Annotated in this window: 53 protein-coding genes and 1 pseudogene (1 of these 54 only partly in view); 25 read left to right on the top strand and 29 right to left on the bottom strand. The window is 62.5% G+C overall.

Translation table 11 applies throughout. The features are described from left to right. Positions 1-1,756, bottom strand: the 5' portion of a protein-coding gene (locus HMPREF2690_RS10900) for a DUF262 domain-containing protein (protein WP_070484244.1). The gene continues 11 nt to the left of window position 1, outside the view; only the first 1,756 of its 1,767 coding nucleotides appear in the window; it begins with the start codon at positions 1,754-1,756; its stop codon lies off the left edge, out of view. Positions 1,757-1,777: 21 nt separating this feature from the next. Continuing rightward, positions 1,778-2,689 carry a cation diffusion facilitator family transporter gene (locus HMPREF2690_RS10895; protein WP_070569415.1) on the bottom strand — a complete coding sequence of 304 codons (912 nt, stop codon included), beginning with the start codon at positions 2,687-2,689 and terminating at the stop codon, positions 1,778-1,780. 246 nt (positions 2,690-2,935) lie between these two features. On the opposite strand from HMPREF2690_RS10895, the gene HMPREF2690_RS12030 reads away from it, so the two are divergent. Next, positions 2,936-3,421 (top strand): hypothetical protein, encoded by a 486-nt coding sequence (locus HMPREF2690_RS12030; protein WP_070452332.1) that lies wholly within the window; start codon positions 2,936-2,938, stop codon positions 3,419-3,421. Between the two features lie 134 nt (positions 3,422-3,555). Here HMPREF2690_RS12030 and ilvC read toward each other — a convergent pair whose 3' ends face one another. The 3 genes from ilvC to HMPREF2690_RS10875 are packed head-to-tail and all read right to left on the bottom strand — an operon-like array spanning position 3,556 to position 6,969. After that, positions 3,556-4,593: a ketol-acid reductoisomerase gene (ilvC, locus tag HMPREF2690_RS10885; protein ID WP_083279502.1), complete on the bottom strand. Its 1,038-nt coding sequence runs from the start codon at positions 4,591-4,593 to the stop codon at positions 3,556-3,558. A gap of 55 nt (positions 4,594-4,648) precedes the next feature. Next, positions 4,649-5,167 (bottom strand): acetolactate synthase small subunit, encoded by a 519-nt coding sequence (ilvN, locus tag HMPREF2690_RS10880; RefSeq protein WP_070820888.1) that lies wholly within the window; start codon positions 5,165-5,167, stop codon positions 4,649-4,651. Positions 5,168-5,169: 2 nt separating this feature from the next. Continuing rightward, the gene (locus HMPREF2690_RS10875) at positions 5,170-6,969 is read right to left on the bottom strand and encodes an acetolactate synthase large subunit (RefSeq protein ID WP_070820887.1); all 1,800 of its coding nucleotides are present in this window, start codon (positions 6,967-6,969) and stop codon (positions 5,170-5,172) included. A 326-nt stretch (positions 6,970-7,295) separates the two neighbouring features. Here HMPREF2690_RS10875 and HMPREF2690_RS10870 point away from each other — a divergent pair, with 326 nt between their 5' ends. Together HMPREF2690_RS10870 and ilvD are read left to right on the top strand one after the other, a co-directional pair. Then, on the top strand, positions 7,296-7,841 hold the full coding sequence (locus HMPREF2690_RS10870) for a PH domain-containing protein (RefSeq protein ID WP_070820886.1): 546 nt from the start codon (positions 7,296-7,298) through the stop codon (positions 7,839-7,841). A gap of 3 nt (positions 7,842-7,844) precedes the next feature. Further along, complete coding sequence (gene ilvD, locus HMPREF2690_RS10865; protein WP_070820885.1) at positions 7,845-9,683, top strand: dihydroxy-acid dehydratase; 1,839 nt, start codon at positions 7,845-7,847, stop codon at positions 9,681-9,683. 18 nt (positions 9,684-9,701) lie between these two features. Here the strand turns inward: ilvD and HMPREF2690_RS10860 are convergent, their stop codons facing one another. After that, complete coding sequence (locus HMPREF2690_RS10860) at positions 9,702-10,571, bottom strand: DoxX family protein (RefSeq protein WP_070820884.1); 870 nt, start codon at positions 10,569-10,571, stop codon at positions 9,702-9,704. 158 nt (positions 10,572-10,729) lie between these two features. Here HMPREF2690_RS10860 and HMPREF2690_RS10855 point away from each other — a divergent pair, with 158 nt between their 5' ends. Continuing rightward, positions 10,730-12,133 (top strand): YkvI family membrane protein, encoded by a 1,404-nt coding sequence (locus tag HMPREF2690_RS10855; protein WP_070820883.1) that lies wholly within the window; start codon positions 10,730-10,732, stop codon positions 12,131-12,133. Positions 12,134-12,201: 68 nt separating this feature from the next. Here HMPREF2690_RS10855 and HMPREF2690_RS10850 read toward each other — a convergent pair whose 3' ends face one another. From HMPREF2690_RS10850 to gatB, 3 genes are all read right to left on the bottom strand, one after another. After that, positions 12,202-12,621 (bottom strand): type II toxin-antitoxin system VapC family toxin, encoded by a 420-nt coding sequence (locus HMPREF2690_RS10850; protein WP_070422982.1) that lies wholly within the window; start codon positions 12,619-12,621, stop codon positions 12,202-12,204. Next, positions 12,618-12,860: a type II toxin-antitoxin system Phd/YefM family antitoxin gene (locus HMPREF2690_RS10845; RefSeq protein ID WP_070820882.1), complete on the bottom strand. Its 243-nt coding sequence runs from the start codon at positions 12,858-12,860 to the stop codon at positions 12,618-12,620. Before HMPREF2690_RS10845 ends, HMPREF2690_RS10850 begins: the two co-directional genes overlap by 4 nt. A 126-nt stretch (positions 12,861-12,986) precedes the next feature. After that, positions 12,987-14,489, bottom strand: coding sequence for an Asp-tRNA(Asn)/Glu-tRNA(Gln) amidotransferase subunit GatB (gatB, locus tag HMPREF2690_RS10840; RefSeq protein WP_070484358.1), 1,503 nt, complete (start codon positions 14,487-14,489; stop codon positions 12,987-12,989). A gap of 101 nt (positions 14,490-14,590) precedes the next feature. On the opposite strand from gatB, the gene HMPREF2690_RS10835 reads away from it, so the two are divergent. After that, positions 14,591-15,544 carry a GNAT family N-acetyltransferase gene (locus tag HMPREF2690_RS10835; RefSeq protein ID WP_070820881.1) on the top strand — a complete coding sequence of 318 codons (954 nt, stop codon included), beginning with the start codon at positions 14,591-14,593 and terminating at the stop codon, positions 15,542-15,544. A 9-nt stretch (positions 15,545-15,553) separates the two neighbouring features. Here HMPREF2690_RS10835 and HMPREF2690_RS10830 read toward each other — a convergent pair whose 3' ends face one another. Continuing rightward, entirely contained in the window at positions 15,554-16,555 is a 1,002-nt protein-coding gene (locus HMPREF2690_RS10830) for a bile acid:sodium symporter family protein (protein ID WP_070820880.1), read from the bottom strand. A gap of 90 nt (positions 16,556-16,645) precedes the next feature. After that, positions 16,646-17,005, bottom strand: a pseudogene (locus HMPREF2690_RS10825) (bile acid:sodium symporter family protein); the annotation flags it as partial. Between the two features lie 21 nt (positions 17,006-17,026). Here HMPREF2690_RS10825 and nadA point away from each other — a divergent pair. Together nadA and nadC are read left to right on the top strand one after the other, a co-directional pair. Beyond that, on the top strand, positions 17,027-17,980 hold the full coding sequence (gene nadA / locus HMPREF2690_RS10820) for a quinolinate synthase NadA (protein ID WP_070820879.1): 954 nt from the start codon (positions 17,027-17,029) through the stop codon (positions 17,978-17,980). A gap of 6 nt (positions 17,981-17,986) precedes the next feature. Beyond that, a complete protein-coding gene (gene nadC / locus HMPREF2690_RS10815) occupies positions 17,987-18,862 on the top strand; it encodes a carboxylating nicotinate-nucleotide diphosphorylase (RefSeq protein WP_070820878.1) in 876 nt (291 codons plus the stop codon). A gap of 10 nt (positions 18,863-18,872) precedes the next feature. Here nadC and HMPREF2690_RS12235 read toward each other — a convergent pair whose 3' ends face one another. The 6 genes from HMPREF2690_RS12235 to gatC all read right to left on the bottom strand — a co-directional run bounded on the left by HMPREF2690_RS12235 (position 18,873) and on the right by gatC (position 23,840). Then, the gene (locus HMPREF2690_RS12235) at positions 18,873-19,046 is read right to left on the bottom strand and encodes a hypothetical protein (protein WP_168167299.1); all 174 of its coding nucleotides are present in this window, start codon (positions 19,044-19,046) and stop codon (positions 18,873-18,875) included. 121 nt (positions 19,047-19,167) lie between these two features. After that, positions 19,168-19,686, bottom strand: coding sequence for a mismatch-specific DNA-glycosylase (locus HMPREF2690_RS10810; RefSeq protein WP_070820877.1), 519 nt, complete (start codon positions 19,684-19,686; stop codon positions 19,168-19,170). 18 nt (positions 19,687-19,704) lie between these two features. Beyond that, entirely contained in the window at positions 19,705-20,736 is a 1,032-nt protein-coding gene (locus HMPREF2690_RS10805) for an ATP-dependent 6-phosphofructokinase (RefSeq protein ID WP_070820876.1), read from the bottom strand. 10 nt (positions 20,737-20,746) lie between these two features. Then, positions 20,747-22,033 (bottom strand): MFS transporter, encoded by a 1,287-nt coding sequence (locus tag HMPREF2690_RS10800; protein ID WP_246819549.1) that lies wholly within the window; start codon positions 22,031-22,033, stop codon positions 20,747-20,749. A gap of 22 nt (positions 22,034-22,055) precedes the next feature. Further along, entirely contained in the window at positions 22,056-23,537 is a 1,482-nt protein-coding gene (gene gatA / locus HMPREF2690_RS10795) for an Asp-tRNA(Asn)/Glu-tRNA(Gln) amidotransferase subunit GatA (protein WP_070452295.1), read from the bottom strand. Between the two features lie 3 nt (positions 23,538-23,540). After that, positions 23,541-23,840: an Asp-tRNA(Asn)/Glu-tRNA(Gln) amidotransferase subunit GatC gene (gatC, locus tag HMPREF2690_RS10790; RefSeq protein WP_070422994.1), complete on the bottom strand. Its 300-nt coding sequence runs from the start codon at positions 23,838-23,840 to the stop codon at positions 23,541-23,543. A gap of 101 nt (positions 23,841-23,941) precedes the next feature. Between gatC and HMPREF2690_RS10785 the strand changes: the two genes are divergently transcribed. Genes HMPREF2690_RS10785 through HMPREF2690_RS10770 form a run of 4 tightly spaced genes read left to right on the top strand, consistent with a single transcriptional unit; the run spans position 23,942 to position 26,411 of the window. Continuing rightward, positions 23,942-24,607 carry an ACT domain-containing protein gene (locus HMPREF2690_RS10785; protein ID WP_070820874.1) on the top strand — a complete coding sequence of 222 codons (666 nt, stop codon included), beginning with the start codon at positions 23,942-23,944 and terminating at the stop codon, positions 24,605-24,607. Between the two features lie 51 nt (positions 24,608-24,658). Beyond that, the gene (locus HMPREF2690_RS10780; RefSeq protein ID WP_070820873.1) at positions 24,659-25,123 is read left to right on the top strand and encodes an ArsR/SmtB family transcription factor; all 465 of its coding nucleotides are present in this window, start codon (positions 24,659-24,661) and stop codon (positions 25,121-25,123) included. Beyond that, positions 25,123-26,136: a serine hydrolase domain-containing protein gene (locus HMPREF2690_RS10775; RefSeq protein WP_070820872.1), complete on the top strand. Its 1,014-nt coding sequence runs from the start codon at positions 25,123-25,125 to the stop codon at positions 26,134-26,136. The genes HMPREF2690_RS10780 and HMPREF2690_RS10775 overlap by 1 nt, the downstream gene beginning before the upstream one ends. Then, positions 26,133-26,411, top strand: coding sequence for a hypothetical protein (locus tag HMPREF2690_RS10770; protein WP_070569354.1), 279 nt, complete (start codon positions 26,133-26,135; stop codon positions 26,409-26,411). Before HMPREF2690_RS10775 ends, HMPREF2690_RS10770 begins: the two co-directional genes overlap by 4 nt. Here the strand turns inward: HMPREF2690_RS10770 and ligA are convergent. Beyond that, positions 26,356-28,383: an NAD-dependent DNA ligase LigA gene (ligA, locus tag HMPREF2690_RS10765; protein WP_070820871.1), complete on the bottom strand. Its 2,028-nt coding sequence runs from the start codon at positions 28,381-28,383 to the stop codon at positions 26,356-26,358. The genes HMPREF2690_RS10770 and ligA overlap by 56 nt on opposite strands. A 127-nt stretch (positions 28,384-28,510) precedes the next feature. Between ligA and HMPREF2690_RS12230 the strand changes: the two genes are divergently transcribed. Genes HMPREF2690_RS12230 through HMPREF2690_RS10755 form a run of 3 tightly spaced genes read left to right on the top strand, consistent with a single transcriptional unit; the run spans position 28,511 to position 30,006 of the window. After that, positions 28,511-28,675, top strand: a complete 165-nt coding sequence (locus tag HMPREF2690_RS12230) for a hypothetical protein (RefSeq protein WP_167594517.1) — start codon at positions 28,511-28,513, stop codon at positions 28,673-28,675. Next, positions 28,666-29,286 carry a Fic family protein gene (locus HMPREF2690_RS10760; RefSeq protein WP_070422997.1) on the top strand — a complete coding sequence of 207 codons (621 nt, stop codon included), beginning with the start codon at positions 28,666-28,668 and terminating at the stop codon, positions 29,284-29,286. Before HMPREF2690_RS12230 ends, HMPREF2690_RS10760 begins: the two co-directional genes overlap by 10 nt. A 45-nt stretch (positions 29,287-29,331) precedes the next feature. After that, positions 29,332-30,006 carry a 3'-5' exonuclease gene (locus tag HMPREF2690_RS10755; RefSeq protein WP_070816890.1) on the top strand — a complete coding sequence of 225 codons (675 nt, stop codon included), beginning with the start codon at positions 29,332-29,334 and terminating at the stop codon, positions 30,004-30,006. Between the two features lie 7 nt (positions 30,007-30,013). On the opposite strand, the gene HMPREF2690_RS10750 is transcribed toward HMPREF2690_RS10755, so the two are convergent. From HMPREF2690_RS10750 to mnmA, 3 genes are all read right to left on the bottom strand, one after another. Next, positions 30,014-30,871 carry a uroporphyrinogen decarboxylase/cobalamine-independent methonine synthase family protein gene (locus HMPREF2690_RS10750; RefSeq protein WP_070820870.1) on the bottom strand — a complete coding sequence of 286 codons (858 nt, stop codon included), beginning with the start codon at positions 30,869-30,871 and terminating at the stop codon, positions 30,014-30,016. A 1,318-nt stretch (positions 30,872-32,189) separates the two neighbouring features. Further along, positions 32,190-32,423, bottom strand: coding sequence for a hypothetical protein (locus HMPREF2690_RS10745; RefSeq protein WP_070569362.1), 234 nt, complete (start codon positions 32,421-32,423; stop codon positions 32,190-32,192). A 127-nt stretch (positions 32,424-32,550) separates the two neighbouring features. Further along, positions 32,551-33,636: a tRNA 2-thiouridine(34) synthase MnmA gene (gene mnmA / locus HMPREF2690_RS10740; protein WP_070569423.1), complete on the bottom strand. Its 1,086-nt coding sequence runs from the start codon at positions 33,634-33,636 to the stop codon at positions 32,551-32,553. 174 nt (positions 33,637-33,810) lie between these two features. Here mnmA and HMPREF2690_RS10735 point away from each other — a divergent pair, with 174 nt between their 5' ends. The 8 genes from HMPREF2690_RS10735 (at position 33,811) to HMPREF2690_RS10700 (ending at position 41,386) form a co-directional block, all read left to right on the top strand. Then, positions 33,811-35,919 (top strand): heavy metal translocating P-type ATPase, encoded by a 2,109-nt coding sequence (locus HMPREF2690_RS10735; RefSeq protein WP_083308072.1) that lies wholly within the window; start codon positions 33,811-33,813, stop codon positions 35,917-35,919. 31 nt (positions 35,920-35,950) lie between these two features. Continuing rightward, entirely contained in the window at positions 35,951-36,238 is a 288-nt protein-coding gene (locus tag HMPREF2690_RS10730) for a metal-sensitive transcriptional regulator (RefSeq protein ID WP_070569367.1), read from the top strand. A 55-nt stretch (positions 36,239-36,293) separates the two neighbouring features. After that, positions 36,294-37,400 (top strand): sensor histidine kinase, encoded by a 1,107-nt coding sequence (locus tag HMPREF2690_RS10725; protein ID WP_083308073.1) that lies wholly within the window; start codon positions 36,294-36,296, stop codon positions 37,398-37,400. Beyond that, entirely contained in the window at positions 37,397-38,077 is a 681-nt protein-coding gene (locus tag HMPREF2690_RS10720) for a response regulator (protein ID WP_070569369.1), read from the top strand. The genes HMPREF2690_RS10725 and HMPREF2690_RS10720 overlap by 4 nt, the downstream gene beginning before the upstream one ends. An 81-nt stretch (positions 38,078-38,158) precedes the next feature. Then, positions 38,159-39,073, top strand: coding sequence for an ABC transporter ATP-binding protein (locus tag HMPREF2690_RS10715; RefSeq protein ID WP_070820869.1), 915 nt, complete (start codon positions 38,159-38,161; stop codon positions 39,071-39,073). Then, the gene (locus tag HMPREF2690_RS10710; protein ID WP_070820868.1) at positions 39,070-39,816 is read left to right on the top strand and encodes an ABC transporter permease; all 747 of its coding nucleotides are present in this window, start codon (positions 39,070-39,072) and stop codon (positions 39,814-39,816) included. The genes HMPREF2690_RS10715 and HMPREF2690_RS10710 overlap by 4 nt, the downstream gene beginning before the upstream one ends. A 3-nt stretch (positions 39,817-39,819) precedes the next feature. Next, complete coding sequence (locus HMPREF2690_RS10705) at positions 39,820-40,569, top strand: ABC transporter permease (protein WP_070820867.1); 750 nt, start codon at positions 39,820-39,822, stop codon at positions 40,567-40,569. Positions 40,570-40,591: 22 nt separating this feature from the next. Beyond that, positions 40,592-41,386 (top strand): spermidine synthase, encoded by a 795-nt coding sequence (locus tag HMPREF2690_RS10700; protein ID WP_070820866.1) that lies wholly within the window; start codon positions 40,592-40,594, stop codon positions 41,384-41,386. On the opposite strand, the gene HMPREF2690_RS10695 is transcribed toward HMPREF2690_RS10700, so the two are convergent. Both HMPREF2690_RS10695 and HMPREF2690_RS10690 read right to left on the bottom strand, forming a co-directional pair. Continuing rightward, entirely contained in the window at positions 41,328-43,712 is a 2,385-nt protein-coding gene (locus HMPREF2690_RS10695; RefSeq protein ID WP_070820865.1) for a bifunctional lysylphosphatidylglycerol flippase/synthetase MprF, read from the bottom strand. The two genes, HMPREF2690_RS10700 and HMPREF2690_RS10695, sit on opposite strands and share 59 nt — an antisense overlap. Beyond that, complete coding sequence (locus HMPREF2690_RS10690) at positions 43,709-44,926, bottom strand: alpha/beta hydrolase (protein ID WP_070615325.1); 1,218 nt, start codon at positions 44,924-44,926, stop codon at positions 43,709-43,711. Before HMPREF2690_RS10690 ends, HMPREF2690_RS10695 begins: the two co-directional genes overlap by 4 nt. Positions 44,927-44,946: 20 nt before the next feature. Here HMPREF2690_RS10690 and HMPREF2690_RS10685 point away from each other — a divergent pair, with 20 nt between their 5' ends. Beyond that, positions 44,947-45,561 carry an esterase/lipase family protein gene (locus tag HMPREF2690_RS10685; protein WP_070820864.1) on the top strand — a complete coding sequence of 205 codons (615 nt, stop codon included), beginning with the start codon at positions 44,947-44,949 and terminating at the stop codon, positions 45,559-45,561. On the opposite strand, the gene HMPREF2690_RS10680 is transcribed toward HMPREF2690_RS10685, so the two are convergent. The 5 genes from HMPREF2690_RS10680 to HMPREF2690_RS10660 form a co-directional block, all read right to left on the bottom strand. Then, positions 45,558-46,598 carry a glycoside hydrolase family 25 protein gene (locus HMPREF2690_RS10680; RefSeq protein WP_371326035.1) on the bottom strand — a complete coding sequence of 347 codons (1,041 nt, stop codon included), beginning with the start codon at positions 46,596-46,598 and terminating at the stop codon, positions 45,558-45,560. The genes HMPREF2690_RS10685 and HMPREF2690_RS10680 overlap by 4 nt on opposite strands. Positions 46,599-46,662: 64 nt before the next feature. After that, complete coding sequence (locus HMPREF2690_RS10675) at positions 46,663-47,772, bottom strand: cysteine desulfurase family protein (RefSeq protein ID WP_070820927.1); 1,110 nt, start codon at positions 47,770-47,772, stop codon at positions 46,663-46,665. Between the two features lie 10 nt (positions 47,773-47,782). Further along, positions 47,783-48,922, bottom strand: a complete 1,140-nt coding sequence (locus tag HMPREF2690_RS10670; protein WP_070820862.1) for a THUMP-like domain-containing protein — start codon at positions 48,920-48,922, stop codon at positions 47,783-47,785. Then, the gene (locus tag HMPREF2690_RS10665) at positions 48,912-49,787 is read right to left on the bottom strand and encodes an NUDIX hydrolase (RefSeq protein ID WP_070820861.1); all 876 of its coding nucleotides are present in this window, start codon (positions 49,785-49,787) and stop codon (positions 48,912-48,914) included. Before HMPREF2690_RS10665 ends, HMPREF2690_RS10670 begins: the two co-directional genes overlap by 11 nt. Before the next feature lie 18 nt (positions 49,788-49,805). Continuing rightward, positions 49,806-50,600 carry an ABC transporter ATP-binding protein gene (locus HMPREF2690_RS10660; RefSeq protein ID WP_371326034.1) on the bottom strand — a complete coding sequence of 265 codons (795 nt, stop codon included), beginning with the start codon at positions 50,598-50,600 and terminating at the stop codon, positions 49,806-49,808. A 139-nt stretch (positions 50,601-50,739) separates the two neighbouring features. Here HMPREF2690_RS10660 and HMPREF2690_RS10655 point away from each other — a divergent pair, with 139 nt between their 5' ends. Together HMPREF2690_RS10655 and glgB are read left to right on the top strand one after the other, a co-directional pair. After that, entirely contained in the window at positions 50,740-52,761 is a 2,022-nt protein-coding gene (locus tag HMPREF2690_RS10655) for a maltotransferase domain-containing protein (protein ID WP_070820859.1), read from the top strand. Positions 52,762-52,769: 8 nt separating this feature from the next. After that, complete coding sequence (gene glgB, locus HMPREF2690_RS10650) at positions 52,770-54,947, top strand: 1,4-alpha-glucan branching protein GlgB (RefSeq protein ID WP_210401394.1); 2,178 nt, start codon at positions 52,770-52,772, stop codon at positions 54,945-54,947. Here glgB and HMPREF2690_RS10645 read toward each other — a convergent pair. After that, the coding region (locus tag HMPREF2690_RS10645; protein ID WP_070820858.1) for an HNH endonuclease signature motif containing protein at positions 54,944-55,962 on the bottom strand (1,019 nt) is incomplete at its 5' end. The two genes, glgB and HMPREF2690_RS10645, sit on opposite strands and share 4 nt — an antisense overlap.

Here is a 55,962-nt window from a genome sequence, read left to right as displayed (position 1 = left end):
CGTCGCACAATCCTTCGTCGCTGAGAACGTTGCGGTCCATCGCGTATTCAATCATGCCGATGAACCGTTCACGACGATCAGCGATAAATCGCTCCCAGTTAGATGTCAGCAGTGCTTCTGGGTCGACTTCGTGGCTTTCGAGCAGGGCGTCAAAGTCATCGTCGTCAAGCAGCGACTTGGACTGCAGCCTGGGCAGGTAGCGTTTCGGCTCGTTTTGCTCAATGACGACCTCGGTACGACGGCCCATCGGCGTGCGGTTGAGCACGCTGTCGGCCAGCTGCTCGTCGACACCGAATTCGCGCAGGTACTCCCACGGGAAGATCTGGCCGAAGCGAGGTTTCAGTTCGGCCACTGTGGATTTGTCGAAGTGCTCTCCAGTGCGCCAGTCACGCGCGCCGCGTGCCATCAGTAACGAATACAGCCCACGGTAGATCCCACTGTCCGCGGTTGCGGTATAGAGACGGGATTCGTGGAAACGTGCATCGGCGACCGTACGTGGCTCGGCGTCGGTCTCTCCGCAGACCCACGGGATGACTTCAGAGACGTCTACGCCGATGCGGATTGTCGGCGCGTGCGCGGCATAAAGCTCACCGAACACGCCGCACCAGAACCAACGGTTGAGCCTGTCACCGACTTCCTTCTTTCCTGCAAGTTCGGGACGTTCGGCCAGGCGCGCAAGCATAACCGCGAGCGGGATGAGTTGCGCAGGGTAAGGGACTTGATCCGCAGCGACGATACGTCGCTCCTGCAGGAACTGGGCGACCGCAACGAACCCGCGGGCCATCTCATCGGCATGTGCACGGTAATCCTCGATCGTGATGTTGAGGATGTCACCACGGTGGCCCAAAGCAGGCCCCTGCCGACTGGTCAGCAACAGTGACAGTGCACGCAGGAATTCCACACGGCCGATGCCCTTGAGCACGTCATAGCAATCAAACTGGGCTGCGAGTTCTTCCCAGTGGCTAGCCAAGTCGAACGTCGGGTCTTGGGTTGCATATGTCGCGGTAAGGAGCTCGAACACATCCATCTGCACACCTGCCGAGTTAGCAAACGCAAAGATCTGCCCCACTCCCTCTTGTGCAGTATCGCGGTCCAGGCGGATCATTGGAATGTCGTACGCAGGCAGCTCACGCATCACCGCATTGATAAATCGCTTCACGGCAGTACGCACCTCGTCGTGTTGTGCATGTGCCGCCATATCGACGAGGAGATCGTTGCCCTCTTTCCAGAGCAACATCGAAACCGGCATCACAGCGTGCTCGATCATGTCATCGCGATTTCGGATGCCACCTGGAATGTCCGGCCCAAAGTGGGATCGGACATTCCCTTCCCCATCGACAGCAAACACGGCTTCCACCGGCATCGGCGTGTGTGCCACCGCCGCTCGTACGTCCACCATGAACTTCCGGGAAATCGGTCGCCCAAGATAGTCCACCGTGCTCACCTCCCCATCACCCTTAAATGCGTGAAAGAGCGACGTGAGGCGCTGTTGGCCGTCGAGAAGCAACAGGCCCGGTTCCACTCCAGCAACATTCACCCCCTCAAGCGGGCGTGGTTTAAAACGCTGCTCCGCGTTGCGAGTATCGAGCGCGAGGAAAGAACCGACCGGGTAGCCACGCAGCACGGAGGTGACCAACGTGCGCACCCGATCCACGTCCCACAGGTATGAGCGCTGAAAATCAGGCAGCTGCAGCTCGCCGCGCTCAGCGCGGGAAAATAGATCCTTGAGCGAATAGCTCGGCGTAGTAAAGCCCATATGCCTTAGCGTAGGACAGAATCAGCACACCGTCTCGTGCTCGATGTGCTCTGGCAGCTCAATTTGCACTGTCGCATGCTCCACACCCAGCCGGTGCAACTCCGCCTGAACCCGATCCAGCAACTGATCGCGGTCTTCTCCTTCCGCCGCCACAATGTGAACCGTTGCAATCACCGCCACCCCGTCAAGCGACCACAAGTGCAGGTCATGCAAATCCCTCACCCCAGGCAGTGCACGTAACTCAGCCTCGACTTCCTCGGCGTCAAACCCTTCGGGCACACGCTCCAGCATCACACCCACCGACTCCGCCATGAGTTTCCACGCACGAGGAACAATCAGGCCCGCGATCAGCAACGACGCAATGGGGTCAGCCGCGGTAAAGCCGGTCAACGCGACAATTGCGCCGGCCCCCAGCACGGCGATAGACCCGAACATATCCACCAACACGTGGAGGTATGCACCGCGTACGTTGATCGACTCCTTTTGCTGGGAGTACAAAATCCACGCCGACAACGCGTTCGCCGCAAGGCCGATCGCGGCGATGATCATCATCGGACCCGTATCAATCGGGGCTGGATCCCGCAGCCTGCGCAAGGCCTCGATTGCAATCCAGACGGAGACTGCCAGCACTGTCGCGGCATTAATCATCGCCGCGAGCACCTCGACACGGCGGTAGCCGTAGGTCGCGTATGACGTGGCTGCACGCTTACCGACGAGCACCGCCGCCATCGCAATGATCAGCCCGGCCGCGTCCGACAACATGTGCATCGCATCCGCAAGCAGCGCGACCGATCCCGAAATCACACCTCCGACCAACTCCGCGACGAAGACCGTTGCGGTAACGGCAAGTGCGGCGCCGATCGCTTTCGTCGGCGCGTCAACACGTGCGCCATGAGCATGATCATGATGAGCGTGATCTGAATGGTTGTGCATAACGACAACCATAGGAACACCAACACGTTAATGACAATTTATTGAAAATCGCTGCCGGGATGCTTTCCGCAGCGCTCACGAGGAGAAACGAATCCTTCGCGCCTCCCCGGGGCGAAATCCTGCCGAGCCAAATCGTCATACTTTGTTACAGTGGGCGACCGTTCGCATATCCGAGCACGTCACGGGCGGTTCACCATGAATCCGCCCCGAGCGGCGCGGATAAGTAATAACGAAAGGAATTAGCAAATGACTACCCCGAACCCGAATCAAAACCCGAACGACCCGACCGAGGATGTTCGCGTCGAGCGCACTACCCCTGAGGCTTCGACCACCGCACCGGCGCGTCCGGCTGCTGGCTCCACTGCAGTGACTGACGACGATAACGGTGGCGGCGGATGGTGGAAGTGGCTCCTGGGCATTCTGGCAGCACTCCTGCTTTTGGCCTTGCTGTGGAACCTGTTTACCGGCGACGACGCCGAGGGCGACGCCACCGTAGACACCTCCACCACGACTGCAGCCACCGAGGTTGTTAACGAGACCACCACGGTCGAAGACGGCACCGTTACCGAAACCGCACCGGCCGAGGACGCCGCTGAGGACGCCAACACTGACGCCAACGAGGCCGACGCTACCGCGACCGAGACGACAAACGTCGTCGAGGAGGTCATCGACTCCATCGCACCGGAAGGCGCCCAGGAGGAGGCTCCGGCTGACGCACCGGCCACCAACTAATTATTCGGCGCGATCCGACTACCCCGCACCCACTCTCCGGGCGCGGGGTTTGCTCTGCCGTGCGGGCTTGTGCGGGAGCAACACGACAAAGCCCTCGAATCACATTGATCCGAGGGCTACGTTTACCTGCCGAATTAGCGGGCAGTGTCGGTAAGCGGGTTCTTCACCCAGCTCATCATGTCGCGCAGCTCTGCACCGGTCTTCTCAATCGGGTGCTGTGCAACCTTGTCGCGCAGACCCTCGAGCTCCTTGTTGCCACCCTCAACGTTGGCGACGAGGCGCTTGGTAAAGGTGCCGTCCTGGATATCCTTCAGGATGTCGCGCATACGATCCTTCGCCGAGGCGTCGATGACACGCGGACCAGAGAGGTAACCGCCAAACTCTGCCGTGTCAGACACGGAGTAGTTCATGTTGGCAATGCCGCCTTCGTAGATCAGGTCGACGATCAGCTTCATCTCGTGGAGGCACTCGAAATACGCCATCTCCGGCTCGTAGCCAGCCTCGACCAAGACGTCGAAGCCGGTCATGATCAGGTCCTCGAGGCCACCACAGAGCACTGCCTGCTCACCGAACAGGTCGGTGACAGTCTCGGCCTCGAAGGTGGTCGGGATAACGCCAGCGCGTGCGCCACCGATTGCAGCAGCGTAGGACAGCGCAAGCTCACGGCCGTTGCCCTGCGGATCCTGCTCCACGGCGATCAGGCACGGCACACCCTTGCCGTCGGCGAAGGTGCGACGCACCAGGTGGCCCGGACCCTTCGGAGCAACCATGCCGACGGTGATGTTGTCTGCCGGCTTGATCAGGCCGAAATGGATGTTCAGACCATGCCCAAAGAACAGGGCGTCGCCGTCCTTCAGGTTCGGCTCGATGTCCTCTTCGAAGATCTTGGCCTGGGAGGTATCCGGGGCGAGCAGCATGATCACGTCAGCCCATGCAGCTGCCTCAGCATTCGTCTTCACATCAAAGCCGGCCTCGCGGGCCTTTTCTGCGGACTTGGAGCCGTCGCGAAGGCCAACAACCACCTCGACGCCGGACTCGCGCAGGTTCTGAGCGTGCGCGTGACCCTGGGAGCCGTAGCCGATGATTGCAACCTTCTTGCCCTGGATCAGGGACAGGTCTGCGTCTTGGTCGTAAAGCACTTCAATAGCCATAGTTCTCGCTTCTTTCTTCATTCTGTGAGACGGGCGTTTCACATTATGACACAGCCGCCTCAGTTTGTGGGTGTTTTTAGTCCAATGGAGCCAAAGTTTTAGAGCCACGCGTCAGCGCTACCGTGCCTGATCGGGCAAGCTCGCGGATACCGAACGTATCCATGACGTCCAAAAACGCCTTCAACTTCGGTGACTCACCGGTGGCCTCAATAACAACAGAGTCCACCGCAACATCGATCACGCGCGCTCGGAACAGGTTGGCAGCGTCCACCACCTGCGGACGGGTTTGATTGTCCGCGTTGACCTTGACCAGCAGCAGCTGGCGGCCGACCGTGGTGTCGTCGTCAAGCTGCTGCACCTTAAGCACTTGGATCAGCTTGTAGAGCTGTTTGACGATCTGCTCGACAGAACGCTCCGTTGCATCGACCACCACCGTCAACCGGTTCACGCCCTCTTTCGACGTCTTCGCCGAAACGAGCGAGACCAGGTTGTACCCGCGACGGGTAAACAGGGCGGTAACACGGGTGATAATTCCGTCGACGTCCTCAACCAGCACTGAAAGCGTGTGGCGAGTGATTGCATCTGGTTGCGTCATTGTTAGTTCCCTTCCTGCTCCGCCGCAGCGGTCTCGATGGCCTCGCTGATTGCCTGCGGCGACTCCGCAGCCGACTCCTCATCGTCGAAGAACGGGCGCATTCCGCGCGCATACTCAATGTCACTATTCGACGAGCCCGCAGAGATCATCGGCCACACCTGCGCGTCCTCGCCCACGATGAACTCAATGACCACCGGGCGATCGTTGATCTCACGCGCACGTTGGATCGTCGGCAGCACGTCTTCTTCCTTCGACACCCGGAACGCAACCGCGCCGAGCGCCTCCGACAACTGCACAAAGTCCGGAACGTAGGTTTCCCCGCCCAACTTCGTGTGAGAGTAATTACCGTCGTAGAACAACGTCTGCCACTGACGCACCATGCCCAGGTTGCCGTTATTAATCAGTGCAACCTTGATCGGAAAGCCTTCGAGCGCAGCGGTGGTGATCTCCTGGTTGGTCATCTGGAAACAACCATCGCCGTCGATCGCCCACACCTCTGCATCCGGGTGTGCTGCCTTCGCACCGAGCGCAGCCGGAATGGAAAAGCCCATCGTGCCAGCACCACCAGAGTTGATCCAGTGGCGCGGCGTTTCAAAGTCCACAAACTGCGCAGACCACATCTGGTGCTGCCCCACTCCGGAGCAGTAAATCGCGTCAGGTCCGGCGGCCTGAGACAGCGACTCGATAACAAACTGCGGGGCGAGCGTGCCGTCTTCGTGCTTGTCGTAACCACGCGGGAAACGCTGCTTTAAGTCCTGCAGGCGTGCGATCCACGGCTCGATCGACGGCGCCTTAGTCTTACCGGACTCGCTAAAACAATCCGTAAGTTCGGACAACACACGCTTCGCATCACCGACGATCGGCACATCCACCGCGCGGATCTTGCCCACCTCTGCAGGGTCGATGTCAGCGTGAATGACCTTGGCGTGCGGCGCAAACGTATCGGTATCGCCGGTCACGCGGTCGTCGAAACGCGTGCCAACAGCGATGAGCAAGTCGGATTCCTGGAAGGAACCCACTGCCGGTACCGAACCGTGCATACCCGGCATACCCAGGTACAGCGGGTGCGACTGCGGGAACGCTCCGAGCGCCATCAAAGTCGTAGCCACAGGGATCCCGGTCGCCTCAACAAACTCGAGCAGCTGCTTGTTCGCATTCGCCTTCACAACACCGCCACCGATGTAAAGCACCGGACGCTTCGCCTGAGAAATCAGCTTCGCTGCCTGGGCAATCTGACGGTTGTGCGGCTTCGTGTTCGGCTTGTAGCCAGCCAAATCGATCTTCGGCGGCCACTTAAACTCAATCTCCGCGTTCTGCACATCCTTCGGGATGTCCACGAGCACTGGGCCTGGACGGCCGGTCGAGGCAATATGAAACGCCGCCGCAAGCGCGAACGGGATCTGCTCCGGGTCGGTCACCATGAAGTTGTGCTTTGTAATCGGCATCGTGATGCCGCGGATGTCCGCCTCCTGGAACGCATCGGTACCCAAAAGCGACGAGCCAACCTGGCCCGTGATCGCCACCATCGGCACCGAGTCCAGGTAAGCGTCCGCGATCGGTGTTACCAAGTTCGTCGCACCGGGACCAGACGTAGCAATGCAAACGCCGACCCTTCCCGAGGCCACCGCGTATCCCTCTGCTGCATGGCCCGCACCTTGCTCGTGGCGCACCAACACGTGGCGTAGTTTCGTTGCCCGATACAGGGCGTCGTAAAGCGGAAGCACCGCGCCACCCGGAAGGCCGAACACAATTTCCGTGCCAAGCTCCTCCAGGCTGCGAACGACCGCGTCCGCGCCTTTCATCCGCTCCGGTCCATTGCTCTCCGTCGACGGGGATGGTTGTGAACCTGCCACCGTTGCACTCCTTGTGTTCGAATTACCTAAAAATAAAAGCCCCCGGCGAGCGGTGTGCTCTCGAGGGCGCTTGTGTCTGCGGCGTGTAAAACGAACCCGCTACGGCAAGCGCCGCGTGGGTACAATAATTACAAGTCGCTGATTGATCACGTACATGACAATAGTGAGCCAGCCCACCCCCCGCGCATTTTTATTCACAGAAATTACACGTATCGACGACACCCCGGCGCATCCCGTTACTTCCCCCGGCATCAACATGACTAGCATGCCGGGGTATGACAGCCACACAGGGAACGTCCCCGACCACCCAAAAAGTGTTTAAACCAACCCGTGAGCACATCCTCGCCATCGTGCTCGCAACCGGCATCGCACTCATGGGCATCATGTGGGCGCCGAAATATCTCATTTGGCTCCTTCTTATCCCCATTGTGTGGCTCGCATGGGTACTCTGCTCCTCCACCACAGTGGATAACAAAGGAATTAAAACCCGTTACCTCGTTCGCAAAAATACCTTTCTTCCTTGGGAAGACCTGGCCGGCATCGCTTTCAAGGGAACTTCCGCACGCGTCGCTGCAAAAAGCGGCACCGAGTATCCCCTGCCTGGCGTAACGTTCAACTCATTGCCCGCGCTCGCCGAGGCATCCGGAGGACGAATTACAGACGTCATTGCATCCGCCGAGCAAGCAGCAGACGGCAAGTACGAAATCATTGATAAAGACGGCGACCGCATCCTGCTTACCCGCGAGGAATACGATGCCTACCTCGCAGAACACCCCGATCTGCCGGGACCTCGCCCGTCCGCGAACGAACCTAAGGAGTAAACCGTGATCCCCCTTCGCTCACGTGTCACCACCGTTGGCCGCCAAGCAGCCGGAGCCCGTGCCCTGTGGCGCGCTACAGGCACCGGCGAGCACGAGTTTGGCAAACCCATCGTTGCCATCGTGAACTCCTACACGCAGTTCGTGCCTGGCCACGTTCACCTGAAACATGTTGGTGACATCGTGGCCGACGCTGTCCGCGCCGCAGGCGGCGTACCCAAGGAGTTCAACACCATCGCGGTCGACGACGGCATCGCCATGGGCCACTCCGGCATGCTGTACTCGTTGCCCTCGCGCGAGATCATCACCGACTCGGTGGAATACATGGTCAACGCCCACACCGTGGATGCCATGGTGTGCATCTCCAACTGCGACAAGATCACCCCAGGCATGCTCAACGCCGCAATGCGTCTGAACATCCCCGCCGTCTTCGTCTCCGGTGGCCCGATGGAGGCCGGCAAGGCGTTTTCTGTCGGCGGTGTGACTAAGCCGAAGTCCGATCTCATCGACGCCATCGCGCTTTCCGCTAACAACGACGTCAGCGACGACGAGCTCGACAGTATCGCCAACAACGCCTGCCCCACCTGTGGTTCCTGCTCCGGCATGTTCACCGCTAACTCCATGAACTGCCTCACCGAAGCACTTGGCTTGTCACTGCCGGGCAACGGCACCACCCTGGCCACCCACACCACGCGCCGCGAACTCTTCGAGCGCGCTGGCCAGACCATCATGGACCTTTGCGAGCGCTACTACGGCCAGGGCGACGAATCCGTCCTGCCCCGCAACGTGGCCAACGTCCATGCATTCCGCAACGCCATGGCGCTCGACATGGCAATGGGTGGCTCCACCAACACCATCCTGCACATTCTCGCCGCAGCTCAAGAAGGTGAGATCGACTTCGACCTGGCAGATATCGACGATCTGTCACACCAGATTCCGTGTCTGTCCAAGGTCGCCCCGAACGGCGAGGCGCACGTCGAGGATGTCCATCGCGCCGGCGGCATCCCGGCGATTCTGGGTGAACTCCACCGTGCGGGATTGCTGCATGATGATGTGCATTCGATCACGTACTCGTCGCTAAGCCAATGGCTCGCAGACTGGGACATCCGCGGCGGCAGCGCTACCGAGGAAGCGCTCGAGCTCTTCCACGCCGCACCGGGCGGTGAGCGCACCACGAAGGCATTCTCGCAAAGCGCGCGCTGGGAAAGCCTGGATACGGATGCGAAAAATGGCGTCATCCACGACGTCGAGCACCCGTTTACCTCCGACGGCGGCCTTGTCGTCTTGCGCGGCAACCTAGCCCCGGACGGCGCCATCCTGAAAACCGCAGGCGTCGAAGAAGGCTTGTGGGAGTTCACCGGTCCAGCACGCGTCGTCGATTCGCAAGAGCAAGCTGTGTCCATGATCCTCAACCGCGAGGTGCTCGAAGGCGAGGTTGTGGTCATCCGCTACGAGGGTCCAGCAGGTGGACCGGGCATGCAGGAAATGCTCCACCCGACGTCATTCCTCAAAGGCGCTGGCCTGGGCAAGAAGTGCGCACTGATCACCGACGGTCGCTTCTCCGGAGGCACCTCCGGTCTGTCCATTGGCCACATCTCCCCCGAAGCTGCCGCAGGCGGCCTGATCGGCCTCATCGAAAACGGCGACACCATCGCCATCTCCGTGTCCAACCGCGAACTGAAGCTGGACGTGCCGGAAGCAGAGTTGGAAAAGCGCCGTGAAGCTATGGAAGCCTCCGACAACCCCTGGACACCGAACCGTGTCCGTGAGGTTTCGAAGGCTTTGCGTGCATACGCCAAGATGGCAACCAGCGCCGACAAGGGCGCCGTCCGCCAAGTGGACTAAACGCAGCGTGCGTGTGGTTTAGGCAAACGGGTTAATCCCGGTGCCGAACCACCACGCCGCACCTGCTGCGGCAAGACCCACAATGGCGCAGATCCAGGACGATGCCAGCGGACGCTTCGCCCAACCGCGCGAGGCGTCGATACCGTAGCGGCCCGGACCGGTGAACTGCACTGCGAGCGACACTGCCAGCAGCATGACCGGCACCCACGTTTCCGGCGTCCAGGCGAAGACGTTGAAGCCGTCCGTCTGACCGTTGAATGCGTGCAGCGCCAAAAACCCGGTGACGGCGATCGCCACAGCTGCCGCAATCGGTCCGAGCAGACCAAGGACCAAGAACACGCCGGCCGTGAGTTCGAGGGTGGGAACAACAACAGCCAGGCCGTTGCCGTACGGGTAGTTGGCGAATGCATTTTCTAGGCCGGCGATACCGTCGTTGCCGCCGAGTCGGAAGAACACTGCGACGGAATCAATAATCAGGTACGCGCCGAGGAACAGACGCAGCAGCAGCAAGCCGAAATCAGTCGTGCCACGGCGGGCGTCTTCCTCCTCTACTGCAACCGGTGCCGGATCCACCGCAACCGGCTCGACCGGCTCCTCCGCATAGGTTGCGGGGGCTGCCGGTGCGATGGTTTCAGATTCACGGATGAACGCGGATGTCACCGGTGCCGGGTCGGATGAGTATGCAGACGCCGAGGGGACCGCAGTAGAGCCTGCGGACGGCGCAGAGGCTTGTGCTGCCTTATCGGCACTCAGGCGCACCTCGTCGCCCGTCTGGGAAGTCTGCGGAAGAATCTCCGTCGCAGCATCCCCCTTGTATTCGGGCACGTCAGCGACGTTTTCCAGGTTGTTCAGATCGTCGGGTGTGAGATCGCGTGGATTTTTAGCCATGGCCTACAACTTAGGCGAAAACTTCGCTGTGATTTGTCAACTCGCCGGGGTGCGCTGCACCGATGTCAACAAACCTAGTTAGCCAAGCCCGTGTAATGGTGTTACCCTGCTACGCGCTCTAAATCTTTTACGCAAATTTATATAAGGATTGTTTATCGATGAGTAAAACGCTCAAAGTCGCCCTCGCGCTCGTGGGCCTGACTGTCGGCGCTGGTTTTGCCTCCGGGCAGGAAGTCATCCAGTACTTCCTCGCCTTCGGCTACAAGGGCATCATCGGCGCCGCCATCGCAGGTGCCGCGATCGCAATCTTCAGTGGCTGGGTCTACCAGCTCGGCTCCTACTACATGGCCGATGACCACAGTGCCGTGTTCAAGAGTGTCTCGCGTCCGTGGATTGCTAAATACATGGACATCACCACCGTGTTCACGCTGTTCTGCATCGGCTTCGTCATGGTCGCCGGTGCTGGCGCGAACCTCGAGCAACAATTCGGCCTGCCAACTTGGGCCGGATCGACCATCATGGTTGTGCTGCTGCTCCTGTCCGGTCTTCTTGACATCGACAGGCTCACGAACGTTTTCTCCTTCATCACGCCGCTGCTGATCATCTGCCTGCTCGCCGCGTTTGTGATCACACTGACGAACATCCCGTCCGACTTCGGATACATCAACGAGATTGCACAGCAGAACCAAAGCGCATCAGGCACGTTTGGTAACTGGCTGATCACCGCGTTGAACTACGCAACCCTGGTCATGATCATGGACGTTTCCATGATGCTCGTCTTCGCTGGCTCCCACATGAACCCTGCACTGGCAGGCCGCGGTGGTCTACTCGGCGGCATTATGTTCGCTGTTTTGCTGCTGATCCTCACGTTCATTCTGTTCTGCAACATGGCAGACGTGATGGACGCAGACATGCCGCTGCTGATGGTCTTCGACAACATGCACCCGGCAGTGGGCGTGTTCGTCTCCATTGTCATCTACCTGATGATTTACAACACCGCCGTCGGCATGTTCTACGCCAGCGGTCGTCGCCTCAGCCACGACAAGCCGGGCAAGTTCCGCCCGTACTACTTCGCGGCGGTTCTCGTCGGCTACGCCCTGTCCTTCATTGGCTTCGCTGACCTGCTCGGTTGGGTTTACCCAGTTCTGGGCTACCTCGGTCTTGCCCTTGGCATTGCTATGGGTGTGGCTTGGTTCCGCGACCGCAAGAACATCCAGGAGGAGACGGGACGCCGCGAGCGTCTTGCAGAGCTTGCCGAGACCGCGCTCGATCCGGAAGGCGAGCCGCTGACCCGCGCCGAGCGCAACGAAGTCGACGAGCTCACCGGCGATTCCCACATGGGCGGCCAAGACCTGTGGCAGTCCGTTCAGGAAGAGGTTGCTGCGGATCTGCACGCGGACTCTTCCAGCGAATTCGATATCGCGGACGTGCCTGCGCTCGATCCGGAGTCTGAGTCCTACGAGGGCGCACCCGATACCCCGGGCGACGAAATCCACTGGAAGTCCTACGAGGAGATGTACAAGACTGGCGAGTTCCCGGCCGTCAAGCCTCAAAACAAGTAGCACTGCTTGACGACGACTCCCCCGCCCCGGCCATCCACCACACTGGCCGGGGCTTTCGCGTTTCGTGGTTACATCTCCCAGGGATTAACTAGCTCAACGCCCATCGACTCAAAGCCAGGGGTATTCCGTGTCGCAACGATAAGGCTATGTACTTGAGCGGTAGCAGCGATAAAAGAATCCGCAGTCGCTTTCGGGTCTGGGACGTGCATCGCAGCCGCCACAGAGGCTACGTCCTCATCAAAAGGAAGAATGCGCCCTTTGAATTGAACTTTAACTTGACCATTGAACCAGTCGCGCAACCTTTCAGCCTGCACTGGATCCGTACGTTGCTTGAGCAGAATTCCTCTTTCGATCTCAAAAACTGAGATGGAAGAGATGTATACGTTTCCCTCTGCCAGGTTGTCGGCCCAACTCGCCACTCGAGGATTCACTCGGCCGGGCGGCTTCCGCAGCTCACTAATAACGTTGGTATCGAATAAATACCTCACAGGTCGAGACTCCGCACTTTAAATTCAGCTCGCGTAGGGTCGAATTCTATATCTTCATCCTTCATTTGAACTGCTTTCACCCACCCAGTTTCTGACGATGAGAGCCGACGATAGTCGTCGATCGACAGCAGAACGTGTGACGGCTCCCCACGATCAGTAATGATCACAGGGTGATCCAGCGCGGCGCGCTTCGCGGCACTGACATCCCGATTGAATTCTCTGGCGGAAATAGCGGTCATAACACACCTCCCTGCAGGTACGTACCTACAGGATATGCATTGTTACCATTACCTACAACCCACCAAAGAAGAACCAGCCGGCCCCGTACGTAAGTCGGGGCCGGCTGTGTGGTGCTTCGCTGAAGGTTACTCGGCGAGCTTCTTGGCGATGAGCTGGTTGACCTGGCCCGGGTCTGCCTTACCCTGGGTGGCCTTCATCACGGCGCCGACAATTGCGCCGGTGACCTTCTTGTTGCCTGCGCGGTACTTCTCCACGATGTCCGGGTTGGCAGCAAGTGCGTCGTCGACAGCCTTTTCAATGGCGCCGTCGTCGCGCACAACCTCAAGACCACGCTTTGCGACGACCTCATCAACGTTGCCGTCCCCCTCAATCACACCGTCGATCGCCTGGCGGCCGAGCTTGGTGGTCAGCTTGCCCTCCTTGACCAACGCAACCACGCGTGCGACGTCGTTCGGGGTAACGCCAAGCGCGTCCAGGTCTTTGCCTGCTTCATTGGCCTTGCCCGCGATGTAGGACACCCACCAGGAACGAGCCTCGTCCGGGGTCGTGCCAGCTTCCACTGTGTCCACGATGAGATCCAGCGCACCAGCGTTGACCAGGTCACGGAATTCCTTCTCCGGCAGCTGCCACTCCTCCTGGATGCGAGCGCGGCGCACCCACGGCAACTCGGGCAGGGTCGCACGGATTTCCTCAACCCACTCCGGCTTCGCGATCACCGGCGGCAGGTCCGGGTCGTTGAAGTAGCGGTAGTCGGATGCCTCTTCCTTCGGACGTCCCTTCGAGGTGGAGCCGTCCTTCTCCTGGTAGTGGCGGGTCTCCTGGACGATCTCCTCGCCGTTTTCCAACGCGGCAGCCTGGCGCTGCATCTCAAAGCGCACGGCCTGCTCGACCGACTTCAGGGAGTTGATGTTCTTGGTCTCGGTGCGGGTGCCGAACTCTTCCTGGCCGACTGGGCGCAGGGACACGTTGGCGTCGCAACGCATGCTGCCCTGGTCCATACGAGCGTCGGAGACACCGAGCGCCTTGACCAGCTCGCGCAGTGCACCGACGTATGCCTTGGCCACCTCGGGTGCGCGCTCGCCGGCACCGATGATCGGCTTGGTCACGATCTCAATCAGGGGCACGCCTGCACGGTTGCAGTCCACAAGCGAAGCGGTAGCACCGGTAATACGACCGGAAGCGGAGCCCAGGTGGGTGAGCTTGCCGGTGTCCTCCTCCATGTGCGCACGCTCGATCTCCACACGCCACTCGGTGCCGTCCTCGAGGACGACGTCCAGGTAGCCGTCGTACGCAATCGGCTCGTCGTACTGAGAGATCTGGTAGTTCTTCGGCTGATCCGGGTAGAAGTAGTTCTTGCGCGCGAAGCGGGAAGACTCCGCAATCTTGCAGTTCAGCGCCAGGCCGATCTTGATTGCCCACTCCACACCCTTGGCGTTGACCACCGGCAGTGCGCCCGGCAAGCCGAGCGAAACCGGGTCAACGTTGGAGTTCGGCTCCGCACCGAAGTGGGCGGAGGCCGTGGAGAACATCTTCGTCTCAGTTGCGAGCTCGACGTGTACCTCAAGGCCCATAACTGGGTCGTACTTTTCCAGTACCTCGTCGTAATCCATCAGATCGTAGGCAGTCATGCGGGCCATTCTACTGCCCCACCCGTTGTGCTCGCGCTCCAGCTCGCCGTGGCGAAATTTACCTAGAATAAAACCCCCTTCAAGGCTGAGAGGTGCGGAGGATGGACAACGAATTACTTGCACAGATGACTCGCGCCTACGAGGCTTGGATGCCCCGACAGTTGCGTGACTGGTACCCGCGAGACGAACGCCTGCGCCTCGCGCGAAAGGAAATGCGCCCGCACGCGGAGCACGTAGCTAACCGCGAGTTCGGCGTGGGATTTCGCGATCACCTCAACAGCATCGACGGGCCGAACGTCGAGGACCCGCTGGCGTGGGCAAACCGGCACGTTAAGTTTGCCGACGGGCACTGGTGTGTGGCCGGAATCCGGTTTCTGGGATTGGACCCGAAGAAACCGTTTGTGCATGTCGTCGCTACATCTGTGCCTCCGGAACTCGACGGGTTAGCACCGTATGCGCAGCACTTGCACTACGAGTTCGCTGATTTTGCGCCGGTTGCAATCCGGTTCGAATTGCCCAACCCGCCGGAGAGCGCCGATGTGGATCAGTGGATCGTTGCCGGCCTCATCTCCGAACTGCGCGCTGCACCACGCCGTCCGCAGAGCCACCTGGTGCGGCTTATTCCAGCAGCTCCTGAGGAGATGACGGGGTACGCAGATGAGGTGCTGGGAAACATCGTGAAGCAACGGCCCGAAGTGGCGACGTGGACAGAAGCAGCGACACTGCCGCAGTTACAAGGCTGCGCGGAAACCGGTGCGATGTGCGCAGTGGAAATCGGAGGCAAACGGGCCGGTGTGATCGCTGCCGCGCGTGACGATGCCAACGGCATGCGGGGGTTTCAGGTCTACGAGTTTCTTCTCGACGACCACGCGCGCGGCCGCGGCCTCGCCCCCGCTGCAATGCAGCACCTGTGCGACGTTCTTCCCGCGCACCCCGGCGATACGTTGTGGGGAACGATTCATGCGGGCAATGGGCCGTCGCTAGGCAATGCGCTCGCTGTTGGTCGCGAGAAAATCGCCGCGTTTGTGTGGGTGGAACGTCGCGGCGATCTCTAACGCGTTGCCCTAGACCGTCAGAGGCTCAGCGCTGGGTGCTGTTTTCCCGGAGCGCTTCGCGCGGTCGTCGCGAAGACGCATGACCATGGCGAAGATCCCGCCCGACAGGGTATGCCACACAGAGAAGATGACACCTGGCAGGGCGGCCAGCGGGGTCATGTACTGCACCGCCAGCGTCGCGGCAAGACCGGAGTTTTGCATCCCGACCTCCACCGCGATGGTGCGCGAGGCCGATTCTGTTTGCTTCGTTCCTTTGCCGGTTAAGTAGCCAAGCGCGTAGCCGAGCAGATTGTGGATCATGACAGCCACCAGCACGAGCAGGCCCGCTTCGACGATCTTGTCGCGCGAACCCGAGACGATGATCGCGACGATCGTGGCAATGGCACCAACCGAAATCCACGGCAGGGCGGGCAGGATGGACTCTGCGATCTTTGGCAGGAAGAACGTAATCGCCAGGCCGAGCAGGACAGGAAGCAGCACCATCTTCACCGTTGAGATCGCCATCGATCCGGCACTTACCGGTAGGTACTGCCCCGCCAGCCACAGGGTGAGCAGTGGCGTGAAAATCGGCGCGAGCAGCGTGGACACCGTGGTCATCGCAACCGACAGCGCCACATCACCGCGGGAGAGGTACGTAACCACGTTGGAGGTCGTGCCACCCGGAGCGCAGCCGACGAGGATGACGCCTGCGGCGATCTCCGGCGGCAGTTTCAGCAGCCACGTGATCAGCACGGCGAGCACCGGCATGATGACAAACTGCGCGATCACACCGATGAGCACAGGCATTGGGCGCTTCGCGATGATCGCAAAATCAGCAACCTTCAACGTCAATCCCATGCCGAACATGACCACGCCCAGAAGCCAGGTTGTCCACCCGGTAATCGGCGCAACAACAGACGGGGTGAAGTATCCGATGCAGCCGCCGACAACGACGAGGATCGGGAAGACAACAGAGGCGATCAGGGCCGAACGATCTTCGGCGGTGGTCGCCCCACCACTCGATTGACTCATAGCGTGAGATTCTACTCTCACATTATGGACTCTCGGGGCGGTTTTGGAGATTGCGTTAGGAAACCCCAGCGTGGCTTAGGTAAACATCGCCTTTGCGGTGGCGTAGCCCAACGCGTAACCAAGGGCGTTGTGGAGTTCGACCACGAGCAGGACGACGAGGCCAGCCTGGGCGAGTTTGTCGCGGCTACCGGCCGCGACAATGGTGACGATGATTGCGATCGCGATGACCGAGACCCACGGCAGCACCGGCACAACGGCCGCCACAAGGCACGGTGCGACGAGACGGACGAGGAGGCCGAGGCCGACCAGCAGAATGACCATTTTCACGATCGACCACGCCATTGGGCCTGCGCTGACATCCATGTGCTCACCGGCCAGCCAGAGTGTGAGTAGCGGGGTGAAAATCGGCGCGAGCAGCGTGGAAACCGATGTCATCGTCACCGACAGAGCGCCCCGGATTACATTGGGCGTATGTGGACCGATGAAGTACGCAAACTTAAGCGCGAACGAAACGCCGTCATTCTGGCGCATAATTATCAAATCCCTGAGATCCAGGACATCGCCGACTTCACCGGCGATTCACTCGCGCTATCTCGTATCGCCGCCGACACGGACGCAGACGTGATCGTGTTCTGCGGTGTGCACTTTATGGCGGAAAGCGCCAAGATCCTCAGCCCCGACAAAACGGTGCTCATCCCGGACCAAGATGCCGGATGCTCGCTGGCGGACTCCATCACCGCTAAGCAACTTCAGCAATGGAAGGACGAGCACCCTGGTGCGGTCGTCGTCAGTTATGTGAATACCACCGCCGATGTTAAGGCCCTTACGGACGTCTGCTGCACCTCCTCGAACGCCGTTGAGGTGGTGGATTCCATCGATCCGGACCGTGAGATCCTCTTTTGCCCCGACCAGTTCCTCGGCGCCCACGTGAAGCGCCTGACCGGCCGCGAGAACATCCGTATCTGGGCGGGCGAATGCCACGTCCACGCAGGAATCAACGGCAAGGAGCTTGCGGAGCAAGCGTCGGCGCACCCCGATGCGCCGCTGTATATCCACCCAGAATGCGGTTGTGCGAATTCCGCAATCTTCCTCGCTGGCGAAGGAGTGATCCAACCGGAGCGTGTGCACATGCTATCCACCGGCGGGATGCTCGACCAAGCAGACCGCGACACAGAAGGAACTGTGCTCGTAGCCACCGAAGTGGGAATGCTGCACCAGTTGCGAAAGCGGGCTCCGCTGGCGGATTTCCAGCCCGTGAACCCCCAAGCTAGTTGCCGGTACATGAAGATGATCACCCCAGAAAAGCTGGTTCGCAGCCTGCGTGACCTCCGCGACGAGGTAACCGTGCCCGAGGACGTCGCGGCGAAGGCGCGCCAGTCATTGGAGCGGATGATCGCGATCGGCACACCGGGAAGCGGTGAGTAGACACCGATGACAACGCCTGCTCAGCCGATCTTCCCTCCACTGAATAAGGAGGCCATACAGCGACTCATCCGTCTCGGTCTCGCGGAGGACTTCGCTCATGGCCCCGACGCCACATCCGAGGCGACAATCGACATGGACGCGGTTCTTACTGCACAGGTGGTCCCCCGCCAGGACGGGACCGTCGCGGGAATCGACGTTGTGGGATGGACTATGCACGAGATTTCCCCCGCCGTCGACGTGTCTGTGCACGCCGCCGACGGCGATCGAGTGACGGCCGGTGACTGTCTTGCTACGGTGTCCGGCCCGGCGCGCGTCATTCTGTCGGCGGAACGGACTGCATTGAATCTGCTCACCTACGCTAGCGGCATCGCGACCGCGACTTCTGCGTGGACGGAGGTTATTTCCGACACTCGGGCGCGGGTGAGGGATTCCCGGAAAACGCTTCCCGGCTACCGCGATTTGGCGAAATACGCCGTGCGTTGCGGCGGAGGTGTCAACCACCGCATGAGTCTGGGTGACGCGGCACTGATCAAGGACAACCACGTCGCGAGCATCGGTAGCGTAGCCGACGCATATCGACGCACGGCCAACGCATTCCCAGGCCTCCCCCTTGAGGTCGAAGTGGATGACCTAGATCAGCTCACCGAGGTCCTGGAATTAAAGCCGACTCTGGTCATGCTGGACAATTTTGAGGTGGAAGACACGCGGGTGGCGGTCGCCCGGCGAGATGCCCTGTCCCCAGCGACGATGCTCGAATCCTCGGGTGGCTTGACGCTTGATCGCGCCCGCGCTTACGCGGACACGGGCGTTGAATTCCTCGCCGTCGGCGCGCTCACGCACTCGGTGACCATCCTGGATATTGGTCTCGACGCGCTGACCTGACCTCAGCGGATCACCTATTCAGGCGGGCCTTGAGCGAGGTCTTCACCTCCGGCCATTCAATGTCCAGGATGGAGTAGACGCATGTGTCGCGCACGAGGTCGCTGGCGAGAATTTTGTGGCGGCGTAACACTCCATTGAGCTTCGCGCCGAGTCCTTCGATAGCCGCACGCGACTGGCGGTTCATGTAGTGCGTGCGGATCTCTACGCGCAGGCAGCCGAGGTCCTCGAACGCGCGCTGAAGCAGGAGCAGCTTCGTCGCCGTGCCAGCGCCCGTGAACGGCGCACGGCGATCGCACCATCGGCCGTCAAAGCGGCGCGGTCGACTCCCAGACCTCCCGGTAGCTCTCGGCGAGCGTGGCCACCGTCTCGTGCGCGTTGAGCCCGCTGGGGTTGCCCACCACCCACACTGGTACTCCGGCGAGGGTTTCGGGTTGGAGGCCGCGGGTGGCCTTTGGACGTCGATAGGCATCGCGGTACGCCCCGATTCCAGCGAACATGACCGCCTGAGGCTGATGCTTTTCGACGACACTCCGCACCACCTCCCCTCCCTCCACGAGCTCCGCCTTGGAAAGGTCCGACGCTTTCGGCGTCATGCGCCCCACCAGGTTGGTAAACCCGATGCCGCGCTCGGCGAGCATGGCCGCGTCTTCCTCCGATAACCCCTCATTGGCGTGGACACGGTATGGGGTGATGTCTGCGGCCTCCAACGCCGGCCAGAAGCGATTTCCCGGGTAGGCAAACGGCGCGTCCACCTCCTCGGTGAGGCGGCCGGGGTTGATGCCGACGATGAGCAGGCGGCAGGGGTTAGGAATGCGGTTTTTCATAGCATGCGCGTCCGGGTGCTATGTAAACATCGCCTTCGCGGTGGCGTAGCGACGCTCCGGGACCGTCTTGAGCTTTGCCACGGCGTCCTCGAGCGCAACAAGTTCGATGTCTTCGCCGTGTAGGGCCACACAGCTGCCAAAGTTGCCGACGTGTGCCGCTCGGGTGGCGTGGACGCCGTAGCGGGTGGCCAACACGCGGTCGTAGGCGGTCGGCGTGCCGCCGCGTTGGATGTGGCCAAGCACTGTAGTGCGCACGTCGTAGCCGAGGCGCTTCTTCACCTCGTCGCCAATGATCTGGCCCATGCCATTAAAGGTTTTGTGGCCGAACTCATCCTCTTCACCAAGGCCGGCGTCCATCGTGCCCTCCTTGGGCACCGCGCCTTCGGCGACGACGATGATGCCGTACTTCTCCCCCATCTGGAAGCGACGCTCCATCGCTTTGCAGATCTCCGCAATATCGAACGGTTCCTCCGGGATCACGGTATAGTGCGCCCCACCCGCCATGCCGGCATGCAGGGCGATCCAGCCGACGTGGCGGCCCATGACCTCCACGATCAGGATGCGGTTGTGGGATTCCGCGGTGGTGTGCAGGCGGTCGATCGCGTCGGTGGCCACGGACACGGCGGTGTCGAACCCGAAGGTGTAGTCGGTCGCGGCAACGTCGTTGTCAATCGTCTTCGGCACGCCCACAACCGGGATGCCGTTGTCGGAGAGCCACTTCGCACCCTTGAGCGTGCCCTCGCCGCCAATGGCGATCAGCGCGTCGATGCCGGCGTCGTCCAAGTTCGCCTTGATCGTGTCGATGCCAGCCTTGAACTTGTCCGGGTGCAGGCGGCCCGTGCCTAGAACCGTGCCACCGCGCAGAAGCAGGGAGTCCATGTAGGCGTCGTCGTAAAGATCGACCCTGCGGTCCTCCATCAAACCGACCCAACCGTCGCGGTATCCAACGACGGTGGAGCCGTATTCGGTGTTCGCGGTGCGGACCACACCGCGGATAACGGCGTTTAGTCCGGGGCAATCTCCTCCAGAGGTCAACGTGGCAAGTCGCATGCACGCCAGCCTAGCGCGCTGCGCCTGCCCCTGCCCGCGGCGCAATGCGTATCGACGACACCACGCCCACCACCATCGCCACAACCGGCAACACCAGCGCCTTCGACGCCGTCACATCGATCTCCCCGGAGGCGAGCACTGCCCCCACAAGTGCCACGCCGAGCACGCTGCCAACCTGGCGCGCGGTGTTGTACAACCCGGACGCAGCGCCGGTCTGTCCCTCGGTGATGCCGCGCATGGTGACTGCCGCGTTCGGCGCCCAGACAAACGCGCCGCCAATACCCAGCAGCGCTGTGACTGCGGTGAACCACCACAGGTTGGCGCCGGCGTTGATGAGCGCGATCGCCAGCACCAGCGCCACAGTGCTGAGGGCAAACCCGATCGCGCAGAGTTTGCCGGGGTTGCGGCGATCGGTCAGGTAGCCGGCCACCGGGGTAAGCACCAGCGCAAGCACCGACATCGGCGCCGTGATCAGGCCCGCTGCCGACGGCGACGCTCCGGCGACCGTCTGCAGCCAGTACATCAGGGGGATGAACATCGAGGCGACGGTGAACCCCATGGAGGCCACGCCGAGTGTGCCTAGTGCAAAAGCGCGGTCCGAAAGGAGCTCGATTGGTAGGAACCCGTCGTCGGTACCGTTGCGTGCGGACTGCACAAGCACGCCCAGCAGCAGCACACCGAACAGGATCGAGGGCCAATAGCCGAACTGGATGCCGTAGACCAACAGCCCAAGCCCGCCGAAGGACAGCACGACCGGTAATAAGGTGACCCGCTTCCCTGTCGTCGTCAATCGCGGCAGAGCGATGACACCGGCGACCAGCGCAACGGCGCCTAACCCAGCCTGGGCGTAAAACGCCGCACGCCAACCTTGGGACTGCGCAATCGCACCGCCAACAACCGGCCCGATCAGCGAGGCCACCGAACCGATCACGCCCCACACGGCGAATGCGCGGCCTTGCTTGTCGTCGGCAAACACGCGCGGGATCAGACCGAAGGCTTGCGGCAGGAACACCGCCGCGCCGAAGCCCTGGAGCGCACGCGCGACGATCAGGGAACCGAACGACCACGACGCGCCCGCTAGTGCCAGCGCCGCCACGTAGACGGTCAGGCCGGTGAGGAACATGCGGCGCTGCCCGAAGGCGTCGCCAAGCCGTCCCGTGGCCGGCATGGGCGCGACCGTGCACAGCAAGTACACACTGGTCAGCCACACCGCGCCGCCGACCTCGTACGGCAGAAGCGGGGTGATCACGGGCATGAAGCCCTGGTCGATCAGGACAAGAAAATACCCCGCAGCCAAGGCTGCGAGGGTATTCCAGGGATTAACGGCCGGCTTCAAATGCGGCACCCACGCGGTAGAGGCGTGCGTCCTCGAACGCCGGGGCGATCAACTGCAGACCAACCGGAAGGTCGGTATCGGAGGCGTTGCCCGCCGGAACCGACATGCCCGGCAAACCAGCCAGGTTCAGCGGCAGCGTGAACAGGTCGAAGTTGTACATCGCCAACGGGTCGTCGACCTTTTCACCCAACTTGAAGGCGGTCGACGGCACAGACGGTGCTGCAATGACATCGCAGCCCTCGAACGCCTTGGCAAAGTCCTGGGCGATCAGGGTGCGCACACGCTGTGCCTGCAGGTAGTAGGCGTCGTAGTAGCCCACCGACAGCGCGTAGGTGCCGAGGATGATGCGGCGCTTGACCTCGCCGCCGAAGCCTTCGCCACGGGTGGCTGCCATGACTGCTTCAGCGGAGCGGGAGCCGTCGTCGCCGACGCGCAGACCGTAACGCATGCCGTCGAAACGCGCGAGGTTCGAGCTCACCTCGGACATCTGGATGATGTAGTACGCACCCATGACGTCGTCGAAGCTCGGGCAGTCGACCTCGACAATCTCTGCCCCCTGGCGCTCGAGCTGAGCGTAGGCGGCGTCGATGGCCTCCTTGACACCTTCCTGGGTGCCGGGGCGCTCGAACTGCTTGACGCGTCCGATCTTGACGCCCTTGAGGTCACCCGAAACGCCCTCACGAGCTGCGTCGGCACACGCCGGAACCTCGCGGTCCACGGAGGTAGCGTCGAACTCGTCGTGGCCAGCGATGATCTCGTGCAGCAGCGCAGTATCAAGCACATTGTTCGCGCACGGGCCAACCTGGTCGAGCGAGGACGCACAGGCGATCACGCCATAGCGCGACACGCCACCGTAGGTCGGCTTCACGCCAACGGTGCCGGTGAGCGATGCCGGCTGGCGGATCGAGCCGCCCGTGTCGGTACCGATGCCCAGCGGGGCCTCACCAGATGCAAGCGCCGCAGCGGTGCCGCCACCGGAACCACCCGGGACGCGCTCCAAATCGTGCGGGTTCTTCGTCTGCTTGTACGCGGAGTTCTCCGTGGAAGAGCCCATGGCAAACTCATCCAGGTTGGTCTTGCCCAGAATCGGGATGCCAGCGGCGCGCAGCTTCTTGACCACAGTAGCGTCGTACGGGCTCATGTAGCCCTCAAGCATCTTCGACGCAGCCGTCGTCGGCGCGTCCGTGGTGACCAGCAAGTCCTTCAGTGCCAGCGGCACACCAGCGAGCGCAGACGCTGGCTCCTCGCCGTTCTTTACCTGCTCGTCGACCTTGTCAGCCGCAGCCAGGGCCTCTTCGGCACCAACGTGCAGGAAGGCCCCCAATTCGTCGTCAATCTCCGCGATGCGGTCCAAAAACGCCTGGGTAACTTCGCGCGAGGTGACCTCGCCAGCCTGAATCATCGCCGCAAGTTCGTGCGCTGGCTTTGCGACGAGCCCCTCTGCCGGAATCGTGTACTGCGTCATCGTTTAGTCTCCCTCTCCGAGAATCTGCGGCACCATAAAGCGGTCGTCCTCCACAGCCGGCGCCTGATCCAGCGCCTGCTCCTGCGTCAGCACCTTCTTTTCCACATCGGCGCGCATACCGGCGTCGATGGAGTGCGGGTGGCTCATCGGGGTCACGCCCTCGGTGTCCACGCTTTGCACCTTCGACACTGCTTCCACAATCGTGTCCAGCTGCTGGGCAATCGTGTCCAGCTCCTCGTCTTTCAGCGCAATTCGCGCCAGGCGTGCGATGCGCGACACCTCGTCGCGTGAAATCTCAGCCACAGTCCCATCCCTTCGGCATAACGTGGGTTGCGATTAACGCGCCTTATCTTACGTCACGTCGCGCCACCGCTTCTTCTCCCCCAGTTGCTATAAATAAGGCCATGTCGTACCTCATCCGCGTTTCACTCCCCGATGTGCCGGGCAGCCTCGGCCAGCTCGCTGAGGCGTTCGGCATCGTGGAGACCGACATCAACTCCGTGGACATCGTCGAGTCCTCACTCGACGGCACCGTGACCGACGACATCGTGGTCACCCTGCCCACCGGAGTCATGGTGGACACCCTGATCACCGCCGTCGCATCCGTCGACGGCGCCGAAGTGGACTCGATCCGCCCCTTCACCGGGCGCGTCGACCGCCGCGGACAGATCCAAATGCTCGCCCAGATCGCGGCACATTCGGGCAAACAGGCCGACACGCTCGAAGAGTTGGTCAACGTCATGCCGAAGGCCGTCACCTCCTCCTGGGCGGTGGTGCTGAGCAACACCGACGCCGGTTTGGAGCGCGTCGCTGCCTCCTCCGCCGCGCCCGAGGATGACGGTTCCACCCCGCAGATGCCCGCAATCGAGGGCGCGCGCATCTTGCAGCCCGATTTCGACGAATGGGTGCCAGAGTCTTGGTTCCAGTTGGACACCGCCCTGACCGTGGCACCCCTGCACGGCACCGACCTCGTGCTCGTCGTCGGCCGTGTGGGCGGTCCCGATTTCTTGGCCTCCGAGGTGCGCGAGGTCGGCGATTTGGGCTACATCATCGGCGCGATCCTGCGCTAGCGCAGACCTCAGCCGTTGCATGCTTTCTAGAATTCTGTAATTCTAGAAAGCATGCAACCGATTGAAGCACGCCTCTCTGACCTCGAAGCACGCGTCGCCGCGCTCGAACAGGCCTCATCGCCCGAGTCCACCTCACTCCCCGGTTCCGGAGCTGAGGCGGACCACGGAACAGTCACCTTCAAAGGCGACGTGGAGCTTCCGACCGGCACCTACTCCTACGAATGGATCCGCCCAACAGCGTGGATCACGGACCAACCGTGGGACGACGCAATGGACCGCATCGCCGCGCTCGCGCACCCCGTCCGCGGCGCCATCTTGCGCCACCTTTTAGCCGCACCGGCGAGCGTGACGGAGCTGGTCGAATCTGAGCTGGTTTCCTCCACCGGCACCGCGTACCACCACCTGAAGGAACTGCAGGCCGCCGGCTGGGTGCGCAAGCAGGGCGGGATGTTCGAGATTCCCCCGGCCCGCGTTATCCCGCTCATGGCGATCGTGATCGCCGGAGAGGACCACTGATGCGCGCTACCAACATTGCTGCCGGCGTAATCGCCGCCGCCATCGCCGCCGCGTTGATGCTCTCCACCGGCCCCCGCGACATTTCCGTGGCCTCTGAGCACACTGGCGATGCCGAGATCTCCTCCGCCCTCGAACACCTCGCGGAAGACGGCCACCGCAACCTCGCCGCCTTCACCTATGACGACGGCGAAGTCCGCTTCGGCGGCCTCGGCGCCGACGAGCACAATGACTTCGAAATCGGCTCGATCACCAAAACATTCAACGCGGAGCTTGTCCGCCAGTTCATCGACGCCGGCGAGCTCAGCCTGGATACTCAGGTGCAGGATCTTATCGACGTCCCCTCCGCCCCCGTCGCCGATGTGACCATCGAGGAGCTGCTCAACCACACCTCCGGGCTCGCCCCCACCGAAAGTCTGAGCCTCGCGGACATGTTCGTGGCGAACATCCGCGACGGCGGCAATCCCTACCGGCGCGACACACCGCAGGACATACTCGACGCCGCCGGTTCCGCCGAGCTGAACAACCGCGGCGAGGAACAATACTCAAACTACGGCCACGCGCTGCTCGGCCAGCTGCTGGCCATACACGCCGGCGTGCCCTACGACGAACTGCTGTGCACCCGAATCTTCGAGCCCGCTGGCATGACGTCGACCTACGTGGCGCTACCTGGCACCGTCGACGAAGCACCGACAGGCCTGGCCGCCAACGGGCACCCCGCCGGCCCGTGGGACATGGACGGCTGGGCCCCGGCTGGCGCGATCCGCTCCACTGCTGCCGACATGGCCAAATACGTGGAATGGGTGTCCTCGCACGGTGTGCCCGACTATGGCTGGGCAAGCCTCGACGAAGGCGGTGAAGAAATCACGTTCCACAACGGCGGCACCGGCGGTTTCCGCACCATGCTGGTCTGGGACCCGGAACGCGCCGACCACAGTCGCGCCGCGTTCGTCGCGGGCGACACCGAAGCCTGGGTAGACGCGCTCGGCATCGACCTGATGGAGGAAACCCGATGATCGCACTCGTCATGATTCTGCTGCTCCTTGCGTCCTCGACCTTCGGCGCCGTGCGGAATGCCAAGGGCCCCATCTACGCCCTCGTCAACGCGGTCATCACCGCAGTGGTGATGTGGTTGCTCTCATTCGGCGTGAACTGGAACGGCCAGTTCCCCATCTGGCTGTGGTGGGCCCTCGCCGTCTGGGCGGCAGCGCTGGTCGGCCTCAGCGCCGCGCGCCTTACACAAGCGCGTCGGGGCCGCCCTCGAGCAGTTGCACGAACTGTTCCTCGGTAAGGATTGGCCGGCCCAGTTCTTCGGCTTTCGCGGCCTTGGAGCCGGCGTTTTCACCGACGACCACATAGTCGGTTTTCTTCGACACCGAACCTGCCGCCTTGCCGCCGCGCGACAGGATGGCTTCCTTAATTTCATCTCGGGTGAAGCCCTCCAGCGTGCCGGTGGCGACGATGGTCAGCCCCTCCAGCGTCTGCGGGGCGCGGTCCTGATCGTCCGACTCCATAGTCACGCCGGCTGCGGCCCAGCTGTCCACGATGTTTTGGTGCCAGTCCACGGTGAACCACTCTTTGAAGCTCTCGGCGATCACGTCGCCCACGCCGTCGGTTTCGGCGAGGTCGGCCACGGGGGCGTCGATAAGCGATTGCATCGAGTGGAAGCGTGAAGCGAGCGCACGCGCGGCGGTCGGGCCGACGTGACGGATGGATAGCCCTGTGATCACACGCCACAGGTCCGCGTGGCGCGCCGTTTCTAGATTGGCCAGGAGTTTCTTGCCTGCCGCGTTGACTTGACCGTCCTTGCGTGTGTACACGCTGGACTTCTTCAAATCGTCTTCGGTGAGATCGAAGAGGTGGGCTTCGTCGATAAGCACGCCCGACGCGATGAGATCCTGCGCGCCTTTCTCGCCGAGTGCCTCGATATCGAATACGCCGCGTGATGCGATGTACTCCAGGCGGGTGGCGAGCTGTGCGGGGCACGAGCGGGTATTCGGGCAGCGCCAGTCCGCGTCGCCCTCCTTCGCGGGAGCAAGTTTCGTGCCGCACGAGGGGCAGTTCTCGGGGTAGACGAATTCGCGCTCGGTGCCGTCGCGAAGATCTGCAACGGGGCCCAGCACCTCGGGGATAATCTCGCCGGCCTTGCGCACCACCACGGTGTCGCCGATCATCACGCCCTTGCGCTTGACTTCATGCTGGTTGTGCAGGGTTGCCATAGACACCGTCGAGCCTGAGACGAACACCGGCTCCAGCACCGCATACGGCGTCGCGCGGCCCGTACGACCGACAGAGACCTCAATGTCGAGCAGTTTCGTGGTCACCTCCTGCGGCGGATACTTGTAGGCAATCGCCCAACGCGGCGCGCGCGACGTCGCGCCAAGCCCGCGCTGTTCAGCGACGGAATCCACCTTGACCACAAGCCCGTCCATCTCGTGGATCGCATCATTGCGGTGCTCACCCCAGTACTTCACGGCCTTGAGCACATCGTCCGCAGTCTCAGCCCGGCGCGTGTACTCAGAGACCGGCAGGCCCCACTCGGCGAGTTTCTCGTACGCCTCATGCTGGGTCTCGGGGGTAAAGCCCTCGCGTGCGCCGATGCCGTGGCAGATCATGCGCAGTTTGCGCTTCTTCACGTCCTCCGGATTCTTCTGGCGTAGGCCGCCGGCTGCCGTGTTGCGGGGGTTGGCGAACGGTTTGCCGCCTTCCTTTTGGCGCAACTCATTGAGTTCCGGGAAGTCCTCAGGGCGGATGAATACCTCGCCGCGGACCTCGAGGAACGCGGGTGCGTCGCCAGTGAGTTTGTGCGGGATGTCCTCGATGACGCGCGCGTTGGCGGTGATGTCCTCGCCGGTAGTGCCGTCGCCACGCGTTGCTGCGCGGGTCAGTTCCCCGTTTTCGTAGATCAGGTCGATGGACAGCCCGTCGATCTTCAACTCCGCCAGGTACGGCCCCGGGGTCTTGTCCAGCCACTCGCGCATCTCCTCTTCGGAGAACACGTTATCCAGGCTCATCATGCGCTCGGGGTGTGTTACGTCCGCGAACGCGGAATCGGCCGTCGGCGCGCCGACCTGCTTCGTTGGCGAATCCGGCACCGCCAACTCCGGGTGATCCTCCTCCATCTTCTGGAGGCGGCGGAACATCTCGTCGAACTCAGCGTCGGTAATTACCGGCTGGCCGTTGTAATACAGGTCGCGGTGCTTACGGACCTCGGCGGCTAGTTCGTCCCATTCACGGTGCAGATCAGCGGAAATTTCACTCACGAGGAGCCAGTGTAGGTGTTAAAACAATCATCCTGTCGCTTGCAGCAGGCCTCCCAAGTTCACCAGGTTGTATTCCGCAAGGCACTCGATCTGCTACTACAATGCGCTAGAAGAAGGGAGGCACAACATGACAGCAACACACGCGCAATGCTTTGAAGCATCCGGGGCATCGATCCGCGCTGCACGTGCCTCGATGGCTCTTGAGAGCCGTGCCGTTCCTGAGACCTACGAACCGTCCGAGCTTGAACAGCAAATCCTCTCACGGCTTTTCGAGGAACGCGGATGGGGTTAGACCCCGGCTACGGCGAAACCCCGCTCGACGGAGATGAGATGAGTGCGCTCGAACCGGCGCTGCTCGAACATTTTGACCGTATCCCTGACAAGCTCACAATTCATAGCCTCGAACAGCAGACCCTTGCAGTTACTCGTGCGAGGGTTCTCGAGGACATCGACAATTCGGAACTTCATCTCGACGAGATACTGACAACATCGTTCCTTGTCGAGCTTCACCGGTGGTTATTCGACGGCATCTGGACCTGGTCTGGAGCGTTCCGTCGCACTGGGCTCAATATCGGTGTGGATCCGCAATTCATTTCCACTGAGTTACATGCTTCCTTTGGCAATCTTGGTTATCAAGCAGAGGCTTCGTTACTCACCGCCAGACAGTTGGGTATTGCTACCCACGCTGAGCTAGTTCGTATCCATCCGTTCACCGACGGTAACGGCCGAGTCACCCGTCTCATGGCTGATCTCGTATTTGCTGCGTCACAGGGTCTTCCCCATACTTATGAATACGACTGGGACCTGGATAAGAGCGTGTACATCGACCTGTTGCGCACTTATGACCTCAATCGAGATCCAACTCCGCTCTCCAGCTTTATCGGAGTCCGGAAGCTCGGTTAACGACTTTGGATCACTCGTGTCGGCGCGCTCGTTACAATGACCGGCATGGCCACATTCGATGCCTCCCGCATGCTCTCCTTCGACCTGGAGACCACCTCCGCTAACCCGCGCGAGGCTCGCGTGGTCACGTCTGCGCTTGTGCGTATCGACGACGGCGTGGTCGACGCCAACGAAACCCTCGCCGATCCCGGGATTGAAATCCCCGAAGAAGCCGCCAAGGTGCACGGTATTACGACGGAGAAGGCGCGCGCGGAGGGGCGCGACCACGACGAGGTGGTGGGCGAGACCGTCGAGGCGATCAAGAAGGGCTGGGAAGACGGCCTGACGCTCGTGGTGTTTAACGCCCCCTACGATTTAACGGTGCTGCGCAACCTCACCGGTGATTTCACCGTCACCGGCCCCGTGTTCGACCCGCTGGTGGTCGACCGTGCGAAGGACCGCTACCGCAAGGGCCCACGGAACCTGACCGCGATGTGCGAGCACTACGGGGTGCGCATCGACAACGCACACGAGGCAACCGCAGACGCGTTCGCTGCCGCCCGTGTCGCCTGGATGCAGGTGCGCAAGGCCTACCCAGACCTCGCCCAGATGGAGTCTGGCGACCTCATGGAGTGGCAGGCCGTGGAGTACTTCCGCATGCAGACCGATCGCAAGAAGTACTTTGAGGCCAACGGGCGCGACGCCTCAGGTGTGCTCACCGCCTGGCCAATGCAGGGCTAACTCACTTTTACTGGCTTGCCAGTTCTTCGTGCATTTCGCGAGCGGCAGCGTAACTGCGCGCGCTTGCAAGCAGCGTGTCTGCCGGCTCGGCGTACACATCGATCTGGGTCTGTGCCGGGTCGATCTGTAACTCGTCGAACACGCGGTAGAGCTCGCGCGGCTGCATGGTCGGGATCGCGATGCGCGCCCCCGTATCGAGCAGACGTGCCAGTGCATCACGGTTGCAGGTGCGGGGGTCGGTGGTCTGCCACGGGGTGTCGTCGATAAGCACAGGTGTGTGCAACAGATGCTCGCCGAAGCGGTGCAGGGTCTCCTGTGGCTCAGGGATAGCCGGGATGGCTTCGTAGTCGGTCGCGCCTTTGAGCGTGCCAGCCATGACGTCGCCGAGGCGCGGCTCATCGAGTTGCAGCACCGTGGCGCCGAAGCGGCCGGCGACATCGCTGCGGTGCTGATTAGATGCTTCGAGCAGCGCGTCGGTGAGGTCGCGCAGCGCGCCGGGGTCCGTGATCATGCGGTGGCCGTTGGCCATCTCCACCTCGGCGGCGAGCGTGAACGGGCCGGCAAGCTGCACCTTGACCGTGTCTACCTTGCCGTGCCAGAGCTCCTCGAGGTGGTCGAGGTCGCGCGCCATGCGGTCGGCGTCTGCGCGCTTGCGGGCGGCAACGCGCCACCCGCGCGGGCCCGGCGCGATTGGGATTTCTAGCAGCGCTGCGGTGCGCCCAATGAGATCGGAGCCGACGCCGCGGTCCGGCAGTTGCGGGATGTGTGGCAGCGGCGACTCGGAAAGCACCACGTCCGCGGCTTGCGCGAGGTCGGTGCCGGGCAGGGGCCCGAGGCCGAACGCGGTGGTAGGAAGTGTTGTCACGGCGCTGATGTTACGCGGTAGCGCCTAGGCACTGCTCAACGCATAGTCTGACACGTCCCTGCTGCGCTACTTCTTTTGTCGCCCGATCGCGCCTTCGTCTGCTCCCACGCCCCGCCAACCGCTTTCTAGACCTGCCGACCTTTTGCATAATAGCACAAAAGGGCAGGTGGATCCTGTCGGAGATAGCCCACACCTCCCGGCTCAAACCGCGACCATTCCAGTTTTGGAGTAAGCGTCCGACATTTTATCGCGCTCGATTAAGTATTCGGTCTGAGTGCAGTCTTGACCAACGTAGTGGAACTCGAGGGTGTGTGCCCCCAATGGCGTTCTATCTTTCGTCCGGAGTCTTGCCCTCGGCACTGGCCTCAAGGCCACTGTTGAGGTATAGAAACGCTGTGGAATGCCCCCGTGGAACGTTCGGCGACTTCCCAAACCCTTGAAGTAGATAACCTCCCAGGAGGGGGAGACGTCTATTGTCGGCAGTTGGACAAACGCGTTGTTCTACTCGGAGCCCGACGTAAAAAGAATGGTGTCTTCCCTGCTAAAGAAGATGGACTGCAGCTCCAGGGTAGAGCTCATAGCGCTCTCATTCTGAACGGCCTATATAGTTGGCGGACCCACACCGCTTAGTGCTCGAGTGAGCCCACCAACCTTTTCATAGTGCGAGTGTTTTGCACCCGACCTTGATTCAATCCTGGCACTCGGTGCTAGGACCATCCCCGGGAAAAGTTATACACAATTCGACGGGCTGCCTGCCACCCGGATTTTGTCAGAGCTACACCTGCGATAAGCCCAGCGATGCTTCCAAAGAATACAGAAGGGAACCAAGGCATATCAGTGTAAAAACGAAATATGCCAAGTGTCACTAAAAATCCGCAAATCGTTACCAATGAGCGCATGTTTTACCACCCTATGTAGGTTGAAAAGACGCCACCTGCACTGGCAATGCAGCTGATCGCAAGTCCTGGTCCAATTTTCTTAGCGAGGAACTTTACCAAGTCCCAGTAGGAAACTCTCTTCTCTAGAATTTCAGAATTTCCGGAATGGTATTATAACCGATTACGCCACCAGCACAACCAGCAATGCTTGCGGCAGCTGCACTAAGAACTCCCTTATCGTCTTGGTTCTCTGCGATCCTAGTCTGGACGGGTGGTCAAGTCCCGTGCAGTGGTGTAGCCGCCTAGCTTTCGGCTCGGTATGAAGTTGGGGGTTTTGGTTAGGCGGTTAGCTGGTGTTTGTTAGCCGTAGCTCTGGTTCGACTCGGCAACCGCCTGCATGATCAACGGTTTGAACTGCTCACGACGCGTGGTGCGCTGAGCTACGACACACTGGTGCTTGCCCTTGTGGTGATAAAACGTGAAATCAACAATGCCAACTTGGCTGCAGGCTTTTTGGTGGACAAACCGTGGGCGTCCGTGATGGCGACTACGCCCGCGACCTTCGCCGCCGTAGTGAGCGCACTGTCGCGGACGATCTCTTTTCCCCGGATGTCACCGCCCATGAGCACTTCAATAGTTGCGTCTTTGACTACCTGCAGCCTCGCGAACGTCATCAGGAAATTTTGCGGGCATCGGAATACCTTCCAGCCCCCAACACTCCAACGAAATGTCCGCGGTCCCTTTTCGGCGATAAACGAGGTGCGACTAACGAGGTTTGCGCGACCTCGGCGGGCCCGGCCTCTACGCGGTGGCGCAGATGGTGCCTGAGCCGAGCACGATGTCGCCCTTACCGTCCGGGTCCGGCAGGTACAGCACCGCCGCCTGGCCGCGGGCCACGCCCTCGAGTGGTTGGTGGAGGGTAAGTGTCATCTGGTCGTCCTCGATACGCGCAGTGCACGGCACAACGCCACCGTGGGCGCGGATCTGCACGTTCGCTTCGAACTCGGCTGCTTCGGACATCGCAGGGTGCAGCACCTTCAGGCGGTCGGCGGTGATCTCCGAAACGCGCAGCGCGTCACGCGGACCGACGGTCACGGTGCCGGTGGCGGTGTCCACGTCGGTGACGTAGCGCGGCTTGCCGTCGGCGGCAGGCACGCGGAGGTTCAACCCCTTGCGCTGGCCGATCGTGTACTGGAAGGCACCGTCGTGCTCGGCAAGTTCGTTGCCGTCGGTGTCCCGAATCATGCCGGGACGCATGCCGATGGAGCGGCCCAGAAACGCCTGGGTGTTGCCGTCGGGGATAAAGCAGATGTCGTAAGAATCCGGCTTGGACGCGGTGGCAAACCCGTGACGGGCGGCCTCCTCACGAATCTGGGGCTTCTCCGTATCACCAACCGGGAAGATGCAGCGGTCCAACTCGTCGCGGGTCAGCACGCCGAGCACGTACGACTGGTCCTTCTTCGGGTCTTCTGCGCGGCGGAGGTTGCCGGCGTCGTCGATAATTGCGTAATGCCCAGTGGCAATCGCATCGAAGCCGAGCGTCACCGCGCGGTCCAACAGGGCTGCGAACTTGATCTTCTCGTTGCAGCGCAGGCACGGGTTCGGGGTCTCGCCGTTTTCGTACGACCAGACGAAGTTGTCGATGACCTCTTCTTTGAACCGGTCAGAGAAATCCCACACATAAAACGGGATGCCCAGTTTGTCGCACACGCGACGCGCGTCGGCGGAATCCTCGAGCGAACAACACCCGCGGGCGGATTCGCGCGTTTGCTGCGCGTCTTTGCTCAGCGCGAGGTGCACGCCGACGACATCGTGGCCGGCCTCCACCAGGCGCGCGGCGGCGACAGATGAATCGACTCCCCCGCTCATGGCCGCTAATACTCGCATGTCGCGGGAGTGTAGTCCCGCGAGCACGAAAGGCGAAACGTCCGGCTGCATGCATCGAGATAATCCCCTGGACATATACCCCCATGGGGTAATAACGTGGGAGACGGTCGCCACGCTAGCCCCCGGCGCGGCCGAACCGATCACAACAATGAACTGCAACGAAAGGACAGAACCATGAACGACAGGCACGCCCACTCCGGCACCAGACCCGGTGGGCACGCCAGCCATCATGAGCATGACGCTCACGAGGCCCATGCAGGACACGGTGGTCACGACCACGCGGGCCACGCAGGCCACGGCGATCACGTAGCCCAATTCCGCACGCTCTTCTGGATCATGCTGGTTCTCGCGATCCCGGTCGTCGGATTTAACGAAACCTTCGCCCATCTCATCGGCTACCAGCTGCCTGACGCGGAATGGGTCCGGTGGATCTCGCCGCTTTTGGGCACGGTCATTTATTTCTGGGGAGGTCGCCCGTTCTTGACGGGTGCTGTCTCCGAGATCCGCTCACGAAAACCCGGCATGATGCTGCTGATCGCGCTCGCGATCACGGTCGCCTTCGTCTCCTCTTGGGGTGCGAGCCTGAACTTGCTAGACCCCGGGCTGAATTTCTGGTGGGAACTGGCGCTGCTGGTGGTCATCATGCTGCTTGGGCACTGGATCGAGATGCGCTCCCTCGCCCAGACCACCTCGGCCCTGGATTCGCTCGCCGCACTTCTGCCCGACGAGGCCGAGAAGATCGACGGCGACGAAGTGGTGAAGGTCACCCCGGCGGATCTTGAGGTCGGCGATGTCGTGATCGTGCGGCCCGGCGCTTCCGTGCCTGCCGACGGCACAATTGTCGACGGCAGCGCCAGCATGGACGAGTCGATGGTCACCGGTGAATCGAAAACGGTGCGCCGCGGTGAAGGAGAGCAGGTGGTCGCTGGCACCATCGCGACAGACTCGGGCCTGCGCATCGAGGTCACGGCCACGGGTGGCGACACCGCGTTGGCCGGCATTCAAAAGCTCGTCACCGATGCGCAGGAATCGTCGTCACGCGCGCAACGTCTCGCGGACAAGGCTGCTGCCTGGTTGTTCTGGTTCACCCTCGGCGCCGCCATCTTGACCGCTGTGGTCTGGACCGTCGTCGGTGTGCCAAATGAAGCGGTAGTGCGCACTATCACGGTGCTCGTCATCGCCTGCCCCCACGCCCTAGGCCTTGCGATCCCGCTGGTCGTCTCAATCGCGACTGAGCGCGCGGCACGCGGCGGGGTCCTTATCAAGGATCGGCTCGCGCTCGAATCGATGCGCACCGTCGACGCAGTACTGTTCGACAAGACCGGCACCCTCACCAAAGGTGAGCCCACCGTCACCGCGATCGAACCCGCCGGCGGGCGTGATAAAGAAGACGTGCTTGCCCTGGCAGCGGCCGCCGAAGCAGACAGCGAACACCCGCTCGCCCGCGCCATCACCGGGGCTGCTCAGGCCCGTGGCGTAGCCGTCCCGCAGGCAATCGACTTTTCTTCGTCTCCAGCAGTGGGCGTGAAGGCAACTGTTGACGGTGAGGTAATCGAGGTCGGTGGCCCCTACCTGCTTGAAAAGCATTCCGCCGGGGAGCTCCCGGTCGCCGACGAGTGGCGAAAGGAGGGCGCGATCATTCTCCACGTCCTCGCCGACGGCGAAGTGATCGGAGCACTCCGGCTTGCCGACGAGATCCGCCTTGAGTCCCGCGACGCCGTCGACGCACTGCACTCTGCGGGCGCCCAAGTCGTCATGATCACCGGCGATGCGCAAGCCGTCGCCGACACCGTAGCCAAGGACCTGGGCATTGACCGGGTCTTCGCAGGCGTGCGTCCCGAGCACAAGGCCGCGAAAGTCAAGGAACTGCAAGCCGAGGGCCACAAGGTCGCCATGGTCGGCGACGGCGTCAACGACGCCCCCGCGCTGGCTCAGGCCGATGTCGGCATCGCGATCGGTGCCGGCACAGACGTGGCGATCGGCTCGGCGGGCGTCGTCCTGGCAAGCTCCGACCCGCGATCGGTGCTTTCGGTCATCGAGCTCTCCCGTGCGACCTACCGGAAGATGAAGCAGAACCTGTGGTGGGCGGCCGGCTACAACCTGCTGTCCGTTCCGCTGGCTGCCGGTATCCTCGCCCCAATCGGGTTCGTGATGCCGATGAGCGTCGGCGCAATTCTGATGTCGGCCTCGACTGTCGTCGTCGCCCTCAATGCGCAGCTGCTCCGCCGCCTCGACCTCACCCCGCAGAGCAGCACCGACCGGATGCTTGACCGGTCCAAGTGACTCGACACCGTCCACACTACTCAGGAGGCCCATGATGAACGACCACGGCTACATCAGCGATAAAGACCGCTACCTCGCCCGGCTCAAACGAATCGAGGGGCAAACCCGCGGTATCCACCGCATGATCGACGAAAACGCCTACTGCATCGACATCCTCACCCAGATCAGTGCGGTCAACGCGGCGCTGAAGGGCGTAGCACTGGGTTTGCTGGACGACCACTTGAAGCACTGTGTTGCCGATGCGATCAGCGACGGGCAGGAAGCCGACGCCAAGATCGAAGAGGCGTCCGCCGCAATCGCGCGAATGGTGAAGTCCTAAACGTCATACCGCAGTACGACGCGCGCATGCGGAGCGACAACTAGCCTTTGCGAGCATGCGCTTGTCGACGACACCCCTAACCACGATCCGCAACGCCTCGTTTGCAGCCTCGCTGGTGATGATGTGTGCACTTGGCGTCGTGTCGTCCCCGCAGGCATTGAGCTTTGCGTTGCTTGTCGGCGCGCTGGTGGTGCCGTTTACGCGGTGGCGCTGGCCGCTGGCAACTGTGGTCGGAATTGCTGCGGCCCTGGTAGTCGCGTCGTTTAGCGAGGTGCTGCCGATCGGTGTGATCGCGCTTGGCCCATTCGCTGCGTATGTGACGAGGCGCCATCTGCCTGTGCCGTTGCGTGACGTCGCAACCGCTGGCCTGCTCGTCGGCGATATCGTCGCTATCGGGTTCGTTGTGCCAGCTCTTCGGGAACTCGAGCCAACGGACCGAATCCCATACGTCGTGTGGAGCGTAACCCTGCTGACCGTGGCGTTACTCTTCGGCGAGCTGCGACGCCGAGCCGACGAAAGTGCGGAGCAGGAGCTGGCGCGCCAGCGTGCCGAGTTTGAACGCGCAGCCCAGGAGCAGCGCGCCCACTTGGCGCGAGAAATCCACGACATTGTCACCCACTCACTGACCGTCATTGTTGCGCAGGCCGACGGCGCGCGCTTCGCCGCTACCCCGGAGGCGAAGGACGAGGCGCTGCACACCATCGGCAACGTCGGCCGCGACTCGCTGCGCCAGATGCGCGGCGTGGTGGAGCTGCTGCGCGACCCTGAACAGCGCCCCCTTGAACCAACAACGCAACTGGACATCGACGGCTTGGTCGCCACCAGCCGCGCGGGCGGGCTTAACGTCGCATACACCGCCGAGGGCACCCCTCCCGAGCACCTGGCCCCGGCCACCGCGCTTACCGTCCAGCGCATCGTGCAGGAGTCCCTGACCAACGCCATGAAGCACGGCACCGGTCACGCCGAGCTCTCGGTGCGCTGGGGCGCAGATACCGTCGTGGTAGAAATGACGAACCCGGTCGCTCCCGGCGCGACTACTCGTCCGGGCCACGGAGTGGAGGGCATGCGGCAGCGCGCGGCGCTTTCCGGCGGCACGGTGACCGCATCCGCCACCCCCGCCGGCACCTGGACCACAACGGCAAGGATCCCGCTGAACTCATGATCACTCTCGGACTCGCAGACGACCAAGCGTTGTTTCTCCACGGCATCCGCAACGTCATCGACTCGCAGCCGGATTTGGAGGTGCGCTGGCTCGCCGCCAATGGTGCTGAAGCTATCGAGGCATCCGGCAATGCCACGGTGGACGTCGTGCTCATGGATGTGCAGATGCCGGTGCTGGACGGCATCGCCGCGACGAGGCAGGTCGTCGCAAAGCATCCGGCGACAAAGGTGATCATCCTGACCACGTTTGACGACGAAGCCTACGTCCTCGGCGGCCTTGGCGCCGGTGCCAGCGGTTTTCTGCTCAAGGATGCCGAGCCGGAGGCTTTGCTTGACGCTATCCGCACCGTGGCTCACGGCGATGCGGTGATTTCGCCACGGGCGACGAATAGGGTCGTCGCAAAGCTGCATGCGCCGGATGAGGAAACGGTCGCTCTGTCCCCCGCCGACCGGCTGGCGTTTCGCGAACTGACGGAACGCGAGCGCGAAGTGCTCGTGGCAATCGGCCGCGGGTGGTCCAACGGGGAGATTGCCCAGCGGATGTTCATCTCCATGCCCACGGTGAAAACCCACGTGGGCCGGGTGCTGGCGAAGACACAGTCGCGCGACCGCGTCCACGCAGCACTTTTCGCCTACCGCACCGGGCTAGTATCGCGCACCGACCTGTTGGACTCCTGACGCGTCATACCCCGGTATCACCTTCAAAATCGTCCCTCGCGCCGACGCGAAACCCCTTTCCGTTGCGCGAGCCTTGAGGTCATGGAAACACCGATGATTCAGACCCACGGTCTGACCAAAACCTATGGACACACAGACGTCGTCCACAACCTCGACCTCAAGGTCGCTCCCGGCGTCGTGCACGGTTTGCTCGGTCCGAACGGTTCCGGCAAATCCACCACGATGAAGATGCTGCTCGGCCTCATCGCCCCCACGCATGGCGACATCAGCGTGCTCGGACACCCCATGACGCGAGCGAACCGCGCGCATGTCCTTGCCGGTGTCGGCTCGCTCATCGAAGCCCCCGCCGCTTACCCACACCTCACGGGTGGTGAAAACATGCGTATTGTCGCGCGTCTGCTCGGCGCCGATCCCGAAGCGGTGCGCCGCGCGGTGTCGCTGGTGCGCCTCGAGAGCCAGATGGACAAGATGGTGAAAAACTATTCGCTGGGTATGAAGCAGCGCCTCGGCATCGCGATGGCACTCGCACGCGACCCGCAGTTGCTTATTCTCGACGAGCCCACCAACGGCCTTGACCCCGCCGGCATCGAGGAAATCCGCGAACTCATCATCAGCCTCGCCCGCGACCAAGGCCGCACGGTGCTGGTGTCGAGCCACCTGTTGTCCGAAATTGAGAAGATAACGACCGACCTGACCATCATCAATCACGGCAAGCTCGTGTTTCAGGGCTCCCAAGACGAGCTGTACAGCGCGCAGTTGCCGGATGTGTTCATCCAGACGCCTGAGGTTGCAACCGCAGTTTCGGTCCTTCGCGCACTACAACCGAAACGGGTCGAGGGTGGTGTGGAGCTTTCCGGGCTTGACGACGACCACCTCGCCGATACCATCGCCCTTTTGGTTGCACACGGCGTGCCACTCCACCAGGTCCTGCGAAAACGGCGCAGCCTCGAGGACATCTTCATCGGCTTGACCAACGACGAGGTGGCAAGCGCATGATGGTGGAATTTGCCAAACTCAAACGCACCAAAATCGTGTGGCTGAGCCTGCTCATGACGGTGGGGATCGTCCTATTCGCCAACATGAGTCTCTTCGCCGGCGACAACGCCGCCGCATTCCGGGCCAACCCAGAAACCGCATGGGCGGGACATCTCATCGGATTCGCCATGGCGCTGGCGTTTTTGACCCCGTTGCAGCTTGCACTGGTGGCCAGCCGCATCGTGGATACCGAGCACATCAGCGGCGGGTGGCGGCTCAACGCCATCGCAGGAACTCGGCCTGGGGCGCTGCTCCTTCGAAAGTTAGGTGTTGCGACGGTGGTAGTTGTCGTCGCAAAGAGCATTGAGTTCGCTGGGGCCATAGCGCTGCCCCTCGCGATGGGCGCGCCTGCACCGCACGGATCCATGCCGGCCACTTGGCTGCGCTTCGGTCTCGGTGTCGCGGGCACCACACTTGCGCTCCTCGCTGTGATGCTCTTGCTAGCCGCGCTTGTCGAGTCGCAACTTGTCGTGCTCGCCGTCGGGGTCGTCGGCGGGTTCTTTGGCATCGCATCACTGCTGTCCCCACCGTGGCTGGCTGCAGTCAATCCTTTCGGGTACATCGCTGTGATCCTCCCGTTCGGATTCACTGAAGCAGGGGTCACCCCGTCGCAGCCCGGCTGGGTGCTGTGGAGCGGCTACCTCGTCCTCGCCGTAGCGGTCTTGGTCGCCGGTACCAAAGCCCTGGATCGAAAGGAAATCTAGACCATGGACCTAATCCTTAACGACCTGCTCAAGTTTCGACGCTCCCACGTCTGGGCGGTCGCGTTCCTCGTCCCCGTAGTTGCCGTCGCGATCGGCGCCGGCAACTACGCCGCGAACACCGGCACCCTGACCGCCGGTTGGGGCAGCTACTTCTCGCAAGTCATGCTGTTTTATGGGTTGCTGTTCTGCACTGCTGGCATCGCGATCCTCGCCGCAGCCGCCTGGCGTGTCGAGCACCGCGGGCACAACTGGCTCACCATGCTCACCTCGACGCGTTCGGTGAGCAACCTGGTGGCGTCGAAAATCGCCGCGATCGCGGTTACTGTCGCAGCGATGCACGCTGTTCTCATCGGCCTCACGTTGTTCGTCGGTTGGGCGTTGGGGATTCCCGGTGCAGTGCCAGGCGAGCTCCTCGTCGCAGCGTTATTGGCCCTGGCACCAGCCGTTGCGGTGGCGTCATGGCAGTCACTGCTGTCTATGGTCATCCGTAGTTTTGCAGCACCCATCGGCATTGCGGTGGTGGTAAGTCTCGTATCGTTTGGCGCACTCGCGGCTGGGGTGCCTGGCGTGCGGTTCATCGTGGCGCCTGCGTTGTTGTCGCACACGCTGTGGCTGGGCAGTTCCGCCGTCGCCACCGCTGGAGCGCTCGATACTGGCACCGTTACAGGCGTTCTCGCTGCCTCCTCAGCGTTGACCGTGGCTGGCTGGGCGGCTGCAGTGGCCTATCTACGGGGCACCGACGCGCGCATCTAGGCGCCAGGTACCCTCACCAGCCATGGCCGCCAAAAGTGAGTTTTATGAAATCGACACCGGTGTCGCGGAGGTGCTCCACGAGCCGGACGGGTCGATGGTGTTGCTGGTCAACGGGGTGCCGAGTTCCCACATCGTGCCGGGCGACCCGCAGCGCCTCGATTTTGAGTACATGCGCTGGATGGCGGACTTTTTGGATACCCACTACCCGGACGAGGCGAAGCCGAAGTCGCGGCTGACACACCTGGGCGGTGGTGCGTGCACGCTGGCGCGTTACTTCGCCAGCGCGTGGAAGGGCTCGCGCAACACGGTGGTGGAGATCGATTCCGAACTCGCGGTGCTCGCGCGCGAACTCTTCGACATTCCCCGCGCGCCGACGGTGAAGATCCGTGTCGACGACGCCCGCGACGTCACCAACACCTTCAAACCCGCCACCCGCGACGTGATCATCCGAGACGTGTTCTCGTCGGCCACCACGCCGCGGAATCTGACGACGGTGGAGTTCTATGCGGCGGTGCGGTCGTCGATAAGCGATCGTGGCTTCTACCTCGCCAACTGCGGCTCCCAAGCCGACTTGAAGGAGGCGAAAGAGGAACTCGCCGGCATGCTGGAGGTGTTTCCCCACGTTGCGGCGATCGCCGACCCGCCGATGTTCAAGGGGCGCCGCTACGGCAACATCGTGCTCATCGGCGCGAACCACCCCATCGAAGCCGGCGACGTGCTCACCCGCGAGCTGCTCAAAGGCGCAGTGCCAGCGCAGTTCAAGGGGCTTGCGTGGGCGCGCCGCTTTGCGACGACCCCACGCCACGACGAGCCATAAACTCCTTCACCACCGCTACCATGTCGGTCGCCTTCATATCGGGCAGATAGCAGTCCACCACGGCCAAACCAATCGACGCGAGCGCCATCTCGTCGTCGTACGCCAAGTTCCAACTAGTGTGCGTCGGGTGGAACTTGTGCTTCGACGCAGCCAGCGAGCGAAACCCGTACAGCGGCTCGATCTGCGCTCCGGTCTTATCCAGCACGATCTCCAAGAACGAGGTTGGCGCATCCGTGCGTGCAAGCGGCGCCCCCGAGAGCGACACCCACTCGAGCCCCTCACTCCCGGCGATGACGGCCGCCTCGGCAAGCAGGAATTCGATCACCGGCCTGAATCCCTCGGCGTCGCGGCGCATGAAGTCGAGCGTATAGCCCGCAAGTTTGCCGTGCTCGTACACCGGCAGCCAGCTCGTCACGCCGTGGAGGCGTCCTTCTTCGTCGACGGCGAGGAGCAGTTTGGTGGCGTCGTCGTCAAGTTCATCGAGCCCGCCGAGCGTAAACCCCATCTCCGGCAACGCCTTGTCTGCCACCCACTGCTCCGACAGCGCGGCAATGCGCTCGCGCATCTCAAGCGTGCACTCGCGCCAGGTCGTCCACACCGGGCGAACGCCTTCCTTAGCCGCCCTGTTGCGCGCGGTGCGGATGTTTTGAAACTTCTTGCCCTTGAACTCGAGATTATCGGTGTGCAACAACGATTCTTCTGCGACGTGGACCGTCCGGAAGCCAGGCCGGTGGAACGTCTCCGGCACCGAATACCACGCCACGCGCCACCCTTGATCCGCAGCGAAATGCTCAAATGCGTCGGCGACTGTCGTCTCGTCCGCCCCCTCAGCCACGACAGGCGAACCCACCGTCACGGCAACATTGTGCGACACACGGTACGCGACGTATCCGCTGTCGCCTGCGAAAAAGTAACGGTTGCCATCCCACAGCCCCATCCACGCAAGATGATCACCTGTCCCGGATTCGAGCATGCGCCGTGCCCTCTCGCGCTCCTCCTGCATCGGTGCAGACGGCGCTGAAGAAAGCACACGAAACAGCATCCACAGCAACGCACCCCAGAACACCACGCCAACCCATTCGGAGAGCACCCACGCCGCCGGAGCATTCGGCACAATCTGATGTCCCAACTGCACGGCCACTGCAGGGGGCATAAAACGTGCAGGAAGCTCCGCAACGACACTGCTTAGGGTGACATCCCCGATGAATCCGTCGCGCAAGATAAGGGCGCCGGTCACCCACGCGGTTGTCGTCGATAAGAGCACTGCGATACCTGGAACAAGCATCGGACGCAGGTTCGACCCAACGCGGAACTTCGCCTGCTGAGCAATCAACACCGCCAGCATGAGCACCCACGGCAACACCACCAAACCGGCGTTCACGGTGGTCAGCGCGTCGCTGCGCACGTCGAGCACCTGCGCCACCACAACCACCAACGACGCCGCACACAACACCGTCGCACCCCACCACGCCAGCCGCCGGCCGCGACGCAGCCCAAGCGCAAGCACCACCGCAAGCACCACCGGCACCAAATTGAGCAACAGCGGCCCCAACCCACTTTGCTGGTTAATGGCCATGGCCTCCCAGCAGGCAAGCGAGGAAGGATCCACACAACGCTCCTGAACCTCGCGCGCGGCCACCGCAGGCTCCCACATCAAGAGGCTTTCCGCCGCAAAAGGACCCTGCGCCGCAGGGTTGAGCGCAGTCAGCACGGGCCCGACCGATACAGCAAGGAGTAACACTGCGACGAGGACACGCGACTCCCGCAGCGTCGGTCGCGCCGCCGTGAACTGACGCGCTCCGGCGAGCACGCCACAGGCAAGGCCCACCACAACTGCTGTAAACGCAGCAACAGAGGTCAGCGTTCCCGAATACAACACAAGCGTGCCGGTCAGCGCCACAAGTACGAGACGGACCCTGCGACGCCACAACACACCCATCGACGCAGAGGCGAACGCAAGCGGCCCAATCATCCACGGCAACGGGGTGAGGTAAGTCTCGTTAACCAAGTCGGCGCCCCACCTGTTAAACCCTGCCTGTTCAACCATCGCGCCGAGCACACACGCCAACGGAAACACCAGCGCATGCGATGCGGCTGCGGCGACAACGAACCTGCGTGAACCCAAGATATGCTCTGCGGGAACGGCGAAGCACACCGCGGCGAGCGTGGCATAGATTGCCTGGGCGACATTTGGCGTTGACAAGCCCGCCGTGATCAGGTGCCACAAATGCACATCGGCGGGAAGGTCGTAACCCAGATGCGCCCGCCACGGAAACAGCGCCCACATGAAGGCGACAAGGATCAGCGTCACTGGGACGTGTTTCATTTCAGTCCTCCCCGGTGGGCGACGAATTCGAAGCTCTCGCGCAGCGCTACCCGCCACACTTGGTAACTATGCGCTCCGGGTAGTTCGGTGTAGGTGGTGTCCATCCCCGCCGCGCGGGCAAGATCGTTCAGGTGAGGCAGCGCGGTGCTTGCCATCTTGTCACTCTCTCCTGCGACGAACCGGCCCGCAATGCCGCGGTAAGTATCGGTCCCCTTCGCGTTTGCGAGCAGGTCGGCGGGGTTGATTGCTTTGAAGGCGTCTTCATCGCCGCCGAAGAGCTCGTTCACCGTCTTGTCGTGGTTGCCAAGGGATGGTTCGGGCTCCCCGGAGAAATCCAGAAACGACCCGTATGCCTCAGGGCTGTTGGTCACGACTTGTAGCGAGCAGGTCCCGCCGTAACTCAGTCCCCCGATCGTCCACGTCGACTGGTCAGGATTGACGCGGAACGTGTCTTTCAATAGCGCAGGAATATCGCTGGAAAGGTAGGTGTGCATGGCAGCGTCCGGCCCGTCGACGCATGCGGGGTTGCCCGTCGCGGAGCCTGTCGCATCAACACTGACGACGATCGGAGAAACCCCTCCGTGCTCCTGCTGGTACGCATCGGCGGTTTCTGCCGCCTGCCCGTCCGTGAACCACCCCATTGGGGATCCTGGACTTCCCGACATCAGCACCAGCACCGGTAGTGTGGCGCCGTGCCAATACGCGGGCGGCACGTAGACGACTGCATCCCGTTCAGGTGGGGCGGGCACCGTGACAAGGGCTCCTACTTCCCGGCCGTGCAGTTGTGGGGCGGTGTCTGTGCGTTCGAACTGCTCTAGGCTCATCGCTACGGTCACGCGCACGGGGTGGAACGATCCAAGCGTTGGGTACTGCTGGTATTGCAGGTTAGTGCCCAAGAATGCGAAAACTACCGCTGGCACCGCAACAACGGCCAAGAGCAGCCGCCGCCGACTGACTATCGCCGCAACTACTGCGAAGACGCCCACCGCCCACGACGCGTAGACGCGCAGCGGAATGCTATCAGGGAACGGTTTCGGCCACACGGTCAGCGCAAATACCACAACGCCCATGAGCGCAGCAGCCCCGAGCACTGCCCACCTCAAGCGGCGACGGCCAACGAGCACGGCGACAAAAATTACGCATACCGCCAGCGCGACGTAGATGACGACAGCAGCTGTGCCGCCAACCACCGGGATCGATCGAAGTGTTTCCACAGTGAGTATGTTTACTCCCTATGGCGCTTGCGTCCTATATCCCGAGGTTCCTTCCGGATCCATCCACAGCATCTTCCCAGCCACACGTCGTTGTCGCGTTGCACGGCACGCTCGGAGAACCTTTTGCGTTCCGCAAACTTGCACGTGAGTTGGAGCGGAAAGGGGTTGGTCTCCTCGCGCCTGCTTTTGGCCGAAGGGGCACATTGCTTCTCGACGACTGCGCCGCCGAAATCGCCCACACCATCACATCGTTGCCCGAAACGGCCAGACGCGTCGACATCGTCGGGCACTCCTACGGCGGGCTCGTCGGCCTTCGGGCGCTGGCCGTGCCGGAGGTTCGCAAGCGCGTCCACACATTGGTCGGTCTCGGTGCGTGTTGGCGCGGCACTGACAGCGGATGGTGGCCCAGGTGGCTGGTGCGCCGGGTGATCGGGGAATCCTTCGTCGGGCTCGAGGAGCACGACACGCAGCCGGTAGTTCCCCCGAACGTTGAGGTCGTCTCGATTGTCTCGGATGCGGACCGGGTGGTGCCGGCGTCGTCGTCAAGCTTGGGGCGCGTGGTGCACCTCCACGGGGTTGCGCACAACAGGCTTCCGGCCCAAACAGGGCCGATCATGCGCGCCCTGGGCTGTTAGTGCTTCAGCGCGTTATCCAGCAAGATCAGCAGATCGCCGATCTGGTAGTTGCCGACCATCATGGTGCGCAGGTCGTCGATAGGCAGCTCGCCCTGGCCTGCGAGCTGCTGGACCAAGCGTGCGATTGCGTTCGCATCCGTCAGATCAAAGCCTGCGACACGTGCGGCGTCGATGAACTGCTGCACACCAAGACCACCCGCGGCCAGTGCAAGGACTGCGACAACCAACTTCGTGCTGTCCTGCTCAAGCACGCGCAACTCCCCGGAATCTGGCGCCTGGAAACGCTCCAACACGCCACCAGCAGCGTTCAGGTTGCCCGCGGCAAACTGGTTCAACTGGCCAGACGTGCCGTTGAACAGGTTCATGTCCACCGGGGTGTTGATGCCGACGACGCGGCCGGAGTCGCTGCGCTGCCAAAACGACAACTTGTCCCAACCCCCAACCGGCGCCGGGGGCTGATTCTGGTACGCGGCAAGCCACAGCGGGTAGGACGTGAACGCAGAGGTGTCGTTCATGTGCTCGTACCAGAAGTAGCGGTACGTGTAGATCATCGGCTTCTTGCCCGTCTGCGCCTGCACCTCAGACAAAAAGCGCTGCGTCCACGCCGCAAGCTGGACCGGGCCGAGGCCCTCGGCGACCTCCAGGTCGAGCACTGGCGGCAACTGCGTTGCCGGGCCCTGATTGATCACGGAGGCGAAGTAGCGCGCCTGGGTCACCGGGTCCTCAGCGGGGCGTGCGTAGTGGTAGGCGCCGACCTTCAGGCCAGCTTCGGCGGCCGCCTTGGCGTCTTCGTCGTAAAACTCGTTCTTCCAGCCCTCCCCCTCGGAGGCCTTGACAAAGGCGAAGTCCTGGCCACCGATCGTGCCCACCGAGCGCCAGTCGATGGCCGCACCGCCCGGACGCTGGTGGCCCGCGACGTCGACGCCAGAGATCAACCCAGGGATCGACTGGGCGTCGGCTTGACCGAGCGGCGTGACGGTTGTAGCAAACAGCAGGGCGGCGACAGCGGCCGCTGCGGAACGGATTCGGCGAGACATCTGCATGCGGGCAACACTAGTGCACCCAAATCACACACATCACACGCGACACGCGCGTTGCCGGTTAGAGCGCGCCAGCTGCCCGCGCCTTTTCCACCACGTCCGGAATCATGTTGATAAACGCCTCCACGTCCTGCGCCGTGTTCGTACGCCCGACCGTCACGCGCAACGCCCCCATCGCCTCACGCTCGCTGTACCCCATCGCCTCAAGCACGTGGCTCATGCGCAGCACGCCACTGGCGCACGCCGAGCCCGCCGACACCGAAATACCCTGCACGTCCAGCAACATGATCAACGCGTCCGCGTTCGCGCCGGGGAACATAAAGTGTGCATGGCCCGGAAGCGCGGGCTCTTGCGTTGCGACGACCACCCCATCAACCCGCCGCCTCACCCCCTCAATGAGCGCATCCCGCAGACGCTCAATCTCGGTGTGTTCTGCGATCGCCTCCTCGAGCGCGACCGCCGTGGCGGCGGCCGATGCGACGTCGACCGTGCCGGAGCGGATCCCGCGCTCCTGACCCCCGCCGAGGATCACGGGTTGCGGCGCGGGCGAGCGCTTCGCCAACAAAATGCCGGTGCCGCGCGGGCCGCCGAACTTATGGGCGCTGGCCGCAAGCGTGGTCGCGCCAAGCGCGTGAAAATCCACCGGCACGTGACCTACGGCCTGCACGGCGTCGACATGCACCGGTGTGCCGGCGGCGGTGGCGCGCTCAATCGCTTCACCCACCGGTTGGATCGCGCCAGTTTCGTTGTTCGCCCACATCATCGTCGCAACCGCCGCCGGCGTATCCAGCGCACTCAAGTCCGTCACGTGCCCGTCGCGACCCACCGGCAGCCACTCCACATCCGCCCCAGTCTGGCCCAGAGACTTGACTACCTCGAGCACGGCGGGGTGCTCGATCGGCGTGGCAACCACCCGATCCAGCTCGGATGCATCAAACAGCCCACGCACCCCAATGTTGTTGGCCTCTGTGCCCGAGCCGGTAAACACCACCTCGACGGGGTCGGCGCCGAGGGCGCCCGCGATGCGCTCGCGGGCGTCGGCAAGCACAGCGTTCGCCTTGCGCCCCGCGGCGTGTTGGCTTCCCGCGTTGAGGGCGCCTGCGTGTTCCACCCACGCGTCGATCGCACTTTGGCGCATCGGAGTTGTAGCAGCGTGATCGAAATAGACCATGCGCCCAAGGTTAGGCGTGCACGCGCGGCCCGCACACATGCGCCACCGCCTGATCCCCAATCCGTGCGATCACCACCGCCATCTGTGCCTTGCCGCGCAGCTTCAGTTTCTTGCGCAACTGGTCCGGGTCCACATCAACGCCGCGCACGAGGATCTCCACGCTGCCAGCACCGTGGGAGGCGAGCACCTTCTTCAGGGCACGCAGCGGCACCGCTTCCAGGAAGGGAAAGCCACTGTAGCCTGCTGGGATCTGCTCGCCTGTCAGATACGCGATGTGCTCGTCGAGCATGTTCAACCCGTGACGCGCAGCCCACCCACGCACCAGGCCCGCGCGCACCACTGCCCCGTCCGGGTCGATGATGTAGCGCTGAGGTGCGGTGACGTCGACGGTGTCGTCGTCAAGATCGGTGACGCGCTCCTCGCCATCTCGCAGGACCACCGCTTCTCGACGAACCCCTCCCGCCAACCCCGGCGTATACAAACACGCCTCTTTGACGCCGCCGTCGACGGACACCACGCTGACCAGCCCATCCCACCCCGAATAGTCGATGCCCGGCGCGCACTTCACTGCCATCTCGCGGCCGGCGTGCGCATCGAGCAAATCCGGCAGCGGTGGAAGCAACTGGGCTGGGTCGGTGATTCGGCGGCCCCCGGCGCGACGCGCTGGATCAGCAACCACCACCCCGTCAGACGTCACCGGCCTGAGCGCATCCGCCTGCGCCAGCCACGCCTCTTGCCCCAAGTTGTGCCGCGCCATGATCAAACGAGGCATGTCTAAGTCGCTGCCCATCCACGCAATGCCGCGCTGACGAAACGCCGGCGCCTCCGAGCCGACAGAACACGTCACGTCGTGCACCATCTGCGCTCCCGCCTCGGCAATGCGCGCGGCACGTACCCCCGCTACGCGTGCTGGGGTGGCCTGCTGCGCGGCGTCGGCATCGGTAAGCCAAAGGGCAGGAAACTTGCCGGCTGCGGCGCGCCGGGCGGCGATAAGCGCGCTGACGGCTCGGGCGTAGTCGCCAAAGTGTTGGTCCAACACCGCACGGTCGGCGAACACACTCGACTTAGTCAGGGCGATCTCGGGCTCGACTGCGGAGATCGCGTCAGCGTTCGCTGCGAGGAACCGTGCCTCTGCGACGCTAAATGTCATAGCGTTTTCCAATCCGGTCTACTGGTCGGAACGTGAAGAACTCTTCGTATCGCGCATCGTCGACCGGGTCACCGATCACGGGAGCGAGGCTTGCTCCTTCCGCGGCGTGCAGGACGTCGTCGACAGTGTCAAAGCGTCGCAGCTCGCTTAACTGCGCCCACGTGGAGGGGGCGAGGCGAACGAGGCCGTGGCGCCAGCCGTCGAGAAGCAATTTCGGCGGGAACCAGTTCGCATCATCTGCCTCGTCCGTATTCGAGTCAGGCTCTTGGCCCTCCGGGTTGGCAGCAACGAACGTAAACGTGTCAAACCAATTGCCGCTTTCGGACACCCCCACCCAGCGCGCCACCGGCTTGAGCAGGTCCGCGCACACGTTGAGGTTGCTCTCCTGCAACACGTCAGTCAGGGAAAGCTCGTGAGATTCGAGCCGGAGGCGGTGGTTGTGGAAGGGGCGGGCGTCGTCGAGAAGCGTGCCGTCATCGTCAACCGCAAGCAGCGTGCCAGTCTCCTCGAACAGCTCGCGCACCGCCGCGAACAACACCGCGTGAGCCTTGTATTTGGTCACCCCGAGCTGGCGAGCAAGCGAAATCGCGGAACGCCCAAGCCACAACTCGCCATCGTCCCAGGCACGCGGCGGGAAATCACGCGAATCCACCCCGCCGCCCGGAAACACTGTTAGCCCCGGGTAGTTCGGCATGGACAGGACACGCTCCTGCACCCACACCTCAATCCCCTCGGCGCTATTACGTAGCAGAATTACCGTCGCAGATAAACGCGCACCGAAAAACCCGCTCTTCTCGCTCGGGTCAATCGAATCGGCCTCGTCGTGCGACAACACGGCCTCGTTGCGCTTCTTCTCCGTCGGCATTGCTCCCACCCCGGCGGTCTACGCCCGGTGTGCACCCCTACGGGCTGAACGGGCGCGGCGTGCGAAGAAACGCCCGTCATCGCGCGTCACTTCGATCGGCTGGTGGTAGGCGCGCGAGACGTTCTCGGACGTCAGCACGTCATCGATGAGGCCTTGGGCGACAATCTCGCCTTCGTCCAGCAGCATCGCGTGGGTAAACCCGTCCGGGATCTCCTCGAGGTGGTGGGTGATCATGACGATCGCCGGCGCATCGGGGTCCATTGCCAGATCCCCCAGGTAGGCCAGGAGGTCCTCACGGCCGCCGAGGTCCATGCCGGCGGCGGGCTCGTCGAGAATGAGCAGCTCCGGGTTGGTCATCACGGCACGCGCAACGAGCACGCGCTTCTTCTCGCCGTCAGACAGGGTGCCCCAGCGACGGTCGATCAGGTGCATCGCGCCGACTTGCTCAAGTACTTCGAGGGCTTGGTCGTAATCCATCTCGTCGTAGTCCTCGCGCCAACGCCCCAAAATGGCGTAACCAGCGGAGACTACGAGGTCGCCGACCTTCTCGTCCTCCGGCACACGGTTCGCCACCGCGGAGGACGTCACACCGATTGCGGCACGCAAGTCGCGCATATCGGTGGCGCCGACGCGCTCGCCGAGAATAAACACATGCCCCGTCGACGGGAATTCCTGCGCCGACGCCATCCGGATCAAGGTGGTTTTGCCGGCGCCGTTCGGCCCGATGACCACCCATCGTTCATCGAGCTCGACCTGCCAATCGACAGGGCCGACGAGCGTGTGTCCGCCGCGAATGAAGGACACGTCGCGCATGTCGATGAGCAGGTCCGGATCTGTCACCAATTCCTCTGTCTGATTCACGTCCCCCATCTTGGCCTATTTCGGCCCGCGTGTGTGGTTGCCCCGCGCTACCCTGGCGGGTGAATCAATGGTCGCTCGGAAGGTTTTGATGATGGTTGCTCGCTTCGGCATCGACGACGTCCGCCCCCAGGTCTCTGGGCGCACGTTGCCGTCGAAGGCGGTTGTTGGTGCGGTCGTGCCGGTTTCCGCGTTGGTGTGGCGCGAGGGCCACGATGCGATTGCTGCGACGCTGGTACTTGTCGCGCCGTCGGGTGCGCAGTACGAGGTGCCGATGCACGCCGAGTTTTATCGGCCGGATTATTGCCATGCGGTGTTTGTGCCGGACGAGCAAGGTCTGTGGCGCTATCGGGTGGATGCGTGGAGCGACGTCATGGCCACGTGGCGCAACGCGGTGGAAAAGAAGCTCGCCGCCGGCCAGTCGGAGGCGGAGTTGGCCAACGATATCGCGCATGGCGTGGAATTGTTCGACGCCGCGATTGCTCAGCATTCCTCCCCGGTGCTTGCCTCCGCGCGCGCATCGCTTATCGACGACACCCTGCCCCTTTCCCAACGCATCACCCCCGGGTGTTCCCAGGAGGTGCAAGACGTGCTCGCCGAACACCCCCTGCGTGAATTGGTCACCCGCGGGCCCGTCGCCGATATCCTTGTGGAGCGTCGCGAGGCACTCGTGAACTCCTGGTACGAACTGTTTCCGCGCTCCACCGGCGGTGTGGATAAAAAGGGCAACCCGATCCACGGCACCTGGGCCACCACCGCGGCGCAATTGGACCGAGTGGCGGCGATGGGATTCGACACCGTCTATTTCCCGCCCATCCACCCGATTGGCGAGGTCAACCGCAAAGGCCGCAACAACACCCTCACCCCCGAAGACGGCGACGTCGGCTCCCCGTGGGCCATCGGGTCTAAATACGGCGGCCACGACGCCTTCGACCCAAACCTGGGCGGCGAGGACGAATTTTTGGACATGATGGACCACGCCAACGAGTTGGGTCTGGAGATCGCCCTCGACTTCGCCCTGCAGGCTGCGCCCGATCACCCGTGGGCGAAAGAGCACCCGGAGTTTTTCACCGTGCTCGCCGACGGCACCATCGCGTACGCCGAAAACCCGCCAAAGAAATACCAGGACATCTACCCGCTGAACTTCGACAACGCGCCCGAGGCGCTCTACGCCGAGATCTACCGGGTGCTCATGTACTGGGTCAACCTCGGCGTGACCACCTTCCGTGTAGACAATCCCCACACGAAGCCGGTGAACTTCTGGCACTGGCTCATTTCCAAGGTCCACGAAACCGACCCGGACGTCATCTTCCTCGCCGAGGCGTTTACCCGCCCGCCGCGCATGTACGGGCTGTCCAAGGCTGGGTTTAGCCAGTCGTACACCCACTTCACCTGGAAGGTGACCAAGACGGAACTGACCGATTTTGCCCAACTGCTTGTCGACGTCGCCGACGTCTCCCGCCCCAACCTCTTCGTCAACACCCCCGACATCCTGCACGCCACCCTGCAGACCGGTGGCCCGGCAGCGTTTGCGCTGCGCGCCACACTCGCCGCCACCATGAGCCCGTTGTGGGGTGTGTACTCCGGCTACGAACTCTACGAAAACCGCCCCGTCGCCGCCGGCAGCGAGGAATACCACGACAGCGAAAAATACCAACTACGCCACCGCGACTTTGACGCCGCGCTCAAACAAGGCAAATCCCTCGAGCCGTACCTGACGCTGCTCAATCAGATCCGCCGCGACAACCCTGCCCTGCAGCAACTCCGTCAGATCCGCTTCCACCACATCGACAACGACAATCTGATTGCCTACTCAAAGGTCGATGCGATCACGGGCAACGCGGTGTTAGTCGTCGTCAATCTCGACCCAACCGGCACCCAAGAAGGCATGCTGCACATCGACGCCGACGCCATCGGACTCGACCACGGCACCTTTGACGTCCACGACCAGATCACCAACGAGCGATACACCTGGACAACCGCCGAAACCGGCAACTACGTCAAACTCACACCCGAGAAAAACGTCGCACACATTCTGCGTTTGCCCGAGGTTGCGCAGGATCGTCGAGAAGCACTCGCGTACCGTCAGATCTCAGACCACGACTACCGCCCCTAAGGACCACCATGAACACCAACCTGCTCATCCCGGACGGGGACCGCCAACGCCTCCTCGCCTGCACCCACAACGCACCCCACGACATCTACGGCTGGCACCCCCACGGCGACGGATCCATCATCCGCACCCGCTTCATCGGTGCCGAACGCGTCGAACTGCTCATCCACAACGCGTCCCAACCCATGCAGCCGCTTGGCGACGACATCTGGGCCACCACCCTCGACGACACCCACACCCCCGACTACCGCTACCGCATCACCTACCCCGGTGCAGCCCCCATCATCGTCGCCGACGCCTACAACTTCCTACCCACCCTCGGCTCCCTCGACATCCACCTCATCAACGAAGGCCGCCACGAACGTCTCTGGGACGTCCTCGGCGCGAACGTCCGCACCTACGAAACCACCCTCGGCGTCGTCACCGGCACCTCATTTGCCGTCTGGGCACCCAACGCCACCGGCGTAGCCGTCATCGGTGACTTCTGCTCCTGGAACCCCAGCCAGTACCCCATGCGCAGCCTCGGCGTCTCCGGCGTCTGGGAAATCTTCATCCCCGGCATCGGCGACGGCGACGCTTACAAATTCGCCATCCACACCGCCGACGGCACACGCATCGACAAAGCCGACCCGCTGGCTAAACGCACGTTGACACCACCCGAGACGGTGTCAGTCGTCGCAAAGCAAAGCGAATTCGAATGGAGCGACCACGACTGGATCACCGCCCGTGCCGGACGCGACGCCACCAACTCCGCCATGAGCATCTACGAATGCCACATCGGCTCCTGGAAACAAGGCTCCACCTACGCCACGCTTACCGACGAACTCGTGCCCTACCTCGTCGACAACGGCTACACCCACGTCGAATTCCTCCCCGTCGCCGAACACCCCTTCGGCGGCTCCTGGGGATACCAAGTCACCGGCTACTACGCCCCCACCGCACGCTGGGGAAGCCCCGACGACTTCCGCCGCCTCGTCGACACACTCCACGCCAACGGCATCGGCGTCATCGTCGACTGGGTCCCCGCCCACTTCCCCAAAGACGACTTCGCCCTCGCACGCTTCGACGGCACACCCCTCTACGAACACCCCGACTGGCGACGCGGCGAACAACGCGACTGGGGCACCTACGTGTTCAACTTCGGCCGCCGCGAAGTCCGCAACTTCCTCGTCGCCAACGCCCTGTACTGGTTCGAAGAATTCCACCTCGACGGCATCCGCGTCGACGCCGTCGCCTCCATGCTCTACCTCGACTACTCCCGCGAACCCGGCGAATGGCTCCCCAACCAACACGGCGGCCGCGAACACTGGGAAGCCGTCCAATTCCTCCAAGAAATGAACGCCACCGTCCACCGCGAACACCCCGGCGTGCTCACCATCGCCGAAGAATCCACCGCATGGCCAGGCGTGACCGCCCAAACCGACGCCGACGGCCTCGGATTCTCCATGAAGTGGAACATGGGTTGGATGAACGACACCCTCGAATACTTCTCACTCGACCCCGTCCACCGCTCCCACCACCACAACGAAATCACCTTCTCGCTCGTCTACGCCTTCTCCGAACGCTACGTCCTACCGTTCAGCCACGACGAAGTCGTCCACGGCAAAGGCTCCCTGTGGCAGCGCATGCCTGGCGACGACTGGAACAAAGCCGCGGGCTTACGCGCCCTTTACGGCTACATGTACTCCCACCCCGGCAAACCACTCATGTTCATGGGCTGCGAATGGGGCCAAACCACCGAATGGGACGAAGCCCACTCCATCAACTGGGACGACCTGCACCGCGACTACCACGCCGGCATCAAACGCCTCGTACGCGACCTCAACCTGGTCTACCGCGACACCCCCGCCCTGTACTCCCAAGACAACACCCCCATGGGCTTCCAGTGGATCAAGGGCGACGACGCCTCAAACAACGTCCTCGCCTACATCCGCTGGGGCGTCGACGCCACCCCAGTCCTCGCCGTGATCAACCTCTCGGGAGTCTCCCTGCCCAACTACCGCCTCGGCCTGCCCGAAGCAGGCGCATGGGACATGCTGATCAACACCGACGAATCAGTCTACGGTGGCGCGGGCAACGAACTGCCGCGCACCGTGCACACCGAACCCACCGAGTGGGACCGGTTCGACCAGTCCATTGAGCTGCACTTACCTGCAATGAGCGTGCAGTACTACGTCCTCCGGCGCTAAGAGCCAAAGAGTTGGTCCATTGCCCCGCGGTTGGTGTTTTTCACCAGGTAGCCGCGGGGTGAGATCCATACTGGCGCACCCCGCACCATGACGATCCGGCCCCGTTTCTTACGCCACGGGTCATCATCATTGACCCGGTTGTGATACCTGCATAGCGGCGCAAGGTTGCCAATATTGGTCTCCCCGCCATGCCGCCACGCCTCCACGTGGTGAAGCTCGCAGTTGTCTGCTCCGTGACGACACCCAGGAAACGCACACACCGGGGAGACCAGCTTGGCCAAATCGCGCTGCTTCTGATTCGCCAAACGCTGCGTGCGGTACAGATTCACCGCACCGGCCTGCGGGTGAAAGGCCGCCACCTCAAGCGCATCACCGAACTGGGCGGCGAGAAACTCCGCACCGGTCATGGTGGTGCCATCGGTCATGGCCAAGAGCACATCATCACCATTGCCATCCAAGATGCGCAGATAATCCGGCAACGGTACTAACACCGTCGGACGCGGCGCTGCAGTAGCCACCTTGCCCTCGCCGAAGAAGATGCCAATCAGGTTCTCGGCAATCTGGGGTGCAGCCGGACGCTCCTGATCAATCCCTAACCGCCCGGCGTGTTCCATATCGGAGATCTCCCGCTCGTCATAGGTTAAGTGCAGGGTGCGTTTGCCGTTTCGCGACGGGCCAAATTTCGCCGCATCCACCGCCGGTGTCTTATCCGCCGGCACCAACGTACGGGCTGCAGCCTCAATCGCCCGGTAGCCACCTTCGACCTCAAGCAAGGCCAGGCGCAGCGCCCACCGCTGGGAGGCATCCTTGACCGGTGCGATGCGGCGCTCGATCAGTGCGAGCTCGTCCAGCGAGAACGCCCGAGCTCGCGTAGCGGCCACCGCCTGTTTGCGCGTGAACTTGGTGCGCCCGAAATACACATCGCGCAGCCGCGCCCAGGCACGAGCACGATCCGGAGCGAAGCCCGAGACGAGTGCAACATCAAGGTCGAAGTCAGCCAGCGTCTCTAACGCTG

The organism is Corynebacterium sp. HMSC034E11 (genome assembly GCF_001835905.1).
Lineage (GTDB): Bacteria > Actinomycetota > Actinomycetes > Mycobacteriales > Mycobacteriaceae > Corynebacterium > Corynebacterium coyleae.
The sequence above is the reverse complement of the archived record's forward strand: the minus strand, read 5'-3'. Positions and strand labels throughout refer to the sequence as shown.

What these genes read in the sequence shown, in the direction of transcription:
- HMPREF2690_RS10745 (WP_070569362.1), bottom strand. Translation starts at nt 32,423, where the DNA reads ATGACGTTCGCGAGGCTGCAGGTAGTCAAAGACGCAACTATTGAAGTG.
- HMPREF2690_RS12230 (WP_167594517.1), top strand. Translation starts at nt 28,511, where the DNA reads ATGACAGCAACACACGCGCAATGCTTTGAAGCATCCGGGGCATCGATC.
- HMPREF2690_RS10860 (WP_070820884.1), bottom strand. Translation starts at nt 10,571, where the DNA reads ATGGCTAAAAATCCACGCGATCTCACACCCGACGATCTGAACAACCTG.
- HMPREF2690_RS10735 (WP_083308072.1), top strand. Translation starts at nt 33,811, where the DNA reads ATGAACGACAGGCACGCCCACTCCGGCACCAGACCCGGTGGGCACGCC.
- HMPREF2690_RS10680 (WP_371326035.1), bottom strand. Translation starts at nt 46,598, where the DNA reads ATGTCTCGCCGAATCCGTTCCGCAGCGGCCGCTGTCGCCGCCCTGCTG.
- HMPREF2690_RS10770 (WP_070569354.1), top strand. Translation starts at nt 26,133, where the DNA reads ATGATCGCACTCGTCATGATTCTGCTGCTCCTTGCGTCCTCGACCTTC.
- gatB (WP_070484358.1), bottom strand. Translation starts at nt 14,489, where the DNA reads ATGACTGCCTACGATCTGATGGATTACGACGAGGTACTGGAAAAGTAC.
- HMPREF2690_RS10670 (WP_070820862.1), bottom strand. Translation starts at nt 48,922, where the DNA reads ATGACATTTAGCGTCGCAGAGGCACGGTTCCTCGCAGCGAACGCTGAC.
- HMPREF2690_RS10760 (WP_070422997.1), top strand. Translation starts at nt 28,666, where the DNA reads ATGGGGTTAGACCCCGGCTACGGCGAAACCCCGCTCGACGGAGATGAG.
- HMPREF2690_RS10805 (WP_070820876.1), bottom strand. Translation starts at nt 20,736, where the DNA reads ATGCGACTTGCCACGTTGACCTCTGGAGGAGATTGCCCCGGACTAAAC.
- HMPREF2690_RS10870 (WP_070820886.1), top strand. Translation starts at nt 7,296, where the DNA reads ATGACAGCCACACAGGGAACGTCCCCGACCACCCAAAAAGTGTTTAAA.
- HMPREF2690_RS10810 (WP_070820877.1), bottom strand. Translation starts at nt 19,686, where the DNA reads ATGAAAAACCGCATTCCTAACCCCTGCCGCCTGCTCATCGTCGGCATC.
- HMPREF2690_RS10785 (WP_070820874.1), top strand. Translation starts at nt 23,942, where the DNA reads ATGTCGTACCTCATCCGCGTTTCACTCCCCGATGTGCCGGGCAGCCTC.
- HMPREF2690_RS10830 (WP_070820880.1), bottom strand. Translation starts at nt 16,555, where the DNA reads ATGAGTCAATCGAGTGGTGGGGCGACCACCGCCGAAGATCGTTCGGCC.
- HMPREF2690_RS10895 (WP_070569415.1), bottom strand. Translation starts at nt 2,689, where the DNA reads ATGCACAACCATTCAGATCACGCTCATCATGATCATGCTCATGGCGCA.
- HMPREF2690_RS10725 (WP_083308073.1), top strand. Translation starts at nt 36,294, where the DNA reads ATGCGCTTGTCGACGACACCCCTAACCACGATCCGCAACGCCTCGTTT.
- ilvC (WP_083279502.1), bottom strand. Translation starts at nt 4,593, where the DNA reads ATGAAGAAAGAAGCGAGAACTATGGCTATTGAAGTGCTTTACGACCAA.
- ilvN (WP_070820888.1), bottom strand. Translation starts at nt 5,167, where the DNA reads ATGACGCAACCAGATGCAATCACTCGCCACACGCTTTCAGTGCTGGTT.
- HMPREF2690_RS10755 (WP_070816890.1), top strand. Translation starts at nt 29,332, where the DNA reads ATGGCCACATTCGATGCCTCCCGCATGCTCTCCTTCGACCTGGAGACC.
- HMPREF2690_RS10875 (WP_070820887.1), bottom strand. Translation starts at nt 6,969, where the DNA reads ATGAAAGGCGCGGACGCGGTCGTTCGCAGCCTGGAGGAGCTTGGCACG.
- nadC (WP_070820878.1), top strand. Translation starts at nt 17,987, where the DNA reads ATGACAACGCCTGCTCAGCCGATCTTCCCTCCACTGAATAAGGAGGCC.
- nadA (WP_070820879.1), top strand. Translation starts at nt 17,027, where the DNA reads ATGTGGACCGATGAAGTACGCAAACTTAAGCGCGAACGAAACGCCGTC.
- HMPREF2690_RS10705 (WP_070820867.1), top strand. Translation starts at nt 39,820, where the DNA reads ATGGACCTAATCCTTAACGACCTGCTCAAGTTTCGACGCTCCCACGTC.
- HMPREF2690_RS10655 (WP_070820859.1), top strand. Translation starts at nt 50,740, where the DNA reads ATGGTTGCTCGCTTCGGCATCGACGACGTCCGCCCCCAGGTCTCTGGG.
- HMPREF2690_RS12235 (WP_168167299.1), bottom strand. Translation starts at nt 19,046, where the DNA reads ATGAACCGCCAGTCGCGTGCGGCTATCGAAGGACTCGGCGCGAAGCTC.
- HMPREF2690_RS10695 (WP_070820865.1), bottom strand. Translation starts at nt 43,712, where the DNA reads ATGAAACACGTCCCAGTGACGCTGATCCTTGTCGCCTTCATGTGGGCG.
- gatA (WP_070452295.1), bottom strand. Translation starts at nt 23,537, where the DNA reads ATGACGCAGTACACGATTCCGGCAGAGGGGCTCGTCGCAAAGCCAGCG.
- HMPREF2690_RS10715 (WP_070820869.1), top strand. Translation starts at nt 38,159, where the DNA reads ATGGAAACACCGATGATTCAGACCCACGGTCTGACCAAAACCTATGGA.
- HMPREF2690_RS12030 (WP_070452332.1), top strand. Translation starts at nt 2,936, where the DNA reads ATGACTACCCCGAACCCGAATCAAAACCCGAACGACCCGACCGAGGAT.
- glgB (WP_210401394.1), top strand. Translation starts at nt 52,770, where the DNA reads ATGAACACCAACCTGCTCATCCCGGACGGGGACCGCCAACGCCTCCTC.
- HMPREF2690_RS10775 (WP_070820872.1), top strand. Translation starts at nt 25,123, where the DNA reads ATGCGCGCTACCAACATTGCTGCCGGCGTAATCGCCGCCGCCATCGCC.
- HMPREF2690_RS10780 (WP_070820873.1), top strand. Translation starts at nt 24,659, where the DNA reads ATGCAACCGATTGAAGCACGCCTCTCTGACCTCGAAGCACGCGTCGCC.
- HMPREF2690_RS10720 (WP_070569369.1), top strand. Translation starts at nt 37,397, where the DNA reads ATGATCACTCTCGGACTCGCAGACGACCAAGCGTTGTTTCTCCACGGC.
- HMPREF2690_RS10710 (WP_070820868.1), top strand. Translation starts at nt 39,070, where the DNA reads ATGATGGTGGAATTTGCCAAACTCAAACGCACCAAAATCGTGTGGCTG.
- HMPREF2690_RS10845 (WP_070820882.1), bottom strand. Translation starts at nt 12,860, where the DNA reads ATGACCGCTATTTCCGCCAGAGAATTCAATCGGGATGTCAGTGCCGCG.
- HMPREF2690_RS10665 (WP_070820861.1), bottom strand. Translation starts at nt 49,787, where the DNA reads ATGCCGACGGAGAAGAAGCGCAACGAGGCCGTGTTGTCGCACGACGAG.
- HMPREF2690_RS10700 (WP_070820866.1), top strand. Translation starts at nt 40,592, where the DNA reads ATGGCCGCCAAAAGTGAGTTTTATGAAATCGACACCGGTGTCGCGGAG.
- HMPREF2690_RS10675 (WP_070820927.1), bottom strand. Translation starts at nt 47,772, where the DNA reads ATGGTCTATTTCGATCACGCTGCTACAACTCCGATGCGCCAAAGTGCG.
- HMPREF2690_RS10660 (WP_371326034.1), bottom strand. Translation starts at nt 50,600, where the DNA reads ATGCGCGACGTGTCCTTCATTCGCGGCGGACACACGCTCGTCGGCCCT.
- HMPREF2690_RS10835 (WP_070820881.1), top strand. Translation starts at nt 14,591, where the DNA reads ATGGACAACGAATTACTTGCACAGATGACTCGCGCCTACGAGGCTTGG.
- HMPREF2690_RS10855 (WP_070820883.1), top strand. Translation starts at nt 10,730, where the DNA reads ATGAGTAAAACGCTCAAAGTCGCCCTCGCGCTCGTGGGCCTGACTGTC.
- HMPREF2690_RS10685 (WP_070820864.1), top strand. Translation starts at nt 44,947, where the DNA reads ATGGCGCTTGCGTCCTATATCCCGAGGTTCCTTCCGGATCCATCCACA.
- HMPREF2690_RS10730 (WP_070569367.1), top strand. Translation starts at nt 35,951, where the DNA reads ATGATGAACGACCACGGCTACATCAGCGATAAAGACCGCTACCTCGCC.
- mnmA (WP_070569423.1), bottom strand. Translation starts at nt 33,636, where the DNA reads ATGCGAGTATTAGCGGCCATGAGCGGGGGAGTCGATTCATCTGTCGCC.